The organism is Microtetraspora malaysiensis, from assembly GCF_001528665.1.
Taxonomy (GTDB): domain Bacteria; phylum Actinomycetota; class Actinomycetes; order Streptosporangiales; family Streptosporangiaceae; genus Microtetraspora_A; species Microtetraspora_A malaysiensis.
Window position 1 is genome coordinate 114,588 of sequence record NZ_BBYJ01000008.1, and the last position, 56,054, is coordinate 170,641.

General features: G+C 71.6%; 53 protein-coding genes and 1 tRNA gene (1 of these 54 only partly in view). 29 read left to right on the forward strand and 25 right to left on the reverse strand.

The window, feature by feature from the left end; genetic code table 11:
* Positions 1 to 224 precede the first annotated feature (224 nt).
* The 7 genes from AWQ71_RS10765 to AWQ71_RS10795 all read left to right on the forward strand — a co-directional run bounded on the left by AWQ71_RS10765 (position 225) and on the right by AWQ71_RS10795 (position 8,170).
* On the forward strand, positions 225 to 2,318 hold the full coding sequence (locus tag AWQ71_RS10765) for a DNA gyrase/topoisomerase IV subunit B (protein WP_067130758.1): 2,094 nt from the start codon (positions 225 to 227) through the stop codon (positions 2,316 to 2,318).
* 140 nt (positions 2,319 to 2,458) lie between these two features.
* A complete protein-coding gene (locus AWQ71_RS10770) occupies positions 2,459 to 2,782 on the forward strand; it encodes a PadR family transcriptional regulator (protein WP_067130761.1) in 324 nt (107 codons plus the stop codon).
* Complete coding sequence (locus AWQ71_RS10775; RefSeq protein ID WP_067130764.1) at positions 2,779 to 3,663, forward strand: hypothetical protein; 885 nt, start codon at positions 2,779 to 2,781, stop codon at positions 3,661 to 3,663. The genes AWQ71_RS10770 and AWQ71_RS10775 overlap by 4 nt, the downstream gene beginning before the upstream one ends.
* 33 nt (positions 3,664 to 3,696) lie before the next feature.
* Positions 3,697 to 4,599, forward strand: coding sequence for a hypothetical protein (locus AWQ71_RS10780; protein WP_157570281.1), 903 nt, complete (start codon positions 3,697 to 3,699; stop codon positions 4,597 to 4,599).
* Positions 4,600 to 4,605: 6 nt separating this feature from the next.
* Positions 4,606 to 6,321: a peptidoglycan-binding protein gene (locus AWQ71_RS10785; protein ID WP_067130768.1), complete on the forward strand. Its 1,716-nt coding sequence runs from the start codon at positions 4,606 to 4,608 to the stop codon at positions 6,319 to 6,321.
* Positions 6,314 to 6,991: an ABC transporter ATP-binding protein gene (locus tag AWQ71_RS10790; RefSeq protein WP_067130771.1), complete on the forward strand. Its 678-nt coding sequence runs from the start codon at positions 6,314 to 6,316 to the stop codon at positions 6,989 to 6,991. Before AWQ71_RS10785 ends, AWQ71_RS10790 begins: the two co-directional genes overlap by 8 nt.
* Positions 6,992 to 8,170: an ABC transporter permease gene (locus AWQ71_RS10795; protein WP_067130774.1), complete on the forward strand. Its 1,179-nt coding sequence runs from the start codon at positions 6,992 to 6,994 to the stop codon at positions 8,168 to 8,170. It begins immediately after the preceding gene.
* A 25-nt stretch (positions 8,171 to 8,195) separates the two neighbouring features.
* Here the strand turns inward: AWQ71_RS10795 and AWQ71_RS10800 are convergent, their stop codons facing one another.
* The 5 genes from AWQ71_RS10800 to AWQ71_RS10820 all read right to left on the reverse strand — a co-directional run bounded on the left by AWQ71_RS10800 (position 8,196) and on the right by AWQ71_RS10820 (position 15,494).
* A complete protein-coding gene (locus tag AWQ71_RS10800; protein ID WP_067130777.1) occupies positions 8,196 to 8,522 on the reverse strand; it encodes a hypothetical protein in 327 nt (108 codons plus the stop codon).
* 57 nt (positions 8,523 to 8,579) lie between these two features.
* Positions 8,580 to 9,539 (reverse strand): SPFH domain-containing protein, encoded by a 960-nt coding sequence (locus AWQ71_RS10805; RefSeq protein WP_067130780.1) that lies wholly within the window; start codon positions 9,537 to 9,539, stop codon positions 8,580 to 8,582.
* Between the two features lie 150 nt (positions 9,540 to 9,689).
* Positions 9,690 to 11,555: an asparagine synthase-related protein gene (locus AWQ71_RS10810; RefSeq protein ID WP_067130784.1), complete on the reverse strand. Its 1,866-nt coding sequence runs from the start codon at positions 11,553 to 11,555 to the stop codon at positions 9,690 to 9,692.
* A 473-nt stretch (positions 11,556 to 12,028) separates the two neighbouring features.
* Complete coding sequence (locus AWQ71_RS10815; protein ID WP_067130787.1) at positions 12,029 to 14,557, reverse strand: DNA gyrase/topoisomerase IV subunit A; 2,529 nt, start codon at positions 14,555 to 14,557, stop codon at positions 12,029 to 12,031.
* 349 nt (positions 14,558 to 14,906) lie between these two features.
* Positions 14,907 to 15,494, reverse strand: coding sequence for a GNAT family N-acetyltransferase (locus AWQ71_RS10820; RefSeq protein ID WP_084258771.1), 588 nt, complete (start codon positions 15,492 to 15,494; stop codon positions 14,907 to 14,909).
* A gap of 130 nt (positions 15,495 to 15,624) precedes the next feature.
* Here AWQ71_RS10820 and AWQ71_RS10825 point away from each other — a divergent pair, with 130 nt between their 5' ends.
* On the forward strand, positions 15,625 to 17,739 hold the full coding sequence (locus tag AWQ71_RS10825; RefSeq protein ID WP_218001737.1) for a RecQ family ATP-dependent DNA helicase: 2,115 nt from the start codon (positions 15,625 to 15,627) through the stop codon (positions 17,737 to 17,739).
* 73 nt (positions 17,740 to 17,812) lie between these two features.
* On the opposite strand, the gene AWQ71_RS10830 is transcribed toward AWQ71_RS10825, so the two are convergent.
* A complete protein-coding gene (locus AWQ71_RS10830) occupies positions 17,813 to 18,706 on the reverse strand; it encodes a carbohydrate kinase family protein (protein WP_067130797.1) in 894 nt (297 codons plus the stop codon).
* A gap of 142 nt (positions 18,707 to 18,848) precedes the next feature.
* On the opposite strand from AWQ71_RS10830, the gene AWQ71_RS10835 reads away from it, so the two are divergent.
* The 4 genes from AWQ71_RS10835 to AWQ71_RS10850 are packed head-to-tail and all read left to right on the forward strand — an operon-like array spanning position 18,849 to position 24,166.
* Positions 18,849 to 21,542, forward strand: coding sequence for a bifunctional acetate--CoA ligase family protein/GNAT family N-acetyltransferase (locus AWQ71_RS10835; protein ID WP_084258772.1), 2,694 nt, complete (start codon positions 18,849 to 18,851; stop codon positions 21,540 to 21,542).
* 57 nt (positions 21,543 to 21,599) lie between these two features.
* Positions 21,600 to 22,190: a DUF5998 family protein gene (locus tag AWQ71_RS10840; protein ID WP_084258773.1), complete on the forward strand. Its 591-nt coding sequence runs from the start codon at positions 21,600 to 21,602 to the stop codon at positions 22,188 to 22,190.
* Between the two features lie 18 nt (positions 22,191 to 22,208).
* Positions 22,209 to 23,348 (forward strand): alkaline phosphatase family protein, encoded by a 1,140-nt coding sequence (locus AWQ71_RS10845; protein ID WP_174550699.1) that lies wholly within the window; start codon positions 22,209 to 22,211, stop codon positions 23,346 to 23,348.
* A complete protein-coding gene (locus tag AWQ71_RS10850) occupies positions 23,345 to 24,166 on the forward strand; it encodes a sulfurtransferase (RefSeq protein WP_067130806.1) in 822 nt (273 codons plus the stop codon). The genes AWQ71_RS10845 and AWQ71_RS10850 overlap by 4 nt, the downstream gene beginning before the upstream one ends.
* Before the next feature lie 45 nt (positions 24,167 to 24,211).
* Here the strand turns inward: AWQ71_RS10850 and AWQ71_RS10855 are convergent, their stop codons facing one another.
* The 4 genes from AWQ71_RS10855 to AWQ71_RS10870 form a co-directional block, all read right to left on the reverse strand.
* On the reverse strand, positions 24,212 to 26,662 hold the full coding sequence (locus AWQ71_RS10855; RefSeq protein WP_067130809.1) for a CHAT domain-containing protein: 2,451 nt from the start codon (positions 26,660 to 26,662) through the stop codon (positions 24,212 to 24,214).
* Positions 26,663 to 26,667: 5 nt separating this feature from the next.
* Positions 26,668 to 27,126, reverse strand: a complete 459-nt coding sequence (locus AWQ71_RS10860) for a hypothetical protein (protein ID WP_067130813.1) — start codon at positions 27,124 to 27,126, stop codon at positions 26,668 to 26,670.
* On the reverse strand, positions 27,123 to 27,644 hold the full coding sequence (locus tag AWQ71_RS10865) for an RNA polymerase sigma factor (RefSeq protein ID WP_067131534.1): 522 nt from the start codon (positions 27,642 to 27,644) through the stop codon (positions 27,123 to 27,125). Before AWQ71_RS10865 ends, AWQ71_RS10860 begins: the two co-directional genes overlap by 4 nt.
* 76 nt (positions 27,645 to 27,720) lie before the next feature.
* On the reverse strand, positions 27,721 to 28,788 hold the full coding sequence (locus AWQ71_RS10870) for a S8 family peptidase (protein ID WP_067130815.1): 1,068 nt from the start codon (positions 28,786 to 28,788) through the stop codon (positions 27,721 to 27,723).
* A gap of 192 nt (positions 28,789 to 28,980) precedes the next feature.
* Between AWQ71_RS10870 and AWQ71_RS10875 the strand changes: the two genes are divergently transcribed.
* Positions 28,981 to 29,478 (forward strand): DUF3145 domain-containing protein, encoded by a 498-nt coding sequence (locus AWQ71_RS10875; RefSeq protein ID WP_067130818.1) that lies wholly within the window; start codon positions 28,981 to 28,983, stop codon positions 29,476 to 29,478.
* A 189-nt stretch (positions 29,479 to 29,667) separates the two neighbouring features.
* On the opposite strand, the gene AWQ71_RS10880 is transcribed toward AWQ71_RS10875, so the two are convergent.
* The 6 genes from AWQ71_RS10880 to AWQ71_RS10905 all read right to left on the reverse strand — a co-directional run bounded on the left by AWQ71_RS10880 (position 29,668) and on the right by AWQ71_RS10905 (position 35,938).
* Positions 29,668 to 31,086, reverse strand: a complete 1,419-nt coding sequence (locus AWQ71_RS10880; RefSeq protein ID WP_067130821.1) for an acyl-CoA carboxylase subunit beta — start codon at positions 31,084 to 31,086, stop codon at positions 29,668 to 29,670.
* A 13-nt stretch (positions 31,087 to 31,099) separates the two neighbouring features.
* Entirely contained in the window at positions 31,100 to 32,332 is a 1,233-nt protein-coding gene (fabF, locus tag AWQ71_RS10885) for a beta-ketoacyl-ACP synthase II (protein WP_067130824.1), read from the reverse strand.
* Between the two features lie 111 nt (positions 32,333 to 32,443).
* On the reverse strand, positions 32,444 to 32,683 hold the full coding sequence (locus AWQ71_RS10890) for an acyl carrier protein (RefSeq protein WP_067130827.1): 240 nt from the start codon (positions 32,681 to 32,683) through the stop codon (positions 32,444 to 32,446).
* Positions 32,684 to 32,744: 61 nt separating this feature from the next.
* A complete protein-coding gene (locus AWQ71_RS10895; RefSeq protein ID WP_067130830.1) occupies positions 32,745 to 33,701 on the reverse strand; it encodes a beta-ketoacyl-ACP synthase III in 957 nt (318 codons plus the stop codon).
* Complete coding sequence (locus AWQ71_RS10900) at positions 33,698 to 34,600, reverse strand: ACP S-malonyltransferase (protein WP_067130833.1); 903 nt, start codon at positions 34,598 to 34,600, stop codon at positions 33,698 to 33,700. Before AWQ71_RS10900 ends, AWQ71_RS10895 begins: the two co-directional genes overlap by 4 nt.
* Before the next feature lie 117 nt (positions 34,601 to 34,717).
* Positions 34,718 to 35,938, reverse strand: coding sequence for a PucR family transcriptional regulator (locus tag AWQ71_RS10905; RefSeq protein WP_439650365.1), 1,221 nt, complete (start codon positions 35,936 to 35,938; stop codon positions 34,718 to 34,720).
* 89 nt (positions 35,939 to 36,027) lie between these two features.
* Here AWQ71_RS10905 and AWQ71_RS10910 point away from each other — a divergent pair, with 89 nt between their 5' ends.
* Positions 36,028 to 36,717 (forward strand): helix-turn-helix domain-containing protein, encoded by a 690-nt coding sequence (locus AWQ71_RS10910; RefSeq protein WP_067131540.1) that lies wholly within the window; start codon positions 36,028 to 36,030, stop codon positions 36,715 to 36,717.
* A gap of 12 nt (positions 36,718 to 36,729) precedes the next feature.
* Here AWQ71_RS10910 and AWQ71_RS10915 read toward each other — a convergent pair whose 3' ends face one another.
* The 4 genes from AWQ71_RS10915 to AWQ71_RS10930 form a co-directional block, all read right to left on the reverse strand.
* Positions 36,730 to 37,125 carry a VOC family protein gene (locus tag AWQ71_RS10915; protein ID WP_067130837.1) on the reverse strand — a complete coding sequence of 132 codons (396 nt, stop codon included), beginning with the start codon at positions 37,123 to 37,125 and terminating at the stop codon, positions 36,730 to 36,732.
* Between the two features lie 104 nt (positions 37,126 to 37,229).
* Positions 37,230 to 37,679 (reverse strand): DUF350 domain-containing protein, encoded by a 450-nt coding sequence (locus AWQ71_RS10920; protein ID WP_067130841.1) that lies wholly within the window; start codon positions 37,677 to 37,679, stop codon positions 37,230 to 37,232.
* Between the two features lie 112 nt (positions 37,680 to 37,791).
* Entirely contained in the window at positions 37,792 to 38,955 is a 1,164-nt protein-coding gene (locus tag AWQ71_RS10925) for a glutathionylspermidine synthase family protein (protein WP_067130844.1), read from the reverse strand.
* Between the two features lie 10 nt (positions 38,956 to 38,965).
* Positions 38,966 to 39,406, reverse strand: a complete 441-nt coding sequence (locus tag AWQ71_RS10930) for a hypothetical protein (RefSeq protein ID WP_245658211.1) — start codon at positions 39,404 to 39,406, stop codon at positions 38,966 to 38,968.
* A 290-nt stretch (positions 39,407 to 39,696) separates the two neighbouring features.
* Here AWQ71_RS10930 and AWQ71_RS41500 point away from each other — a divergent pair, with 290 nt between their 5' ends.
* Positions 39,697 to 40,581, forward strand: coding sequence for a helix-turn-helix transcriptional regulator (locus tag AWQ71_RS41500; RefSeq protein WP_157570283.1), 885 nt, complete (start codon positions 39,697 to 39,699; stop codon positions 40,579 to 40,581).
* Between the two features lie 129 nt (positions 40,582 to 40,710).
* Complete coding sequence (locus AWQ71_RS10940; protein WP_067130851.1) at positions 40,711 to 41,097, forward strand: VOC family protein; 387 nt, start codon at positions 40,711 to 40,713, stop codon at positions 41,095 to 41,097.
* Positions 41,098 to 41,260: 163 nt separating this feature from the next.
* On the opposite strand, the gene AWQ71_RS10945 is transcribed toward AWQ71_RS10940, so the two are convergent.
* On the reverse strand, positions 41,261 to 43,120 hold the full coding sequence (locus AWQ71_RS10945; protein ID WP_157570284.1) for a S1 family peptidase: 1,860 nt from the start codon (positions 43,118 to 43,120) through the stop codon (positions 41,261 to 41,263).
* Between the two features lie 236 nt (positions 43,121 to 43,356).
* On the opposite strand from AWQ71_RS10945, the gene AWQ71_RS10950 reads away from it, so the two are divergent.
* Both AWQ71_RS10950 and AWQ71_RS10955 read left to right on the forward strand, forming a co-directional pair.
* Positions 43,357 to 43,908 (forward strand): RNA polymerase sigma factor, encoded by a 552-nt coding sequence (locus AWQ71_RS10950; protein WP_067130857.1) that lies wholly within the window; start codon positions 43,357 to 43,359, stop codon positions 43,906 to 43,908.
* Positions 43,905 to 44,747, forward strand: coding sequence for a hypothetical protein (locus AWQ71_RS10955; RefSeq protein WP_067130860.1), 843 nt, complete (start codon positions 43,905 to 43,907; stop codon positions 44,745 to 44,747). The genes AWQ71_RS10950 and AWQ71_RS10955 overlap by 4 nt, the downstream gene beginning before the upstream one ends.
* A 76-nt stretch (positions 44,748 to 44,823) precedes the next feature.
* Here the strand turns inward: AWQ71_RS10955 and aceE are convergent, their stop codons facing one another.
* Positions 44,824 to 47,574, reverse strand: coding sequence for a pyruvate dehydrogenase (acetyl-transferring), homodimeric type (aceE, locus tag AWQ71_RS10960; RefSeq protein ID WP_067130863.1), 2,751 nt, complete (start codon positions 47,572 to 47,574; stop codon positions 44,824 to 44,826).
* Between the two features lie 481 nt (positions 47,575 to 48,055).
* On the opposite strand from aceE, the gene AWQ71_RS10965 reads away from it, so the two are divergent.
* From AWQ71_RS10965 to AWQ71_RS10995, 7 genes are all read left to right on the forward strand, one after another.
* Complete coding sequence (locus AWQ71_RS10965) at positions 48,056 to 48,250, forward strand: DUF1918 domain-containing protein (RefSeq protein WP_067130867.1); 195 nt, start codon at positions 48,056 to 48,058, stop codon at positions 48,248 to 48,250.
* A 9-nt stretch (positions 48,251 to 48,259) separates the two neighbouring features.
* Complete coding sequence (locus tag AWQ71_RS10970) at positions 48,260 to 48,673, forward strand: secondary thiamine-phosphate synthase enzyme YjbQ (RefSeq protein ID WP_067130870.1); 414 nt, start codon at positions 48,260 to 48,262, stop codon at positions 48,671 to 48,673.
* A 132-nt stretch (positions 48,674 to 48,805) separates the two neighbouring features.
* On the forward strand, positions 48,806 to 49,234 hold the full coding sequence (locus tag AWQ71_RS10975) for a DUF3052 domain-containing protein (protein ID WP_067130873.1): 429 nt from the start codon (positions 48,806 to 48,808) through the stop codon (positions 49,232 to 49,234).
* A gap of 79 nt (positions 49,235 to 49,313) precedes the next feature.
* Positions 49,314 to 49,769 (forward strand): peroxiredoxin, encoded by a 456-nt coding sequence (locus AWQ71_RS10980; RefSeq protein ID WP_067130877.1) that lies wholly within the window; start codon positions 49,314 to 49,316, stop codon positions 49,767 to 49,769.
* Positions 49,770 to 49,791: 22 nt separating this feature from the next.
* A complete protein-coding gene (locus AWQ71_RS10985; RefSeq protein WP_067130879.1) occupies positions 49,792 to 50,103 on the forward strand; it encodes a hypothetical protein in 312 nt (103 codons plus the stop codon).
* 54 nt (positions 50,104 to 50,157) lie between these two features.
* The gene (locus AWQ71_RS10990; protein ID WP_084258774.1) at positions 50,158 to 51,108 is read left to right on the forward strand and encodes an ROK family protein; all 951 of its coding nucleotides are present in this window, start codon (positions 50,158 to 50,160) and stop codon (positions 51,106 to 51,108) included.
* Between the two features lie 131 nt (positions 51,109 to 51,239).
* Positions 51,240 to 51,314, forward strand: a tRNA-Val gene (locus AWQ71_RS10995).
* Positions 51,315 to 51,358: 44 nt separating this feature from the next.
* On the opposite strand, the gene AWQ71_RS41505 is transcribed toward AWQ71_RS10995, so the two are convergent.
* On the reverse strand, positions 51,359 to 51,517 hold the full coding sequence (locus AWQ71_RS41505; RefSeq protein WP_218001756.1) for a hypothetical protein: 159 nt from the start codon (positions 51,515 to 51,517) through the stop codon (positions 51,359 to 51,361).
* A 128-nt stretch (positions 51,518 to 51,645) separates the two neighbouring features.
* Here AWQ71_RS41505 and AWQ71_RS11000 point away from each other — a divergent pair, with 128 nt between their 5' ends.
* Both AWQ71_RS11000 and AWQ71_RS11005 read left to right on the forward strand, forming a co-directional pair.
* Positions 51,646 to 51,858, forward strand: a complete 213-nt coding sequence (locus tag AWQ71_RS11000; protein WP_067130882.1) for a hypothetical protein — start codon at positions 51,646 to 51,648, stop codon at positions 51,856 to 51,858.
* 396 nt (positions 51,859 to 52,254) lie between these two features.
* Complete coding sequence (locus AWQ71_RS11005) at positions 52,255 to 53,154, forward strand: alpha/beta fold hydrolase (RefSeq protein WP_245658236.1); 900 nt, start codon at positions 52,255 to 52,257, stop codon at positions 53,152 to 53,154.
* Here the strand turns inward: AWQ71_RS11005 and AWQ71_RS11010 are convergent.
* A complete protein-coding gene (locus AWQ71_RS11010; protein WP_157570286.1) occupies positions 53,149 to 53,427 on the reverse strand; it encodes a hypothetical protein in 279 nt (92 codons plus the stop codon). The two genes, AWQ71_RS11005 and AWQ71_RS11010, sit on opposite strands and share 6 nt — an antisense overlap.
* A 391-nt stretch (positions 53,428 to 53,818) precedes the next feature.
* Between AWQ71_RS11010 and AWQ71_RS11015 the strand changes: the two genes are divergently transcribed.
* Together AWQ71_RS11015 and AWQ71_RS11020 are read left to right on the forward strand one after the other, a co-directional pair.
* Positions 53,819 to 54,892, forward strand: a complete 1,074-nt coding sequence (locus AWQ71_RS11015; RefSeq protein WP_439650366.1) for a sensor histidine kinase — start codon at positions 53,819 to 53,821, stop codon at positions 54,890 to 54,892.
* Entirely contained in the window at positions 54,889 to 55,545 is a 657-nt protein-coding gene (locus tag AWQ71_RS11020; protein ID WP_067130895.1) for a response regulator, read from the forward strand. Before AWQ71_RS11015 ends, AWQ71_RS11020 begins: the two co-directional genes overlap by 4 nt.
* Here AWQ71_RS11020 and AWQ71_RS11025 read toward each other — a convergent pair.
* On the reverse strand, positions 55,542 to 56,054 hold the 3' portion of the coding sequence (locus tag AWQ71_RS11025; protein WP_084258775.1) for a DUF2306 domain-containing protein. It continues 159 nt past the right edge of the window; only the last 513 of its 672 coding nucleotides appear in the window; its start codon lies off the right edge, out of view — the gene reads right to left on this strand; the stop codon is at positions 55,542 to 55,544. The genes AWQ71_RS11020 and AWQ71_RS11025 overlap by 4 nt on opposite strands.

Consider the following 56,054-nt stretch of genomic DNA (forward strand, 5'->3'; position numbering starts at 1 on the left):
CGGGTCACCCCACCTGCTGTGGGGACGTTGGCGTCAGTCACTTGGGACAACATCTAACCGGATGCGGACGTTCCCAATCGCCCCGCCACTACGCCGAGAGCGGAATGATCTGGAAAGTGGTCCGGATCACATCGGAAGTTCAGGGGATCGTCCCGAGCCTGGCAAGCTTAGTACCCGTAAAAACCAGATGGACGGTAGGCTGCGTACGCCTGTTCGATTGCTAAATGGGAGTTGGTGTGACGGCGGTTAGCGCGGAGACGGGTTATACGGCTCGTCATCTCTCGGTGCTGGAAGGTCTCGAGGCCGTCCGTAAGCGTCCGGGGATGTATATCGGGTCCACCGACACCCGCGGCCTGATGCACTGTCTCTGGGAGATCGTGGACAACGGCGTCGACGAGGCGCTGGCCGGGTTCTGCAGCCGCATCGAGGTGGAGCTGCACGCCGACGGTTCGATCGAGGTCCGCGACAACGGTCGCGGCATCCCCGTCGACATCGAGCCCAAGAGCGGTCTCGCCGGGGTCGAGCTCGTCTACACCAAGCTCCACGCGGGCGGTAAGTTCGGCGGCGGCAGCTACGGCGCGTCCGGCGGTCTGCACGGCGTGGGCGCGTCGGTCGTCAACGCGCTCTCCTCGCGGCTCGACGTGGAGGTCGACCGCGGCGGCCGCACCCACATGATCAGCTTCAAGCGCGGCAACCCCGGCGTGTTCTCCGGAGCCGGTCCCGACGCCGCCTTCGAACCCCGTTCGGGGCTGCGCAAGACCCGCCGGCGCTCGCAGGAGGGCGAGAGCGTCACCGGCACCCGCGTCCGCTGGTGGTCCGACAAGCAGATCTTCCTGCCCGACGCCGAGCTGTCCATCGACGAGATCCACGTACGGCTCCGCCAGACGGCCTTCCTGGTCCCCGGGCTCACCCTGGTGCTCCGGGACGGCCGGGGCGAGGAGCCGGTCGAGGAGACGTACCACTTCGACGGCGGCATCGGCGAGTTCGTCGACTTCCTGTCCCGGGACGAGGCCGTGTGCGACGTGCTGCGGCTGCAGGGCGTGGGGCACTTCCGGGAAACCGTCCCCGTGCTCGACGAGCTCGGCCACATGACCCCCACCGACGTCGAGCGCGAGCTGTCCGTGGACGTCGCGCTCCGCTGGGGCAAGGGCTACGAGACGACGGTCCGCTCCTTCGTCAACGTGATCGCCACGCCCAAGGGCGGCACCCACGTCGCCGGGTTCGAGCGGGCCCTGGTCCGCACGATCAACGAGCAGCTCCGCGAGACGCGGCTGCTCAAGAACGGCGACGACCCGGTCAGCAAGGAGGACATCCTCGAGGGCCTGACGGCCGTGGTCACCGTACGGGTGCCCGAGCCGCAGTTCGAGGGGCAGACGAAGGAGATCCTCGGCACCTCCGCCGCCACCCGGATCGTGTCCCACGTCGTCTCGCGCGACCTGAAGGAGCTGCTCGCCACGCCCAAGCGGGCGCAGAAGCAGCAGCTCCGCGCCGTGCTGGAGAAGATCGTCGCGGCCGCCAAGGCGCGCATCGCCGCCCGCGAGCACCGGGACAACCAGCGCCGCAAGTCCGCGCTGGAGAACTCGGCGCTCCCGGCGAAGCTGGTCGACTGCCGCAGCGACGACGTCGACCGCAGTGAGCTGTTCATCGTCGAGGGAGACTCCGCGCTCGGCACGGCCAAGCTGGCCCGCGACTCGGAGTTCCAGGCGCTGCTGCCGATTCGAGGAAAGATCCTCAACGTGCAGAAGGCGTCCGTCTCCGACATGTTGAAGAACGCCGAGTGTGCGGCGATCATCCAGGTGGTCGGCGCGGGGTCGGGCCGCTCGTTCGACATCGACGCCGCGCGGTACGGCAAGGTCATCCTGATGGCGGACGCCGACGTCGACGGCGCGCACATCCGCTGCCTGCTCCTGACGCTGTTCCACCGGTACATGAAGCCCATGGTCGAGGCCGGGCGGGTGTTCGCCGCCGTGCCGCCGCTGCACCGGATCGAGGTCACCAACCCGGGCCGGGGGCGGGACAAGTACATCTACACCTACTCCGACGCCGAGCTGCACAAGACCCTGCGCGACCTGGAGCGGCGGGGCAAGCGGTGGAAGGATCCGGTCCAGCGTTACAAGGGCCTCGGTGAGATGGACGCCGACCAGCTCGCCGAGACCACCATGGATCCGCGCCACCGGGTGCTGCGCCGGGTGCGGATCGAGGACGTCGAGGCGGGTGAGCGGATCTTCGACCTGCTCATGGGCAGCGACGTCGCCCCGCGCCGCGAGTTCATCGTCGGCAGCGCGGCCGAGGTCGACCGCAACCACATCGACGCCTAGCAAGGCGTCTCAGAATGGCCCCCGGATCGCGACCGGGGGCGGGCACCACCCAACCGCGACCGGGCCGTCCGGAAGAGACACGCTGGAACCCTGTCGTGTGCGGGCATTGCCAAGGCTACGTTGAACGGAATAATAGCCCTATGCCCAGGGGAACGTCGGAAGTCAGCGAGCCGATGTACTTCGTGCTCGCCGCGTTGCGCGGCGGTCCGCTGCACGGTCACGCGATCAGCAAGTCGATCCAGGAGCTGTCCGGGGGCCGGGTCCGGCCTTCGGTCGGCACCCTCTACGGGATCCTGGAGCGGCTCAACGAGCGAGGCGTGATCGCCGTGGACCGCGAGGAGACGGTCAACGGCCGCAACCGGCGCTATTTCCGGATCACCGACACGGGGCAGGCGCTGGTCGAGGCCGAGGCCAGGCGTATGTACGAGGTCGCCTCCCTCATTCTGAGGCCGACCAGCACATGACGGCCCTGGAGCGGCACTATCGCATGCTGCTCATCGCCTACCCGAGGACGTACCGTGCCGCGCACGGCGACGAGATCATCGACGTGCTGCTGGCGTCGGCGGGGCCCACGCGGTCGGTTCCGGCGGTCAGGGAGGCGCTGGGGCTGATCATCGGCGGCATCCGTTCGCGCATCGCCCATCTGGCGACGGGCAGCGCCTGGGCGGACGGGGTGCACCTCGCCGTCACGGCCGTGTCCGCGGCGAACCTGGCCGCTCTGCTGCCATACGCGGGTGTGCTGCCGTGGTGGACGCTGCTGTCGGCGCTCGCGATGCTGGCCGTCCTGCGCGGCCGGCCGAGGGCGGCGTTCGCGCTGACCGCCCTCACCGGGGTCAAGGCGGTGGCAGTCGCCGGCGGTTGGGCGCTGTTCGACCTGACCCTGGTTCCGGTCGCGCCGACGTTCCTGACCGGGGACTTCCTGTTCGAGCGCGGCGGCCCGTTCACGGTGGCCCTCGGGTACGCGGTCGTGCTGCTCGGCCTGCTGGCGCTCGTCTGGCGGGGCGGGCCGCCGCGGGCCAGGTCCTGGTGGTGGTGGCCGGTCGTGCCGGCGCTCGCGTGGGCGGGGCCGGCGTGGATGCCAACCGGCACGCCGTACGCGCTCAGCCTGAGCAGAGTGGCCGTCGAGGTGGCCGTGTTCGCGTTGGCCGTGATGGCGGCCTACCTGGCCCGAGATCTGCGATGGGCGCTCGCCTCGGGCATCTACCTGCTGGTCGCGTCGGGCGAGCTGGGCTCGCATGCCGAATTTCTGACCAGGCAGCACGTGGCCTACTGGGGCGTTCTGGTGCTGCTGACGCTGGGGGCGGTCATCGTGCCGTACCGGCCGCGTCGTCATTGTCTGGATTGACCACACTTCGTTTAACAGAGTATGGTCGCCGCCATGCCTGAAAGATCAACCATGGCCTCGGCCCTGCTGTGTCTTGGTGCGCTGGTCGTTCTCGGCGGCTGCGGGGGCGCGGCCGAGAGCTCCCAGCCGACGCCGAACGCGGCGGCCAAGAACAAGAAGCACCGGCTCGAAGCGGTGAAGGCGGACTGCATGAAGCAGAAGGGCTTCAAGTACGTCGCCTACGTGCCGCCCGAGAGGCCGGAGAGCGACGAGGAGCTCAAGCGCACTTCCGGCGACTACCAGGCGATGCGGAAATATAGCGCCAAATATGGGTTCGGGGTGTTCGCGGAGTTCGCCTACCCCGAGGAGACGAAACGTCGGGCGGACGACGGCAAGGAGGCGGAGAAGGACCCCAACTTCGCGATCCAGGGCAAGCTCTCCGAAGCACAGGCCGGTGCCTATCGGAAGGCGTCCGACGCGTGCGTGAAGGTGGCGGCCAAGCAGGTCCTCGGCAAGGACGTGAAGTCGGACATGGACTTCTACGACGCGATCAACAAGGCGCTGGAGCGCGCCAGGACCGCCACGCTCGACAGCGACCCCAAGCTGGTCGAACTGGCCGCGGGCATGGCCGCCTGCCTGAAGGACAAGGGCTACCCGATCAGCACGACCACACCGTCCGCCATGTCCGGGCGTGGCTTCAAGGTGTTCCTCGACCAGTCGGACAGCCTGGGCAGGAAGCAGCGGGACGACGTGCCGGACGTGGCGCCCCCGGTCAAGGACGGCGAGGCCAGGATGATCTACCCGCCGCAGCTGAGCGTCGCGGAGGCCAGGCCGTACCTGGACAAGGAGATCAAGGCCGCCCTGGACGACCTCGAGTGCGGCAAGGACTTCTACCCGGCGTACTCGCCGAAGGAGAAGGCCGTCGCCCAGCAGGTCAACGACGAATTCGGCATGTGACCCCCCATGAAGTCGCCGCGAAAGCCGCTCATCGGCGCCGTCGCGGCCGTTGTGATCATCGCTGCGATCGGCTGGGTGCTCAGCACCCGTCTACGCTCCCCGGCTGACGAGGCGGCCCGCCGTGCCGCGCCCAAAGCCTCACTGATCACGGCGGCCGTCGAGCGCCGCAAACTCGTCAGCACCGTCGTCGTCAGCGGCACCCTCCAGTACGGCTCGCCGCTTCCCATCTCCCTCGCCGGAGTCGTCGGCGGCGCCTCCGACCTGCAACGCGTCACCCGTGCCCCACGCCGGGGCAAGGTCGTCGAAGGCGCGGCGCTGATGGAAGTCAACGGCCGCCCCGTCTTCGCGGTGCGCGGCACCATGCCGATGCACCGCACGATCGCCCCGGGCACCAGGGGCGACGACGTCAAGCAGCTGCAGAAAGCGCTGCGCAGGCTCGGGTTCGGCGGGCCCGTCTCGGGAGCGTTCGACCAGGCGACCATCGCCGCGGTCACCCGGATGTACCGGAAACGCGGGTACGAGGCCCAGCAGCCCACGCTGACCGATCGGCAGTCGTACGACACGTTGCGCAGGGGCGTACAGGCCGCCGAGGAAACCCTGGCGACCGAGAAGCAGGCGCTCGACCAGGGACGGGATGTGCTGCCGCTGAAGGTCAGGCTCACCAACGCCAAGGCCGATCTGAAGTCGGCCGAAAACGCGCTGGAGGAGGCGAAGGAGCAGGAGACGACCTCCGAGGACGAGACGCGACTGGCGGCGGCGGACGCCGCGGTACGCGCGGCCGAGGAGCGGCTGCTGGCGGCCGAGCAGGAGCTGGCCGCCGCCCTGAACCAGGCGACCGCCGAGCCCGGGGCCAGCCCCACGCCGCGGCCGGCGACCGACACCCGGCTGCTGGAGATGAAGGTCACGAACGCCAGGGCGGATCTGGAGGATGCGCGCCTGGAGCGTGGCCGGGTCCTGGAGGAGTCGGGACGGGGCCGCGACAAGAGGCTGGACGAACTGCGCAAGGGCGTACGGACCGCGCGGGAGGCGGTGCTCACGGCGGAGCAGGCGTTGCGCCAGGCCCGCCGGCTCTCCCCGGCCAAACTCAAGATCGCCAATGCAGGGAAGGATCTGGCCGCGGCCAGATCGATGCTCGCCGAGTTCACGCGGACCTACGGCCCGTCCATCCCGCCGGGCGAGATCGTTTTCCTGCCGAAGCTGCCCGCCCGCGTGCAGAAGGTCGCGGTCAGGGCCGGACAGATGGTCGAGAACGATGTCGCCACGGTGACCAGCTCGACGTTCATGGTCAGCGGCTCGGTCGACACCGCGGAGTCCGACCTGCTGCGTGAGGGGATGCGCGCCACGATCGAGCTCGACACGGGCAAGAAGTATCCCGCGACGGTCACCGCGGTCGGCGAGAAGGCCAAGGTCCCCGGCGAGGAGGAGGGAGCGCAGGGCACGCGACCGGTCCTGCTCACTCCGACCTCGATGAAGGGGCTCAAGGGACTGTCCGGCGCCCCCGTCACGGTCAGGGTGACGGTCGGCGCGACCGAGGAGCCGGTGCTGGTGGTTCCGGTGGCCGCGGTCGTCACCGCGGCCGACGGGAAGGTCCGCGTCCAGGTGGAGTACGCCACCGACAAGACCAGGGAGGTCGAGGTCCGTACGGGGCTGACCGCCGACGGCGCCGTGGAGGTCACCGGCGCGCTCAACGAAGGAGACCGGGTGGTGGTCGGCGGTGCCTGAGCCGGTCATCGAGCTGGACCGGGTCCGTAAGGACTTCCCCTCGCGACCGCCGGTCCGCGCGCTCGCCGACGTGTCGCTGCGCGTGGACCCGGGCGACTACGTGGCCGTCATCGGCCCGTCGGGCTCGGGAAAGTCCACTCTGCTCAACGTGCTCGGCCTGCTGGACCGGCCCACCTCGGGCAGCTACCGGCTCGACGGGACCGAGACCACCGAGCTCGCGGACGGGGCCAGGACCCGGCTGCGCGGCCGCCGGATCGGCTTCGTCTTCCAGTCCTTCCACCTGCTCGCCCACCGCACTGTGGTGGAGAACGTCATGCTCGCCGAGATCTACGGCGATCACGCGCGCAAGGGCAGGCGGGAGCGGGCCCTGGCGGCGCTGGAGCGGGTCGGCCTCGGCCACCGGGTGGGCTTCCTGCCCGACCGGCTGTCCGGGGGAGAACGCCAGCGCGCGGCCATCGCCAGGGCCCTCATGGGGGAGCCGTCGCTGCTGCTGTGCGACGAGCCGACCGGCAACCTCGACAGCCGCAACACCGAGGCGGTGCTCGACCTGTTCGACGAGCTACGCGAGCACGGCCTCACGATCCTGGTCATCACGCACGAGCAGGAGGTCAGCGGTCGGGCCGCGCGCCGGGTGCGGATCACCGACGGCGTGCTGGTGGAGGAGGCGTAGATGGACGTACGCGATCTGGTCGGCGAGGCGTTCGCCGGGATGCTCGCCAGGCCGGTCCGCTCCGCGCTCACCACACTGGGCACCGTGCTGGGCATCACCACGCTGGTGATCACACTGGGTGTGGCCGCCACCGCAGGCAACCAGATCGTCGGCCGGTTCGACGAGCTGGTGGCCACCGCCATCACCGTGGAGGTGCCGGAGTCCAAGCACACGCCGCTGGTGGCGTGGGACGCGATCGACCGGCTGACCCGGCTGCGCGGCGTGGTCTCCGCCGCCGCCGTGGCCGAGAACAAGGACAGCGTGAACCTGTCCGTCCGCTCCAACGACCTCGTGGACCCCACCAGGGTCACCGCGCAGACGCTGACCGTGCTGGCCGCCACGCCCGGCCTGCCCGAGGCGGCCCGCGGCCGGATGACGCGGGGCCGGTTCTTCGACACGGGCCACATCGAGCGCGCGGACCGGGTGGCGGTGCTCGGCGAGCAGGCGGCCAAGATGCTCGGCGTCACCCGGTTGGACCGGGCGCCCGCGATCTTCATCGGGAGGAACGCGTACACGGTGATCGGCATAATGGGCGACCTGCGCCGTGAACGCGACCTGAGCGCCGCGGTGATCGTGCCGCCCAGCGTGGGCAGGCAGTTCGGGCTGCGTGACGTGACCAGGGTGCTCGTCAACACCAGCCTGGGCGCGGCCGACCTCGTCGCCGGGCAGGCGCCCACCGCGCTCAGCCCCGGCAACGGCGACGCGCTGCAGGTGATCGCCCCGCCCAGCCCGACCAGGGCCCGCGACCAGGCGCAGGACGACGTCGACGCGCTCTTCCTGATCCTCGGCCTGGTCTCGCTCGTGGTCGGCGCGGTCGGCATCGCGAACGTCACCCTGGTCACCGTGATGGAGCGGGTGGCCGAGATCGGCCTGCGCCGCTCGCTCGGCGCGGCCCGTCGGCACATCGCCGCCCAGTTTCTGCTGGAGTCCACGCTGACCGGGCTGGCCGGCGGCGTGATCGGCGCCAGCGTGGGCGTGGTCGGCATCGTGGCCATCTCGGCCGCGAAGGAGTGGACCCCGCTCCTCGACGTGTGGCTGGCCGTCGCGGCGCCGGTCGCCGGAGCCGTGGTGGGCCTGCTCGCGGGCCTCTACCCGGCGTTGCGCGCGGCCAGGATGGAACCGGTCGACGCCCTGCGATGAGCGGACGTCGCCCGCCCGACCGCGGTTACTTGGACTCGAGTTCGAGCGTGGCGATCCGGGAGCGCGCCTCCAGCATGGCCTCCCGGTAGCGCTCGTCCCAGTGCGGGTCGTCGTCGGGGATGGCCCGTACGGTCTGCCTGGCCAGTTCCACCGGCCCGTCCCGGCCCTGGGTCATCTGCCTGATGACTACGAGGGTCCAGCCGTTCTCCATCGCCGTGTGGGCCTCCCAACGCGGCGCCTGGCCCGCCGCGCCGCCGGGCTTGGCCCGCACGGCGCCGCGGATCAGGATCACGAGCAGGAAGACCAGGACGGCGACGAGGATCAGGACCGCCGGCAACGCCAGGACCCGCATCGGGACGTGCCTCCCCTCCGCCCGCTCATCGTCGGCGAGCGCTCGGCATGGAGATGATCAGCGGGTGGGCAGGGCCACGCCTCCGGAGTTTCCGGGGGCGTACACGGTGATGCCCTGCGGCAGGGCCTTCAGCTTCTCGATCTCGGCGCAGGTCGGGCACTTGTTGTAGCCGTCCTGGCGCGCCTTGTTGGCGTCGGCCTCGGCCCGGGCCTGGGCGACCTTGGCCTGCGCCTCGGTCACCTTGGCGAAGGCGGCCTGCGCCTGGTCGACCGCGTCCTGGACCTGCTTCGGGAGCGTGACCCGGGAGAGGTTGAAGTGGATGTTGGTGAGGTACTCGGCGCCCAGCGTGCTCTTGAGGTCCTCGGAGAGGCTGGTGTTCACCGCGTTCTGGATCTTGGCGATGTTGGCGTTGTTGCCGAGCTGCTGCAGGCCGGCCTGCTGGCCGCTCGTGTTCTGCACGAGCGAGCACGACGAGACCAGCTCCGCGCAGCGGAAGCTGTTGACCTGGGAGCGCAGGTCGTTGTCGATCACGGGCCGGATGATCTGGTCGAGGAAGGCGGACCAGCCCTCGTCGCTGTCCCAGGGGAAGTACATCCCGCCGCCCGTGGCGCGGAACTTGCGGGTGCCGAACTTGTCGTCGAACGACTTGAGCGTCTCGTGGTCGAGGTTCAGGTTGAAGTAGAGCGTGCCCTCGATGCCCATGTTGACGCCGTCGCTGCTGGGCACGGTCACGACGTCGACGCCGGAGCGCTCGCCGCCGCCGCTGGAGGTGATCGTGTAGTAGCGCTGCTGGGCGGGATAGCGGTGGACCTGGGACCACCATCCGATCCAGGTCACGCTCGACCCCGGCTCGATGATCTGGCGTACCCGGTTGTCGTCGAGGAGGCCGCCGTTGCGGATGACCGCCACCTCGCCGCCTCCCGTGCGCTCGAAGCCGCCGAACGCGCCGATCACGGTTGGTACGGCGGCGACGATGGCCACGATGACTGCCAGGATCGCCCACTTACGGACGCGCATGGGGGGACTCCTCACGAAACGACTGATCGCTCCGCGACGAACGTAGCAGAGCGAGGACGGTTCCGGCCCCTTCCGTACGCACATGGACGGATCGCCGCACATCCGGACCGGACGGCCGGACCCCGCGACCGGCGGCGTCGCGGGGGCGGCTCAGACCGGCAGGGGGATGTGCAGCGGCGGGAGATCGGGAGCGACCGGGTCGGCGAAGGCGTCGGTCAGCATCACCGAGACCGTGTACAGGTGCCAGAAGGCGTCCATCCGCGAGTCCGGCAGCCGGGCCACGCCGCCCTCGTCGACGACGCGCGCCAGCCCGCCGGCCGTCAACGCGCCACCCGGGCCGACGATGCCCGCGTACATCCGGTCGGTCAGTTCCGGTGAAGGCGTCGTCCGCCAGTTCCAGGGCTTGCTCGCCGGGTCGAACGTCCTCGGCGCGGCGGCTTTCGGCGCGGCGGTCTCGGCAGGGCGGGCGCGCCTCGGCAGCCGCAGCCGGAGCCGGTCCATCAGCGTGCGGTCGGAGGACTCGGCGGTGAACCGCCATGGCGTGCCCTCCACCGGGATGTCACGCAACTGGGGCGCGAAAGCGCCGATCACGTCGTGGATGACCGCCTCGGAACGCCGCCACAGCGGATCGATGCTCAGGGCGGTCCGGACGACCAGGTTGTCGAGGAACGGCGGGATGGGGTTCTGGGCGCGCAGCAACGACGCGCGGGACGCCGCGTGCCAGCGGCCCACGCGATACGTCAGGTACAGATGGTCGAGCGCTCCCGCCCCGTCCTCGCGGCAGCGCTCCTGCCACGGGGCCGCCAGGGCGCGGGCATGCTCCCCGGCCTCCTCGGTCAGCAGGTCGGCGTTCTTGCCGAACAGGCTGTTCACCCGGCGCCTGATCGCCTTCGGGTCCGGGTCGGCCTGGTTCTGCAGGAAGCCTCCCCGCAGGATCTCCCCGCCGTGGCCCGACATCCGGGGCGTGGGGTCGTACGGCCCGCCGCCCGGGACGTTCTCGTACGCCGAGAGCATGCCCTCGCAGGCGAACAGCACGTTGTGGCCGCGGACGCGAGGATGGGGGACGACCAGCTCCGTCCCGCTCTTGGACCGTTTCGGCCGGACGACGCGGTGCTCGACGCGGAGCGCCTCCGCGACGCGCGCGGCGAGCACCACGTCGGGGTTGTCGTCGTGCCCCGAGGTCGCCGTCACGAACGGGATGCCCGCCTTGTACAGCAGCGCGGCGAGGAGGCGGCTGTCGCGGCCCCCGGTCAGCGACAGCCGTACCGGCTCCGGGGTGTTCCGCAGCGGTCGTACGGCGGCGAGCAGCGCGTCGGCGAGCTCGTCGATCTGGGCGCGCATCCCGCGCCTGGACGTCGGCACCTCGCGTGGGCCGGGAAGCGGGGACACGGTGATGGTGCGGCGGCCGCCGGTGACGCTGATCTCGGAGGCGGGTCGCAACGCGGCGACCCCGAGAAACGGTGTTTCGTCGGAGAGGAAGTACCCGGCCCGCAGCATGGACTCCATCGCGGGCAGGTCCCAGACGATCTCGGGTCGGCTCGATCCCGTCTCGGCCGCTCTGGCGGCGAGGTGGACGAGCAGCGCGCGGCTGCCGGCGACGTGGACGTCCGGGGTCTCGGCGTAGAAGACGGGGCAGGCCCGGGTGAGCCCGGTGGCCGCGCTCACCTCCCCTTCACCGGCCCGGAAGACCGAGAACACGCCGCCGGTGCGGGCGGCGGCCTCGCCGAGCCGGGGAGCGACCAGCAGCCGGTCCACCTCGCCCGGATCGGCCAGGTGTCCGGTGAGGCCCGCCACCCGGCCACCGCTGGAGCACACGATCGGCAGCCCGTGCCCCTCCGGCTCGTTGGACCAGGACAGCAGCGTGGTGTCACCGGCGGCCGACCGCCATTCGCGTGCGGTCACCGCCTCGGCCGGGACCGGGAAGGCGCGGGTGATGGCCTCGCGCGCCGCGTCGAGTACCGCGGGAGGCAGCGGGGCGCCCGCGCACTTGGCCGCGACCACTAGATGAACGCGCAACACGACCTCCCCGCCAGGTCGATCCGCCCCGTGACCCGCTTGGCGCGGCCGCCGACCGTCGTTCCTGGCGTCGTTCCGCGTGCCGTTCCCCGCGTCGTTCCGGCGGGAGGACGGGCTGCGTTCGGTGGCGCGGTCATGCGGTGGGTGTCCCTTCGATCGGTTACCCACTACTTCGCCGATGCCCCGATTCGTATTCACGGGTGGGACGCGGACGGCGGGAAGAGCGATCGGTTCCACGCCGGAGTACAGGGTGTGATCGAACTGAAGGGACTCGGCCGGCGGCATGAGAAGTCCGGGCCGCCGGTTACGGGATGCCCGCCTCGTCGTACGGGGTGACGACGACGCGCCACGGCGCTCCCGGAGGGGGAGGGCCGTGGCGCGGCGGGTCCGTCCTGAACGCAGGCGTGGCAGCGAGCCTGTCGAGGACGCGGGCGCGGGCGGTGCCGTTCAGGACACGGGTGTGACGGGCCTGGTCAGGAGGCGGGCGTGTGGCCGTCCTCCCCGTGCTGATCGGCCGGGGCCGAGCCGTCGCCCGGGGACGGCGTCAGGTCCGTGCTGCCCAGCGCGCCGCCGATCGCGGCGACCGTGTGCGTGAGCCGGACGCCGGATCCGTCACGGCGGCCCAGTTCCTCGGGCAGCGGGACCGGCTTGCCCACCGAGGACACCGCCTTCACCGGAGCCGGACCGGCCCAGGCGAGCAGCAGCACGTCCTCGCCCTTGAGGAAGCGCTGCGCCCGTACGCCGCCGGTCGCCCGGCCCTTGGGCGGGAACTCGGCGTAGTCGGAGACCTTGCCGCCCCCGACCTGGGTGCCGGGCAGGGCGGTCGAGGAGCCCGCGATCGTGACGACGCGGGCCTCCTGGGTGGGATCGACCACGCCGAACCAGATCACGCGGGCGCCCTCGTCCAGTCGGACGCCCGCCATGCCGCCCGCCGGACGGCCCTGCGGGCGCACCGAGGAGGCGGGGTAACGCAGCATCTGGGCGGTGGAGGTGATGAAGACCAGATCATGATCGGGGGAGGTCAGCTCGACCGCGCCGACGACCGTGTCGCCGTCGCGGAGGCCGATGACCTCGAACTCGTCGCGGTTGGCGGGGTATTCGGGGACGACCCGCTTGACCACGCCCTGGGCGGTGCCGAGCGCGAGACCGGGGCCGTCGGGGTCGAGCGAGCCCAGCCCGACGACGGTCTCGCCCGGGCTCAGCGTCACGAACTCGGAGACCGGATGCCCGCCCGCCAGCGACGGCGGGTTGGCCGAGGGCGGCAGCGTCGGCAGGTCCACCACGGGGACCCGGATCAGCCGTCCCAGCGAGGTGACCACACCCACCTCGGTCCTGACCGTGCAGCGCACCACGGAGACCAGCACGTCGTGCGCGGCGCGCTCGCCCTCCGGGGCGAGCGGCACGGCGTCGGTCGTACGGGCCAGCAGCCCGGTCGAGGACATCAGGACCAGGCACGGGTCGTCGGCCACCTCCAACGGCACCGCCGCGGTGAGCGCGGCTCCCGATGACTCCAGCAGCACGGTGCGGCGCGGCGTGCCGTACGTCTTGGCGATCTCGGCGAGCTCCTTGGAGACGACCTGGCGGAGCCGGTCCTCCGAGGAGAGGATCTCGGTGAGCGCGGCGATCTCCGCGGACAGCGTCTCCTTCTCGCGGTCGAGCTCCAGCTTGTCGAACCGGGTGAGGCGGCGCAGCGGGGTGTCCAGGATGTAGTTCGCCTGGACCTCGCTCAGCTCAAAGGTCTCCATCAGCCCGGCGCGCGCCTGGGCGGTGTCGTCGGAGGAGCGGACGATGCGGATGACCTCGTCGATGTTGAGCAGCGCGATGAGGAGGCCGTCCACCAGGTGGAGCCGCTCCTCGCGCTTGCGGCGGCGGTGAGCCGAGCGGCGGCGCACGACGTCGAGGCGGTGGTCGACGTAGACCTGGAGCAGCTCGCGCAGGCCGAGGGTGCGAGGCTGACCGTCCACCAGTGCCACGTTGTTGATGCCGAAGGTCTCCTCCATCGGCGTCAGCCGGTAGAGCTCCTCCAGCACGGCCTCCGGGTGGAAGCCGTTCTTGACCTCGATGACCATCCGCAGGCCCTTGTGGCGGTCGGTGAGGTCCTTCAGGTCGGCGATGCCATTGAGCTTCTTGGCGGTCACCAGCTCCTTGATCTTGGTGATGACGCGTTCGGGGCCGACGTTGAACGGCAGCTCCGTGATCACGATGCCCTTGCGGCGCGGCGTGACCTGCTCGATCGTGGCCTTGGCCCGCATCTTGAAGGTGCCGCGGCCCTTCTCGTACGCGTCCCTGACGCCGGAGAGGCCGGTGATCGTGCCGCCGGTCGGCAGGTCGGGCCCGGGGACGAAGCGCATCAGCTCTTCGAGTGTGGCGTCCGGCCGCTTGATCAGGTGCCGGGCCGCCGCGATGACCTCGCCCAGGTTGTGCGGCGCCATGTTGGTCGCCATGCCGACCGCGATGCCGGAGGCGCCGTTGACCAGCAGGTTGGGGAACGCCGCGGGCAGGACGGTCGGCTCGGTCTCCTGGCCGTCGTAGTTGGGCTTGAAGTCGACGGTGTCCTCGTCGATCGACTGCACCATGAGCAGTGCCGAGGCGGCGAGCCGGGCCTCGGTGTACCGCATGGCGGCGGGCAGGTCGTCGAGGGAGCCGAAGTTGCCGTGCCCGTCCACCAGGGGCAGCCGCATCGAGAACGGCTGCGCCAAGCGCACCAGCGCGTCGTAGATGGCGGTGTCGCCGTGCGGGTGGAGCTTGCCCATCACGTCGCCGACGACGCGCGAGGACTTGACGTGGCCGCGATCGGGACGCAACCCCATCTCGCTCATCGAGTAGAGGATGCGGCGCTGCACCGGCTTCAACCCGTCGCGGGCGTCCGGGAGCGCGCGCTGGTAGATCACCGAATACGCGTATTCCAGGTAGCTGGCGCGCATCTCCTCGGACACGTCGATGTCGACGATCCGCTCTTCGAAGTCCTCGTCCGGCGGGGGTGTGGTCGTGCGTCGGGCCATATCGAACATTGTGCCGATGACAGGGAGTGGTCGCGACTCAGCGGCGATTCCCGCCCCGCCTAATCCGGTTTAAGTGACTTTTGACGCATTTGGCAGAGATACGTGTTGTTCCTGCCGGTACGACGGGGCAAGGAGGTGAACCTGGTGTTTTGCTCCACTCGCGCGGTGGGGGCCGGTCGGGTGCCCCTGTCACCGTCAGTGGTCACCGCCGTGGCGGACGGTCCCCCGCCGACGTTTCGCGGCGGCGGACCGTCTCAGTGAGCGCCGGGCTCAGCCGGGCTCAGTGAACGCCGGGCCGCCGCCGGGAAAAACGCCGCGTCGCTTCTCGGGCGACCGGGCCTGAGTCGTCTCAGCGGGTGCCGGGCAGCGGGCGCATCGCGCCCGGCCAGGGGCCGGGTGTGCTGCCCTCGTCCTCGTCGCCCGGCACGTTCAGCCGGCTGTCGTAGATCCGGAAGCCGCGGGCCTGGTAGTTCGCCAGCGCCGCCGGGCCGTCGAGGGAGCAGGTGTGGAGCCAGACGCGCCGGGTGGGAGGGAGTCCGGGCCAGCGGTCGGCCATGTCCCAGGCCCGTGCCGTACCGGTCGTGAGGAGGTGACCGCCCAGTCCCTGCCCGATCGCGTACGGCAGCAGCCCGAAGCTGGAGATCTCCACCACGCCGTCGTCCTGGGAGACCAGCTCCACGTAGCCGGCCGGCGTTCCGTCGCGCCAGGCGACCCAGGTCTCGCTGCCCGGCCGGTCCAGCAGGGACATCCACTGCTGCCAGGTCCACGGCAGGCGCTCGGTCCACTGCCAGTCGCCGCCGACGGCGGTGTACAGGAAGCGGTTGAATTCGGGGGAGGGGATCGCCGCGCGCACGATGTCCACGGGCGGTCGCGGCTCCCGCGCCGGCCGCAGATCTCCGGGGTCGGTCTGCTCCAGGTACCAGGTGGTCACGTCCATAGCGGGATTCATCCAACCATGTCCGCCGAACCGAGTCGGCGGGGGCATACCCGGCCGCTCTATCGTCGCGTTGTCCACAAGTGCCGAAGACGGGGCGCGAACAGTCGGAGGGAACTGGTAGCAAAGACCCGTGACAGCAGAAGTGGCAGGGGAAGAGCGGGCGTTGCGCGACGAGGCCGAGGCGCGCCTGCGGGCGCTGGCCGGAGAGGGCGCGCGGCTGCGCGACGACCAGTGGGCGGCGATCAAGGCGCTGGTGATGGACCGGAGGCGCGCCCTGGTCGTGCAGCGCACCGGCTGGGGCAAGTCAGCGGTCTACTTCGTGGCGACCGCACTGCTCCGCGAGCTGGGCGAGGGGCCGACGGTGATCGTCTCCCCGTTGCTGGCCCTCATGCGCAACCAGATCGCGGCCGCCGAGCGCGCCGGCATCCACGCCGCCACGATCAACTCGGCCAACCCCGAGGAGTGGGAGAAGATCTACGCCCAGGTCGCCGAGGGCGTGATCGACGTGCTTCTCGTCAGCCCCGAGCGGCTGAACAACCCCGACTTCCGCGACCAGGTGCTGCCCGAGCTGGCCGAGAGCGCCGGGCTGGTGGTGATCGACGAGGCCCACTGCATCTCCGACTGGGGGCACGATTTCCGGCCCGACTACCGTCGCCTGCGCACGATGCTGACCGAGCTGCCGCCCGGCATCCCCGTCCTCGCCACCACCGCGACCGCCAACGCGCGGGTGACCAGGGACGTCGCCGAGCAGCTCGCGGCGAGTCCCGAGTGGGACGATCCCGCCGCCCCGCTCGTCCTGCGCGGCTCCCTTGAGCGTGAGAGCCTGCACCTGTCCGTCGTGCGGCTGCGCGGGGCGGGGGAGCGTCTGGCGTGGCTGGCCAGGACGCTGAACGAGCTTCCGGGGTCGGGCATCGTCTACACGCTGACCGTGGCCGCCGCCCAGGAGATCGCCGCCTATCTGCGCGAGCAGGGGCACCCGGTGGCCGCGTACTCGGGGCAGACCGAGCCGGCCGAGCGCCTGGCCGCCGAGGAGGACCTGCTCGCCAACCGCATCAAGGCGCTGGTCGCCACCTCCGCCCTGGGCATGGGCTTCGACAAGCCGGACCTCGGTTTCGTCGTCCACGTCGGTGCCCCGTCCTCGCCCGTGGCGTACTACCAGCAGGTCGGCCGCGCGGGCCGCGGCGTGGAGCGGGCGGAGGTGATCCTGCTCCCGGGCGCGGAAGACCGGGAGATCTGGTCCTATTTCGCCTCGCTCGCGTTCCCGCCCGAGCAGGTGGTCCGCGCGACGCTCGCGGCGCTTTCGGAAGAGGGCATGCTCTCGACGGCCGCCCTCGAGACGCGGGTCGATCTCAGCCGGAGCCGGCTGGAGATGATGCTCAAGGTCCTCGACGTGGACGGCGCGGTCCGCCGGGTGAAGGGCGGCTGGGAGGCGACCGGGGAGCCCTGGACGTACGACGCCGAGCGTTATCGCCGGGTCGCCGCCGAGCGTGCGGCCGAGCAGGAGGCCATGCTCGGGTACATCGCGACCACCGAGTGCCGGGAGCAGTTCCTGCGCGGGCACCTCGACGACGAGGCGAGCCCGTGCGGCCGGTGCGACAACTGCACCGGCGCCCACCGCTCGGCGGAGGTCGCGGTCGAGGATGTCCAGGTCGCGCACGACCGCCTGGCCCGCCCCGGGGTGGACCTGGAGGCGCGCCGCCAGTGGCCGACCGGCCTCGCCGACCTGAAGGGCAGGATCAAGCCCGAGCTGGCGGCCGAGACGGGCCGCACGCTCGGCCGGCTCACCGACATCGGCTGGGGCACTCGGCTGCGTGAGCTGTTCGCCGGGCCGGACGGACCGATTCCCGACGACGTGTTCGGCGCGGTGGTGGGCGTGCTCAAGTCCTGGCACTGGCCGACGCGGCCGGTGGCGGTGGTCAGCGTCCCGTCCGTGTCCCACCCGCAGCTCGTGCGGAGCCTGGCCGAGCGGATCGCCGCCATCGGCCGCCTGGACTACCTGGGAGAGCTGGGCTATCGCGGCGGGCCGCCGGGACGGCAGTTCAACAGCGCCCAGCGCGTCGCCGCGGTCCGCGGCACCCTCGCGATGCCGCGCGATCTCGCGGAGCGGATCGCCGCCGCGGGCGGCCCCGTCCTGCTCGTGGACGACCGGGTGGACACCGGGTGGACCATGACGCTCGCCACGGCCCAGATCCGGCACGCGGGCGCCCCCGCCGTCCTTCCGCTCGCCCTCGCCGTGACGTCCTGACGCCGCGCGGGGGCCGGGCGGCACCGGGCCGTGAACGTGGAGCCGCGCGCGGGGAGGCTGGAGGGCGGTGAGGCTAGAGGCGGGGGCGGGCGCCGAGGTAGGAGATGCACTTGGCGGCCAGGGCGTTGCCCGCCGCCAGGGCCTCGGCGGGCGGCTTGCCGGCCAGCCACGGGGGCATGAAGCCGGCGGCGAACGCGTCGCCGGCGCCGGTGCCGTCCACGATCCGGTCGACCGACTCGGCGGGCGCCCGCACCGGCTCGGACCGGTTGTTGGTGTACCAGAGGGCGCCGTCCTTGTTGAGCTTTATCACGACCTGGGGGAACCAGGCGGTGAGCACCTTCGCCGCGGCCGCGGGCTCGTCCCGGCCGGTCAGCACCTTGGCCTGGTCGATGTTGGCGAGCAGCAGCTTGGCGCCGTGGGTCCACTCCAGGAACGGCTCGGCGCCGGTGCGCTCCACCGGCGCGGACGAGGCGCAGTCCACGGAGATGGACATCCCGGCCCGGCGGGCCAGGTCGAGCGCGGCCAGCCCGGCGTCGCGCGAGCCCTCGTTGATGAGCGTGTAGCCGGACACGTGCAGGTGGGCGCCGCCGCTGAACAGGTCGCGTGGCAGGTCCTCGGGGGCGAGGGCGGCGTTGGCCCCGGGGTCGGACAGCATGGTCCGCTCGCCCTTGTGCGTGACGAGCACCACGCAGGTGCCGGTCGGGCGCTCGGGGTCCATCACGAGCCGGGCGTCCACGCCGTAGCCCATCAGCTCCATGTCCCGGTTGCGGCCGGTGATGTCGGCGCCGCGGCGGCCGATGAAGGCCACCTCGTGGCCCTCGACCGCGAGCCAGGACGCGATGTTCGCGCCGGATCCGCCGCCGTGCATCGTCACGACCGCCGGAGTATCGCTCGCCCTCGCGAGGGGGAAGCGGGCGCGCGCGAGTGCGTCGGTCATGAGATCGCCCACCACAACGACCCGCGTCATGATGTCACCACCTTGCCAGCTGCTCGTTGAGGTGAGTCCGCCGGAGGGGGTCGGCGTCCTCGCCGGGCTTTAGGGCTATGCCGAGAAACTTAACAGCTTCTGGCCACGTCGTGGGGGGCGGGTCGCCACTCGCAGGGAGTCGATGCACAAGCGTTGCCCTGCAGAGAGGTGGAGCGCCGGGGCTACTCTCGAATCTGTGGAATCCCGCTACCCCGCCCATTGGGAGGCGGACGTCGTGCTCTCGGACGGCGGAACGGCGCATCTGCGCCCGATCCGGCCGGACGACGCGGATTTGATGCGCGCGTTCTATTCGCGTCTCTCCGCGGAGTCGATCTACTTCCGCTACTTCGGTCCCCGGCCGACACTGAGCGACCGCGAGATCGCCTGGTTCACCAACGTCGACTACGACAACCGGGTCGCGCTCATCGCCACGATCGGCACCGAAATGGTCGCGGTCGTGCGCTACGACCGGGTGCAGCCGGCCGACCACGCCGAGGTGGCGTTCCTCGTGGAGGACGCGCACCAGGGCAGGGGCATGGCGTCCGTGCTGCTCGAACACCTGCGTGCCGCCGCCAGGGAGCGGGGCATCCGCACGTTCATCGCCGACGTGCTGCCCGCCAACCACCGCATGATGGCGATGTTCCGCCAGGCCGGATACACCGCGCAGAGCCACTTCGAGGACGGCGTCGTACGCATGACGCTGGACCTGGCCACCACCGACAGCGCCGTGCAGGTGACGGCGGCGCGCGAGCACCGGGCCGAGGCGCGCTCCATCGAGCGGCTGCTGAAGCCGGAGTCCGTCGCGGTGATCGGCGCCAGCCGCGAGCCGGGCGGCATCGGCCAGACCGTGCTGCGCAACCTGCTCGCCGCCGACTTCACCGGCCCCGTCTACCCCGTGCACCGCGAGGTGAGGGCGGTCGCCGGGGTACGCGCGTACCGGAGCGTGTCGGCGATCGACGGCGAGGTGGACCTCGCGGTTCTCGCGATCCCCGCCGAGGGCGTGCTCGACGTGGTGAAGGAGTGCGCGGAGAAAGGGGTGAAGGGCCTGGTCGTGGTCTCCTCCGGGTTCGGGGAGACCGGGCCGGAGGGGCGTGCCCGCCAGGACGAGCTGGTCCGCATCGCCCGCGCGTACGGCTTGCGCGTGGTGGGCCCCAACTGTCTCGGCATCGCGAACACCGACCCCGCGATCCGCCTCAACGCCACCCTCGCCGCGACGCTGCCGGGACAGGGAAGGGTCGGGTTCTTCAGCCAGTCGGGTGCGCTCGGCACGGCCCTGCTGCAGCGGGTGGCCCAGCGCGGCATGGGCATCTCGACGTTCGTCTCGGCGGGCAACCGCGCCGACGTGTCGGGCAACGACCTCCTGCAGTACTGGGAGGAGGACCCGGCGACCGACGTGATCCTGCTCTACCTGGAATCCCTGGGCAACCCGCGCAAGTTCTTCCGGCTGGCCCGGCGGATCTCCCGCACCAGGCCGGTCGTCGTCGTCAAGAGCCAGGGGGTGCCGACCGGGCACGCGGCCAGGGTGCTCCGCCTGCCCGACACCGCGCTGAGCGCGCTGTTCCAGCAGGCCGGGGTGATCCGGGTGGACGACCTGGCCCAGCTCTTCGACGTCGCGCAGCTGCTGGCCCACCAGCCGCTGCCCGCCGGCCCCCGGGTGGGTGTGGTGAGCAACTCCGACGCGCTCGCGCTGCTCGCCGTCGAGGCCTGCCGCGCCCGGGGTCTGGAACCGGTCCCGCCGGTCAACCTCGGGGCGCGCGCCGGGGGCGCCGAGTTCGCCGCCGCCCTCTCCGGCGTGCTCCCCGACGTGGACGCGGCGGTCGTGATCTACATGCCGCCGATCCCGGGCGGCCACGCCGAGGTCGCCGCCGAGCTGGTCCGGGTCGCCGGGGAGTCCGGCAAGCCGGTGCTGGCCACCTTCCAGGGCGAGCTGGGCATGCCCGTCGAGCTGCGCGTCCCCGGGGAGGGCCCGTCCAGGGGCTCCATCCCGTCCTATCCCGCGCCGGAGGAGGCCGTACGCGCGCTCGCGCACGCCGTCGGCTACGCCCGCTGGCGCGAGCAGCCGGTCGGCACGCCGCCGATGGTCGAGGGCGTGGACACCGCGCGGGCCAGGCGGCTGATCGCCGACGCGCTGGTCCCCGGCACCGAGCAGGTCGAGATCGACGCGACAGAGTTGCTCGCCTGCTACGGCGTCGAGGTGTGGCCCGCCGAGCCGGTCGCCTCGGCCGACGAGGCGGTGGCCGCGGCCACCCGGCTCGGCTGGCCCGTGGCGTTGCGGCCGGTGGCACGGCCCGTGACGGCGGCCGCCGACCCCCATGCGCCCCGCCGGTCCGGCACCGTACGGCTCGGCCTGGGCGAGCCGGGCAGCCTCCGCCAGGCGTACGCCGACCTCGCCGCGACGCTCAGCCCGGGTGCGACGATCGCGGTGCAGCACATGGCGCCGCAGCCGTCGGCCGCCACGGTCGTCGGCGTGCTGCAGGACCGGGACGCCGGGGCGGTGGTGTCCTTCGGGCTGGGTGACGTGGCGGCCCGGCTGCTCGGCGACCGCGCCTACCGGCTGGCCCCGCTCACCACGGAGGACGCCGCCGCGCTCGTGCGCTCGGTGCGGGCCGCGCCGCTGCTCCTCGGCGAGTACGGCTACCCGCCGGTAGCAGTGGACGCGCTGGAGCATCTACTGGTCAGGGTGGGACTCCTCGCCGACGCGCTGCCCGAGGTCCGCCGGATGGACCTGGACGAGGTGCTGGTGGGGGAGACGGCGGTCGTCGTGCTGGGGGCCAGGGCCGTGCTGCGGCCCGAGGTCGGCCCCCGGCTCGACGTCGGACCGCGCCGTCTGCGGTAAGGAGCCGGTTTCGCGTGAGTGTGAAACCGGTGTCCCTTACAGGGCAGGATGGACCCCATGAGGGAAACCCGAGTCTCCGCCGCCGGAATGCGTGAGGCGATCGAGCGCAGCGGCTACTACCCCGACCTGGTCGCCGACGCGGTCGACTCCGCCCTTGGCAAGGAACAGGTCACGGCATACGTCGTGCATCACGAGGCCACCTTCGACCCGGCGATGGAGGTGCGCAGGCACGTCACCGTCCTGGTGCTCACGGCGAGCCGGCTGCTCGTCTGCCACACCGACGAACACCCGCCCGCCGAGGGGATGCCCGCCTCGCACGCCTCCACCACCACTGAGGCCGTACGGCTCAACCGCATCCAGTCGGTCGCCGTCACACGCGTGGTGCCCGACCCGGCCTCGTACGTTCCCGGCGTTCCTCCCACCGAGGCCACGCTGACGATCGGCTGGGGGGCGATCTCGCACGTGGATCTGGAGCCGGCGACCTGTGGCGACGAGAACTGCGAGGCCGACCACGGCTACACGGGGGCCATCACCGCCGACGACCTGTCACTGCGGGTGAGCGACGCGGCCGACGGCCCGGAGGCGGTCGCGCACGTGCTCGAGTTCGCCAAGGCCCTCTCCGAGGCCACCGCCCACGCCGCCGCCTGACCCGTCCCTGGAGGTGACGTGACCGAGTCCCGCTCCGGGCGCTCCGCCGTGCCGTACGTCCCGGAGTACGGCGGGGCCTCGTTGTCCGACCTGCCGGGGTCCGTACTGGCCTCCCTGGGGGCCGGCGCGCAGAACACGCTGCGGCTCGACCCCGCCGAGCGGGTGTGCCTGTTCCTCGTGGACGGCCTGGGCGCCGACCTGTTGCGCGCCCATCCGGACGCCGCGCCGTTCCTGTCCGGGCAGCGGGGGCGGACGCTCACCGCCGGGTTCCCGTCCTCGACGCCGACGAGCCTCGCCACGCTCGGCACGGGCTCGACGCCCGGCGAGCACGGGATGGTCGGCATCCTCATGGCGGTCCCGGGGGAGGGGCGGCTGTTCAACTGCCTGCGCTGGACCGCGCCCGGCCACGCCGTCGACCCCGAGTGGTGGCAGCCGGCCGAGACGGTCTACCAGCGGCTCGCCGCGGCGGGTGTGGACCCCGTCTACGTCGCGCCCGGGGCGTTCCGGGGAACCGGACTCTCCCGCGCGGTCTACCGGGGCGTACGGCACGTCGCGGCGGAGAGCGTGGACGACCGCGTCGAGGGCGCGAGGGAGGCGCTGCGCGGCCGGTCGTTCGTCACCGTCTACTACGGCGGCGTGGACGCGGCCGGCCACGAGACCGGCTGGGGCAGCACCCAGTGGCTGGAGGAGCTGGCCGTCGTCGACCGGATGGCGCAGCGGATCGCCGAGTCGCTGCCGCGCGGCTCGGCCATGTACGTCACCGCCGACCACGGCATGGTCAACGCGGTCGAGAAGGTGGACGTGGACCTGCGGCCCGAACTGCGCGAAGGGGTCGCGCTCCTCGGCGGCGAGGCGCGGGTCCGCCACCTCTACACGGTGGAAGGGGCGGCCCCGGCGGTCCTGGAGACGTGGGCCGAGGCGCTGCGCGGCCGGGCCTGGGTGGTCTCCAGGGAGGAGGCCGTGGACTCCGGGTGGTTCGGCCCGGCCGTACGCCGCGAGTGGCTGGGCCGGATCGGCGACGTCGTGGCGGTGCCGTACGACGACTCCGCGATCGTCGCCTCCCAGGCCGAGCCGCTCGAAGCCGCCATGATCGGTTATCACGGCTCCCTTACGGCGGCCGAACAGAACGTTCCGTTGTTGGAGGTAAGTGCCAGATGAGCATCCTTGTCACGCCCGAAGAGCTCGCCGGCCTCGGCGAAGTCACGATCCTGGACGTCCGCTGGCGGCTCGGCGGTGGACCGTCCGACCACAAGTCCTATGTGGAGGGCCACATCCCGGGCGCGGTCTTCTGCGCTCTCGACGTCGACCTCGCCGCCGCGCCCGGCGCGGGGGGACGCCACCCGCTGCCCGAGGCGGCGGACTTCCAGGCCGCGATGCGCCACCTCGGCGTGGACGGCTCCCGCCCGGTCGTCGTCTACGACGAGGCCGACTCGTCGGCGGCGGCGCGGGCGTGGTGGACGTTGCGCTACTTCGGCCATCCCGACGTGCGCGTTCTGGACGGCGGCATCCGGGCCTGGCGGCACGCCGGGCTCCCGGTCGAGGAGGGCGAGGGGGACGCCACCGGGCGCGGCGGCGATTTCACCGCCGTCCCCGGAGGGATGCCGACGCTGGACGCGGACCAGGCGGCCGACCTCGCCGCCAACGGCGTCCTGCTCGACGCCCGCGCCGCCGAGCGCTACCGCGGTGAGGTCGAGCCGATCGACCCGGTGGCCGGGCACGTCCCCGGCGCGGTCAGCGCGCCCACGGCGGAGAACGTCGAGCCCGGCGGCCGGTTCCACAACCGCGAGTTCCTGCGCGAACGGTTCAACACGCTCGGCGCGGTGGACGGGGTGCCCGTCGGGGCCTACTGCGGATCGGGCGTGACCGCCGCGCACGAGGTGCTCGCGCTGGAACTGGCCGGCATCCACGCCGCGCTCTACGTCGGCTCCTGGTCCCACTGGGTGACCGACTCCTCCCGCCCGGTGGCCACCGGCTGATCGGAGGAGGGCGGCCCGCCTTCCGCAGCGAAGCGGCGGCCGGCGTCAGCGGGCCGCCAGCCGGAGATCTCCCGCGCCGAAGCACACGAAACCCGGCACATCGGTCGCATCAGCCGCCCGGGCGAGCGCCTCGGCCGGCGTGCGCCCCTCCCTGAGGAGCGGGTGGAACACCCCCATCAGCGCCGGCGCCTCCTCGTCGCGTACCGGCACCACGCCGGCGATCACGCACCGGACGCCCCGGTCGAGGAACGCGCCGGCCAGCCCGAGGACGGCTCCGTCCGCCGGGGCGTGCGCCATGCCCGCCTCGCACGCCGAGAGGATCACCAGCCTCGGCATCCGGTCCAGCCGGGCCAGGTCGTAGGCCATCAGCGGCCCGTCGTCGAGCGTGATCCGGGACAGCAGTGGGCCGCGCGGCGAGAAGGTCCCGTGCGCGGCGACGTGCAGCACGTCGGCGCGGCCGAGGGCGGCGAGCACCGCCGCCCTCGTCGGGTCCACCCGGACCGCGCCCGGATGCGCCCGGACGACGGCGTCCGCCTCGACCGCCGCGTGCTCCAGCCCCGGCCCGGCCACCGCCACGACCGCGGGTTCCCGTACCGGAGGCGCCTCCGGCCCGGCGAGCCAGGAGGACGCGCTCGCGGCCACGGACACGGCGCGGCCCCGCAGGGACGGGAGCAGCGGCCAGGGCAGGGTGTGCAGGGCGCCGGTCGGCACGATCGTCACCGGCCCGGCGGGCACGCCGAGCGGTCCGAGCAGGGCGTCGTCGAGCGCCGCGAGATCGCGGTCGAGGCCGCTCTCGGCCGCCACGTCGCGCAGGTTGCGCCGGCGCAGCGCGTAGCGGACCCGGACCGTGGCCTCGGCCGCCGCCGGGTAGGAGCCGAGCCGCCGCAGGACGCTCCGGCCGGACGTCACCAGCACGCCCGTGAGGTCGGCGTCACTGCGCACCAACTCGATCAGCGCCCCCTCGGAGGCGGGTCCCGCCTCGGCCGGGAGACACGGCTCCGGAGTCACCCGTACGAGCGCCCGCCGGCGTTCGGAGCAGGCGAGCACGGTCCACGGGTCGCCGCCTTCCAGCGCGAGCCCTACGCAGAAGCGGCCGAGATCCTCGGCGGACCGGGCGGCGTACGCGCGCGCCTCGACGGGAGCGGCGGCCTCGCCGTTCGCGGAGGCGGCCGGGTGCGGCGCGAGCGCCGCCGCCACGCCCGCGCGGGCCGCGTTCAGCGCCCCGGCAAGGTCCCCGTCGAGGCGCCGCAGCACGGCCAGCGCGTGCTGCCGGACCACGGCCGGGGCGGCGGAGCGGGCCAGGAGCGTCAGCCGGTCGCGCGCCGTGGGCAGGTCACCCATCGCCATGGCCGCCTCCGCGGCGGTCAGGCGGAGCGCGGCCGCGTCGGACGCCGCGCCGCCGCCGTCGAGGTCGCGCGCGCAGGCCAGCATCTCGGCGAGCAGCCCGGGGGTCGGCCCGTCCAGCGCGAGCCGGGCGCGCAGCGCCACCTCGGTCGCGAGCGGCGCCCGGGCGGTCCGCCCCTGCCGTACCAGTTCCGACCGCGCAGCCTCGGCCGAGGCGCGGGCGTCCGCGGCCGCCCCGGTGAGCAGCTCGACCTGGGACAGCAGCAGCCGGGCGTCCGCGAGCCCGGCCTGCGCCCCGGACCCGGCGAGATCCGGGACGGCCCGCTCCAGCAGCGTGCGGGCCTCCCCGAGCAGCCGCGCCTCGACCAGCGCGTGCGCGAAGTCGGCGCGCATCGCGGCCAGCCGCTCGGGATAGCCGAACAGCGTGGCCTCCGCGGCCCGATAACTCTCGAACGCTCCCGAGATGTCGCCACGCCGCGCGGCCACGAACGGCAGGTTGCCCTCGGCGAGCATGGCGAGGTGGCCGAGCCCCGCCTCCCTGGCGATCCGCGCGCACGCCGACAGGTCCGCCTCGGCCCGCGCGTACTCCTCCAGATAGGTACGGGCGACGCCCCGGTTCAGCAGCCCGCCCGCGTGGAACCGGGGGTCGCCGCCCAGCCCGCCGAGCGCCTTGTCGCAGTGCCGTACGGCGTCGCGGAAGCGGCCGAGCAGGATGAGCGCGCCGGAGCGCTGGACACCGAGCCGGGCCAGATCGACGCCGGTGAGGTCACGCTCGGCGAGGTCGGCCAGCCGCAGCCCGCGCTCGGGGTCGCCGAGCTCGGCCACGATGGTCACCAGCGACAGTCGCGCCTGCGCCACCCGGTTCGGGAAGTCCGCGCCGACGGTCACGGCCCGTTCGAGCCGTTCGACGGCGAGGTCGATGTCGCCCAGCTCGCGGGCCGCGAGGGCCGCCGCCCGCAGGGCCACCGGGACCGCCTCGGCGCACCGCCGGGCGCCAGGCGGTTCCGCCTCCGCTTCGGCCAGGACGGCGCGGGCCGCCACCTCGGCGAGCTCGGGATCGGTGGCCGACAGCCAGACCGCGCGCTCGGCCCGGGCCAGCGGGGCCGCCTCATCGCCACCCGGACCGACGTCGGCCGGAGCGCCGGGGTTCACGGCGGTCAATCGCGGACGTGGAGCCAGCGCGTGGCCACCGGAGCACGACCGGGCCGGTGGCAGACCACGCTGACCCAGCCGGGAGGCAGGCCGGTCACCGCGAAGTGCCCCGTCTCGGACGGGACGCGGCTGCTGCCGGCGCCCGGGGTGCGGACCTCGATCCTCGTTCCCGGGCCGGGAGCGGGGGACACCTGGCCGGCCACGTCGAGGCGGCCGTCGGCGACGGTCACCTCGACGTCGAGGGTGAGGCCGTCCGCGTCGAACCGGTGCATCGCGGGCCGTCCCTCTGAGCGGGCGCCCACGCCCGGCCCGACCTCGGCAGGGCTCGCCACCACGGCGCCGGGCAGCCGCAGCGCGAAGGCGGCGCGCGCGGAGGCGGACACACGGCCCGGCACCGGATCGGCCCCGGCGGCGATCCGCAGCGCCGCCAGCAGATACGTGGGCAGGTGGTCGTCGTCGGTCACCGTTCCTCCTCGATCAGCGCCCTCAGCCGGGACATGCACCGGGAGCGGGTCGGCCCGATGCTCCCCATCGGGAGGCCGAGCCGCATGGAGATCTGGGCGTACTTCGCGTCGGGGTTCAGCGCGTACAGGCGGAGCAGTGAACGGCACGGCTCGGCCAGCCCGTCCAGCCGCAGCCAGAGCCGCCGGCCGAACTCGGCGTCCACCACGGACGCGGCGGGATCGGGGACGAGCACTTCCGGGAGCGCGTCCGCCGCCGGGCGCTCTCCCCGGGACCGCCGGGCCAGCCGGACCGCCTCGTGCCGGGTCGTCGTGATCAGCCAGGCGCCGATCCGCTCGGGATCGCGGATGCCGTCCAGGCTCTCGACCATCCGCAGCCACGCGCCCTGGACGGCGTCGGCCGCGTCGGCCGGGCCGAGCCCGCACGCGCGGGCCACCGCCCACATCCGGCCGTCGAAGCGGGTGACGAGCTCCTCCCAGGCCGCCTGGTCCAGGCCCGGGAGCGTCTTCTCAGAGGGCATGTCCGTCACCCCACGCGTCGGAAAGGATGCGAAGCGCGATCACCCTATCGGCCCCGGCCGCGCCCGGCGGGGCCTTTCACCCGACCGGTCCGACCGCCCGCTCCTCGTCGTGGTCCCGCCGCCGCGGCACCGCCACGCCGAGGCCGGGCATGCGCCGGCCGTCCAGGAGCGCGTGCCGTACGGCGCGGGCGGGTGGCATCTCCCGGCAGAGCCGCGCCACCGCTCCCGTGACGACCGCGGCCGCGAACGACGTGCCGCTCCACGTCGCGTAGCCGTGGAAGGCCCCGTGCTCCAGGAAGCTGCTCGTCATCCCCACACCCTCGGCGCAGGCGCCGACCCACGGCCCGTGCGCCGAGAAGGAGGCCCGTGCCGCGCCGTCGAGCGCGCCGGCCGCGACCACGTCCGGCAGCGCCGCGGGCCAGAACGGGCGGGAGGAAGCGGTGTTCCCCGCGCACGCGACCACCGCCGGGAAGGGGCGCAACGCCTCGGCAACCCCGAGCGGCGGCTCGTCGTCCACGGTGTAACCGCCCAGGGAGAGGTTGAGGACGTCGATCCGCTCACCGCCCAGTCGCGCCAGCGCGCGCAGCAGCGTCGCCTGGTCGCTCACCCCGTGGCTGTCGAGGACCCGTACGGCACGCAACCGGACGCCCGGGGCCTCCCGCAGGATCAGCCCGGCCACGAACGTGCCGTGCCCGGCCTGCTCGTCGAGCACCCCGTCGTGGTCGGCGTCGGCGATCTCCGCGACATCGTCGGAGTACCACTCGGCGAGCCACGGGTGCGGGGCCAGCCCGGTGTCCAGTACACCGACCGTGACGTCCCACGGCTCCTCCCGCGCGTACGACACGGGCCGCGCCGGGACCGGCCGGCCGCCGGGGCCGCCGAACAGCAGCGGCTGACCGAGGAGGACGTGGTTGGGCGAGGCGTGGTGTCCCCGGTCGCGCAGTCCGGCCGCGAGGTCGAGGACGTCGGGGTCGGGCGAGAGCCGCAAGTGGTGGACCGGCCCGGCCGGGACGGCGGCGACCGTCCATCGGGAGATCGCGCTCAGTGACGAGGTGATCAGCTCTCCGGGGCGGATGAGGGCGGGGCGTCCGGGCTTGGGCTCGACGACCCGGACCGCGGGGAGATCGCCTGCGGGTGGGCACATGGGGGTGGCCCTTCGCGTCGGGAATCTTACTGAGCGAAGTCTTTCATATACAGATCGCTGTCAAGTCTTAATCCGTATGACCCCCCTCTGGTGCCTGGCTGCGACGGACGGTAGTCTCTCCTTCAGTCACTTGTGATCATCCCAGTGTGAGGCCGTTGGGGAAGGCGCACCTCATGCGATTTGGGAGGTCCGGTGGCAGCTGCTCGTGGCGTGCTGTACGTCCACTCGGCTCAGCCTGCGTTGTGCCCGCATATCGAGTGGGCTGTCGCAGGCGTTCTTGGCGTACCCGTCGATCTGACGTGGACCGCTCAGCCAGCCGCGCCCGGGGCGGTACGTGCCCAGGCCGAGTGGGAGGGGCGTCCGGGGACGGCGGCGGCGATCTCGTCATCGCTCATGGCCTGGCAGCGCATCCGATTCGAGATCACCGAGGATGCCTCGCCCGGCGTGGACGGCTCCCGATACGCGTACACACCGACGCTCGGCGCCTTCACGGCCGTCGTCGGCGCGAACGGCGACATCCTGATCACCGAGGACCGGTTGCGCACCGCCATGCTCATGGCCGCGCTGGGCCGGGTCGTCCTGGAGGACGAGCTGGACCGCCTGCTCGGCAAGCAGTGGGACGAGGAACTGGAGTCTTTTCGGTACGCCGGTGAGGGCGCACCCGTCCGCTGGCTGCACGCGGCCGTCTGACGGCGCCGCGCCTGCCCCGCTCGGTGTGCCGCACACCCGGCGGGCGCGGCGGAGCGCGGGCCGAGCGCCACCGGCCCGTGCCGCACGAGGGGTCCCCCGACATGAGAACAGGCGCCGGTCCAGTTGCTGGACCGGCGCCTGTGTCGTCGCCGTCGACCCGGCCGCCGTGCCGCGGCGGCCAGGGCGGGGTCAGAGCGGGATGTTGCCGTGCGCGCCGCGCGCCGGGGTGGCCTGGGCCAGGACCTTGGCGATCGAGCCCCGGGTCTTCGCCGGCTCGATCACTTCGTCGACGACGCCGAGCTCGATGGCGCGGGCGACACCGCCCGACATCTTCTCGTGCTCCTCGGCCAGCTTCGCCTCCAGCGCCGGGCGCTCCTCCTCCGGCACGGCGGCGAGCTCGCGCCGCTTGAGGATCCGGACCGCGGCCACCGCGCCGGTCACGCCCACGTCCATGGTCGGCCACGCGAAGACGCGGGTCGCGCCGAGCGCGCGCGAGTTCATCGCGATGTACGCGCCGCCGTACGACTTGCGGGTGACCAGTGTCACCCGGGGCACCGACGCCTCAGCGAAGGCGTGCAGCAGCTTGGCGCCGCGGCGTACGACGCCGTCGTGCTCCTGACCCACACCCGGGAGGTAGCCGGGCGTGTCGACCAGGACCACCAGCGGGACCCCGAAGGCATCACACATCCGGACGAACCGGGCGGCCTTCTCGGCCGAGGTGGAGTCGAGGCAGCCACCGAGCCGCATCGGGTTGTTGGCGACGACGCCGACCGTGCGCCCGCCGAGACGGCCCAGCATGGTCACCATGTTGGGCGCCCACTTGGGGTGCAGCTCGACACCGGGCTCGTCGAGGAGGCCGTTCACGAGCGGGTGCACGTCGTAGGCGCGGCGCGGGTTGTCCGGCAGCAGGTCGCCGAAGTCGGCCTCGTCGACGTCGCGCACCCGGCCCTGGTGGCCGAGCAGCGACGCGATCTGGCGGGCCCTGAGCAGCGCCTCGGCCTCGGTCTTGGTCACCACGTGGGCGACGCCGCTGCGCTTGCTGTGCGGGTCGGGGCCGCCCAGCGAGGCCATGTCGATCTCTTCGCCGGTGACGCTGCGTACGACGTCCGGCCCGGTCACGAAGATCCGGCCGTTGTCGGAGAGGATCACGATGTCGGTGAGGGCCGGGCCGTAGGCCGCGCCGCCCGCCGCCGCCCCGACGACGACCGAGATCTGCGGGACGATGCCCGACGCCTTGGTCATGGCGGCGAACACCCGGCCCACCGCGTGCAGCGACTCGACGCCCTCGGCCAGGCGGGCGCCGCCGGAGTGCCAGACGCCGATCACCGGGACGCGCTCGCGGACCGCCACGTCGTACGCGTGGACGATGTGCTCGCAGCCGTCGCCGCCCATCGCGCCGCCCTGGACCCGGGCGTCGCTGCAGAACGCGACGACGGGGACGCCCTCGACACGGCCGGTGACGGCCAGGACGCCGCTCTTGTCCTCGGGGCTGATCAGCCGGATCGAGCCCTCGTCCAGGAGGTGGCTGAGCCGTACCCGGGGATCGCGGGGATCGGCGGCCTCCTCGCCCGAAGCCGCGGTCACCACCCTGTTGTCAAGCACAGTCATCTAGGGCTCCTAGTCACACCGTGGTGAAGGCCACGGCGACGTTGTGTCCGCCGAACCCGAACGAGTTGTTGATGGCGGCGATCTGGCCACCGTCGAGCTTCCGGGGCTCGCCGCGCACGAGGTCCACCTCGATGCCGTCGGCGGGGTTGTCGAGGTTGGCGATGGCCGGCACGATCCGCTCGTGCAGAGCCAGGATGGTGAAGATCGACTCGACGCCGCCCGCGCCGCCGAGGAGGTGGCCGGTCATCGACTTGGTGGCGGTGACAGCCGCGTGGCCGCCGATGGCGTCCTTGATCGCACGGGCCTCGATCTCGTCACCGAGCGGCGTGGACGTGGCGTGCGCGTTCACGTGGTGGACGTCGGACGCGGCGATGCCCGCGTCCTTGAGCGCGCTCAGCATGGCCTGGCGGCCGCCCTTGCCCTCGGGGTCGATGCCGGTGATGTGGTAGGCGTCGCTGGTGTAGCCGACGCCGGCCGCCTCAGCGTAGATCCGCGCGCCGCGCGCCCGGGCGTGCTCCTCGGACTCCAGCACCACGATGCCGGCGCCCTCACCGAGCACGAAGCCGTCGCGGCCCTTGTCGAACGGGCGGGAGGCCCGCTCGGGCTCGTCGTTGCGGGTGGACATGGCGCGCGCCGCGGCGAACGACGCCACGTTCAGGCCGTGGATCGCGGCCTCGGTGCCGCCCGCGACCACGATGTCGGCGCGGCCGGAGCGGATCATGTCGATGCCGTAGCCGATGGACTCGGCGCCGGTGGCGCAGGCGCTGACCGTGGAGTGCGCCCCCGCCTTGGCGCCCAGCTCGATGCTGATCCAACCGGCGGAGCCGTTCGGCATCAGCATGGGGACTGTGAACGGCGAGAGCCGGTTCCAGCCCTTCTCCCGGTACAGGTCGTACGCGGAGAGGATCGTGCCGATGCCGCCGATGCCGCTACCGACCACCACGCCGAGACGCTCGCCGTCGACCTCGGGCGCGCCCGCGTCCTGCCAGGCCTGCCTGGCGGCGATCAGGGCGAACTGCTCCGCGCGGTCCAGCCGCCGGGCCTCCGGCCTGGGCAGCACCTCGCTCGGGTCGACCGCGGCCACGCCGGCGAACTTCACCGGAACCGTGTCGACCCAGTCCTCGGTGATGGGGCGGATTCCCGACTTTCCGTCGAGGAGCGCCGACCAGGTCGAGGCGACGTCCCCACCGAGGGGCGTCGTCGCGCCGAGCCCGGTGACAACGACACGCACCCGGTTCGTACTCACTTGTGTGCACTCCTCTTGTTGGTCGTGGACGTGAATGTGCCGCGGCACGGCACATTCACGAGGCCATCTGGCGGGGGTGGGACCGCCGGGCTCGCGCTCGGCGGTCTCCGCTCAGGCCTGGATGAAGTTGATGACGTCCTTGACGGTCTTCAGGTGCTTGAGCTGGTCGTCCGGGATCTCGACGCCGAACTCGTCCTGCGCGGCGACGGCGATCTCGACCATGGAGAGCGAGTCGATGTCGAGGTCGTCCACGAAGCTCTTCTCCGGGGTGACCTCGGTCGCCGGGATGCCGGTGATCTCGTTGACGATCTTGCCAAGGCCGGCGAGGATCTCCTGCTCGGTGACTGCCATGTCGCGATTTCTCCTTGAATTTCGGATTTTTCAGGGTTTGTACGGCAGGCCGCACAAAGCGTTAGGGGATTTCGATGACCTGTCCGGCGTAGGTGAGGCCGGCGCCGAAGCCGAGCAACAGGGCCAGGCCGCCCGGCTGCACCTCGCCGCGCTCGACCATGCGGGAGAGCGCGAGCGGGATCGAGGCCGCCGAGGTGTTGCCGGCGAGCACGATGTCCCTCGCGATCACGGCGTTGTCGGCGCCCAGCTTGCGGGCGATCGCCTCGATGATCCGCAGGTTGGCCTGATGCGGGACGAAGGCGCTGAGCTCGGCGGGGTCCACGCCCGCACGCTCGCACGCCAGCTTCGCCACCGGGTGAAGCGTGGTCGTGGCCCAGCGGAACACGGTCTGTCCTTCCTGGTGCAGGAAGGACTGGCGGTTCGCGACGGAGATCACTTCCGACTTGTCACCGGAGCTGCCCCAGACGACCGGGCCGATCCTCGGGGTGTCGGACGGGCCCACCACGGCGGCGCCCGCGCCGTCCGCGAAGATCACCGCGGTGGCGCGGTCGTCCCAGTCGACCCACTGGCTGAGCTTCTCGGTGCCGACGACCAGCACGTGCTTCGCCGAACCGGCGCGTACGGCGTCCGCGGCGGCGGAGAGGGCGTAGCAGAACCCGGCGCACGCGGCGTTCACGTCGAACGCGCCCGGCGCGTCGATGCCGAGCCGGTGGGCGACCCGGGCCGAGGCGTTCGGGATCTGCGCCTCCAGCGTGCAGGTGGCCACGATCACCAGGTCGATGTCGGCGTGGGACAGGCCGCTCGCGGCGAGGGCCTTGCCGCCCGCCTGGACCGCGAGGTCGATCTCCGACTCGCCCGGTCCGGCGACGCGCCGCTCCTTGATGCCGACCCTGGTCTGGATCCACTCGTCGTTGGTGTCGATCCGCTTGGCCAGGTCGTCGTTGGTCACGATGTCGGCGGGCTGGTAACCGCCGAACGCCAGAATCTTGGCCCCCGGAGCCCCCTGGGACAGTCTCACTGCTCGTTCAACCCCTCTCGGACGGCTTCGAGGTCCTCCGGCGTCTTGAGGGCGAAGGTGCGTACGCCCTTCAGCCCGCGCTTGGCCAGGCCGGTCAGCGTACCGCCCGGCAGGAGCTCGATCATTGTGGTGACCCCGAGCTCCGCCATGGTGCCCATGCAGGCGTCCCAGCGGACCGGGTTGCTGACCTGGTCGATCAGGCGGCGCAGGTATTCCGCGCCGGTGGCGACCGTCGCGCCGTCCGCGTTGGACAGCAGTGTGACGCGGGGATCGGCCGGGGCGAGGTCCGCGGCGGCCGCGCGCAGGTCGGCGGCGGCAGGGGCCATGTGCTCCGTGTGGAACGCGCCCGCCACGGAGAGCGGGATCAGCCGCGCCCGCTGGGGCGGCTCCTCCTTGAACGCGGCCAGCTGCTCCAGCGTGCCGCCCGCGACGATCTGTCCCGCGCCGTTGATGTTGGCCGGGGTGAGGCCGTGCTTCTCGATGGCGGCGAGCACGTCCTCCTCGACGCCGCCGAGCACCGCGGTCATGCCGGTCTCGGTGACGGCGGCGGCCTTGGCCATCGCCTCACCGCGCACCCGGACGAGGCCGAGCGCCTGCTCAGGGGTCAGCACCCCGGCGATGGCGGCGGCGGCGAGCTCACCCACGCTGTGCCCGGCGACCAGGTCCGGTGCGACCCCGAGCGCCTCGTACGACGCGAGCGCGGCCGCCACGAGCAGCGGCTGCGCGACGGCGGTGTCGCGGATCTCGTCCGCGTCCGCCGTGGTGCCGTAGGCGATCAGGTCGAGGCCCACGATCTCGGACCAGGCGGAGAGCCGGTCGCGGAAACCGGGGATCTCAAGCCACGGGCTCAGGAATCCTGGGGTCTGGGCGCCTTGGCCCGGAGAGACGATGACGAGCACATCACAACCCTGCCCTGTAGGGGTTGACCACAGAGATGGAGATCCGGACGAAGTTTGCGGTGATCGGGTTGTAGGGAACCTACAGTCCTTGTTTCCGCGTGATTAAGGTACGGCTGGTTAGGTGAGGCTGAGCCGGCCGAGAATCAGCCCGACTTGCAGCGTGAAGGCCGAGCGGCCCTCGGTGGGCTGGTATCCGGTGAGCTCAGTGATCTTCCGCAGGCGGTACCGCACCGTGTTCGGGTGGACGAACAGCAGCCGCGCGGTCGCCTCGAGGGAGGTTCCCTGCTCCAGGTACGTCGCGAGGGTGTCCAGGAGCGGCGTCCCCACCAGCGGCGTGTAGACGTTCTCCACGAGCTGGACCCGGGCCGCCGGGTCGCCGTCGATGGCACGTTCCGCGAGCAGATCTTCGGCCATCACGGGGCGCGGCGCGTCCGGCCAGCCCGCGGCGGCGCGGAGCCCGGCGATGGCCGCGCGGGCCGAGCCGGCCGCCGCGTGCAGGTCGGCCACCTCCGGCCCGATCACGATCGGTCCCGGACCGAAACGGGGCGCCACGCTGCGCGCGGCGTCCTTGACGCTGTCCGCGCCGCCGACGATGACGATCAGCCGGTCGCCCTGCACGCCCGCGAGCAGGTCGTAGCCGACCCGGCGCCCCCGGTCGCGCAGGCCGTCGATGATGCTCTGCGGGTCGTCGCCCGGGGCGTAGCCGGCGAAGACGACCACGGGGGAGGACGTCCAGCCGAGCGCCGCGGCCCACGAGTGCAGCCCGTCGTCCACCTTGCCGCGGACCAGCGCGTCCACGATGAGCGCCTCCAGCCGGGCGTCCCAGGAGCCGCGCGCCTCCGCCTCCCGGGCGTACACCTGGGCGGCGGCGAAGGCGACGTCCCGGGTGTAGCGCAGCATGGCCTGGCGCAGCAGGTCTTCGCCGCCGGGGGCGGCCAGCTGCTCGACCTGCGCCTCCACGACCTCGACGACGATGCGCACCAAGTCGACCGTCTGCTGGAGCGAGACGCTGCGCTTGAGCTCACGGGGCGCGGTGCCGAAGAACTCTATGTTGGGCGTCGGACGCCCCTCGCCCGCGTGGCCGAACCACTCGACGAACGCGGCGATCCCGGCCTGGGCCACCAGGCCGACCCACGACCGGTCCTCGGCCGACAGCGCGCGGTACCAGAGGAGCTGCTCCTCCATCCGCGCCATCGCCGCCGTGCCCAGGCTGCCCATCGCCCGGTCGAGCCGTCGCGCGGTGTCTCTGCGTACCTTCTCATCCGGCCGGCCGCTCTCGGCGGCGCCCCTGCCGGCAGGGACGCCGTTCTTGCTCGCTGGCTCGCTCCGCTCCGTCACGGTTCTAGCGTGCCAGGTCACGGGCGATGCTGGAGCCAGGGAGCCGCCGCCCGGCCGAGCGGCCGGCACGGGATGGAATGCTGGGGAGCATGTACCGGGAGAGGGCCTCACGGGTGCCCGGGGCGGTGGTGTGGCGACGGCCGGGGGCGAGCCCCGGGGCGACCCTGCGGATCCTCCCCGACGGCTGCATGGACCTGCTGTGGGTGGGAGGCGAGCTGCTGGTGGCCGGGCCGGACCCGGTCGCCCACCTCGGCACCGGCACGGGGGACGCGGCCGGTTACACGGGCATCCGGTTCGCGCCCGGCACCGCCCCCGCCGTCCTCGGCGTGCCCGCGGACGAGCTGCGCGGGCTGCGGGTGTCGCTGGCCTCCCTGTGGCCGGAGGCCGAGGTCGGACGGCTCGCCGAGCGCGTCCACGCGGCGCCCCGTCCGGGCGTCGCGCTGGAGGAGCTGGCCGTCCGGCGGCTCGCGTCCGCCCCGCCCCCGGACCCGGCCGTTCCCGGCGTCGTCGCCATGCTCCGCCGGGGCGCGGCGGTCGCCGAGGTGGCGGACGCGGCGGGCCTGAGCGAGCGGCAGCTCCACCGGCGCAGCCTCCCCGCCTTCGGGTACGGCCCGAAGACCCTCATGCGGATCCTGCGGATGGACCGCGCCCTCACCCTGGCCAGGACCGGCGTGCCGTATGCCGCAGTCGCGGCCCGCACCGGGTACGCCGACCAGGCGCACCTCTCGCGCGAGGTGAAAGCGCTGGCCGGCGTCCCGCTCGGCGTCCTGATCGCCTGACGGCGGCCCCGCTCAGGAGGGGAGCGGGGCGAAGAGGTCCACGCCGTTGCCGTCGGGGTCGCGGACCAGGGCGTAGCGCTGGCCCCAGAAGGCGTCCCAGGGCTTCCTGTGGCCCTCGTACCCGGCCGCGACGAGGTCGTCGTAGACGCGGTCCACCTCCTCGGGGCCGGCGCAGGCGAACGCGAGCGAGACGCGGGAGCCGCCCGACGGCGCCGTCCAGCCGGGGTCGAAGGAGCGGATCGTGTCGACGGTGTCCCAGGCGAGCCGCAGCCCGCCGGGGAGCGTCGTCTCGACGTGCGGGGCCGAGTCCGCCTCGGCCGGGATGTCGAGGCCGAGCCGCCGGTAGAAGGCCAGCGACGCGCCCATGTCCGCGACGACGAGACCGATGAGGTTGAAGGTCGGTGCCATGTCTCCGACCCTAGGGGCGGAAACGGGCGGCGGTCTTGAAGGAATCGGACACGCGGGCGGGTCGGGCGGTTGCTCGGACGCGCGTGTCGGCGGCGGGACGGCGGTCAGACGACGGCGACGGCGGTGATCAGGCCGATCACGACGTGGGTGGCCGACAGCATGATCGTGGCCGGCTGGAGCGTCGTCTCGCCGAGCAGCGTCCGCACCGGAATGCCGACGACGCGGTCGAAGGCGATCATGGCGATCGTCTGGACGGCGATGCCGACCAGGCCGAAGACCAGGGTGGCGATCAGCCCCTCGCGCAGCGCGCCGCCCGACGACCAGATCGACGCGGCGACGATCAGCCCGACCGCCACCAGGCCGGCGGCGGCCAGGGCGGCGGCGTTGGGGTTGCGCTCCTCGCGGATGAGCCGGCTGAGCCGTCCGGGCGTGGCGAGGTCGATCGCGTAGAAGCCGGCGACGAGCAGCAGCACGCCGAGCACGGCGTACGCGCCGATCGCCAGCGCTCCGTTGCCGAGCACCTCGGTGAAGGGGGTGGACTGGGTGGTCACCATGGCTCCTTGATGGGCGGCCCTGGGCGGGCGGTTCGGGGGATCGGGTCGCTACGCGACCGCTCGGCGGCGCCGCGTCGGCGCGTCCGGGAGGCCACGCGGCGCTGTGGGGCGGTCAGGACGGCGCGATGCGGTGCGGCACGAACGAGGAGGTGTCGTCGGTGATCAGGCCGGAGGTCTCCCGGATGCCGAGGCCGACGGACTCGTCCTCGACCATCCAGGCGCCCAGCACCGGGCGGCGGCCGTCGAAGTCCGGCAGCGGCAGGAACTCCTGGTGGACGAACCCCTCAGTGCCGTAGTCGCCGGGCGTGTCGAGGGTGAGGCCGGGCGACACGACCCGCATCGAGGCGCCCTCGCGTCCGAGCAGCGGCTTCCGGATGTAGGACGACATGCCGCGCGGTCCGTCCAGGTAGGCAGGGAGCAGGTTGGGATGGCCCGGATACAGCTCCCAGAGGATCGCCAGCAGCGCCTTGTTGGACAGCAGCATCTTCCACAGGGGCTCGATCCAGGTCATGGTCGGCTGCAGGGCGAGGGCGTGCGCCCCGAAGGGCTCGGCCACCATCCACTCCCAGGGATAGAGCTTGAACATCGACCGGATCACGCGGTACTCGGTGTCGACGAAACGCCGGTTCGGCGGGTCCCAGCCGATGTCCTCCATCGCGATGGCGACAGTCTTCAGCCCGGCCTGGTCGGCGGTCTCCTGCAGGTAGCCGAGCGTCATCGCCTCCTCGCCGGTCTCGTCCGCGCCGGTCCACGCGAAGTGCGTCGGGCCGGTCGGGAAGCCCGGGGCGAGCGCGCGCCACCGGTCGACGAGCCGCTCGTGGATCGAGTTCCACTGGTCGTCGTCCGGATGGACGTCCTTCAGCCAGAACCACTGGATCACCGAGCTCTCGACCAGGCTCGTCGGGGTGTCGGCGTTGTACTCCAGCAGCTTGGCCGGTCCCGAGCCGTCGTAGCGCAGGTCGAACCGGCCGTACAGGTGCGGGTCCCGGCGCCGCCACGACTCCGCGACCGCGGCCCGGCAGTGGGCGGGTACGGCGAAGTCGGCCATGCGGTCGTGCGTGACGACGTGCTCCACCGCGGCCAGGCACATCCGGTGCAGCTCCTCGACCTGCTCCTCCAGGGCGAGGACCTCGTCCATGGTGAGGACGTAGTGAACGCTCTCGTCCCAGTACGGCCGGTCGAGGTTCTCCGGGTGGGACGAGCGGTGGAAGGCGAGGCCCTGGGACTCGATCAGCTCGGCCCAGCCGTCGCGCGGGGTCGATGGTTGACGTCTCATCGGCGCGCGGTCAGCTCCCGCCGCCGCCGGAGTGGAACCCGAAGCCGCCGCGCTGGATCACCCGGCCGGACCTCGTGCTGATCTGCGCGTCCGCGGGCTTCAGCGTCGTGCCCTGCCACACGCGGCCGCCCATCCGGTTGCCGCCGTAGTACCAGCCGTACGCGCCGCGCGAGCCGTAGTAGCGGTAGGTGCCGCCCTCGTCGCAGTGTCTGTCGTCCACGACAGTGTAGGAGCCGTCGGGGTTGCGGCTGTTGAGGTCCACGCAGTCGGCGCCGACCTCCTCGTAGCGCTTCTGTGCCGCGCAGAACCCGACGACGAGCGTGGACAGCACGCCGAGGGCGCCGAGCTTGACGGCGGTCGACGACATGCCGCGCCACTTCGGCGGGGTGTCGCCGGCTCCCATCGCCATCGGATGACGCGGCGGGCCGGGGCTCTCCCCTGGGGCGGTCATCGGGCTCCTGTCGGTCGGGGTCGGCACAGCGTACCGTTCGGGGAGATCAACGGGGGTACACCCCTCTGGGGTTCCTTTTCCTCGTTTTCCGTAACGATCCGATATTTCCGGGTATCAGACCCTACTGCGGCCCCGGTCGAGGCGCTGAAGCGGACCGCCTTCCTGCTGGAACGCGTGGGCGAGCCGAGCTGTCGCGTCCGACCGGCCGGACCGGCAGTGGTACGGGTGCGCGCGGGCCGTGCCACTGAAGATCCGCCGGGATTGTCGGTCGGCTCGTCTACCCTCGCGCTGTGAATCGCACCGACCGGCTCTACGCGCTCGTGGAGGACCTGCGGGCGATCGCGCCCCGATGCAGGTCCGCCCGTGAACTGGCGCGCCGATTCGAGGTGAGCCCGCGCACGATCGAGCGGGACCTCAGCGCGCTGCAGCAGGCCGGGGTGCCGATCTACGCCGAGCCCGGCCGCCGGGGCGGCTACGCGCTGGAGAAGAGCATGTCCCTGCCGCCGCTCAACTTCACCCCGGCCGAGGCGGTGGCCGTGGCGATCGCGCTGAGCCGCGCCGAAGGTCAGCCCTTCGCCGCGCAGGCGCGCAGCGCGTTGGGCAAGCTGATGGCCGCGATGCCGGGCGCCGAGGGAGAGCGTGCGCGGGAGCTGGCGAGGCAGGTCCAGATCCTCCGGCCGGAGCGGTGTGAGCCGCACGCGGACGGGGCCGTCGCGGCGCCGCTCGCCGCGCCCGAGGGCGACCCGGCCCCGGCCTCTGAGGGCCACCCCACGGAGGCCGCTCGGGACGGCGTCCCGCCGGTTCACCGGGCAGACAGCGCGCCGGTCACCCGGGACATCACCGAGCAGGATGCCGCGTCCTCGGCCGGGGCGGCCGGCCCGCTCGTCGAGGTGATCGAGACGGCCCTGCTCAGCCGGGTGGTCGTGCGGATCCGATACGCGGACCGGTCGGGGACGGTCACGTCCCGAGAGGTCGAGCCCGGCGCTTTCGTCGGCGTACGGAACGGGGTGTGGTACCTCGCGGGATGGTGCCGGCTGCGGAACGAGGCGCGGGTCTTCCGCCTCGACCGGATCGCGTCCGCGGTCCTGACGGACGAGCCGGCCCCGCGGCGGCCGATTGATGACTTCACGTCGCATGCGCCCGAGTCGGTCATCCTGCGCCCGGCGCTCGACTGACCGTCCGCGAACCCGGCCGGAATTCCGGAAAACACCGACAGGGGGTTGTCGCTCAGGCGGGTGAGAGTGGGTCCGTCCGGTCCGATCCGACCGGACCCCGATTCCCACTGATCTCTCAAGGAGACCCTGATGAGCGCTCCCGCTTTTGACACGATCGCCTGGTTCGAGGTGGCCGGTGACGACGCCGACGCCCTGCAGCGGTTCTACGGCGAGCTGTTCGGCTGGCGGTTCGCGGTCGACCAGGAGCAGGCGGCGGACGGCACGGACTACCGGATCGTCAGCTACGCCGGCGACGACCGGCCCCGCGGCGGCGTGCGGGGCGTCGACGACGGCGCCTCCGGTTACGCCGTCTTCACCGTCGCCGTCCGGGATGTGGAGCAGGCGTGCGCCACGATCGAGGACCTCGGCGGCAAGGTGGAGTACAAGGTGGTCGGAAGCGACGCCTCGCCCGACTGCGCCTACGCGCGCGACAGCGCGGGCAACCTCTTCGGCCTCTTCACCCCCAAGGCCAAATGACCGTGGTCCTCGGCTCAGCCGGGAGGACCGGTACGCCGCGGTCGGCCCCGGGAGGGGTGACCGCGGCGGCCCGCTGAAGTCGCGGCGGGCCCGCGCGGCTCCCGGGGAGTGAGAGGGCACGCCGGCGGAAAGGCACGCCGGCGGATCCCCCGGCCGTCCCCGCTCAGGCATCGGGCGGCTGCCGCTGACCGAGGCGGCGGCGCAGCTCGGCGACCTCGCGCTCCAGCTCCGCGACGTCGCGCTCCGCGCCCCGCTCGTACGCCGGGGGAGCGGGGCGGACGTACCGCGTGGCCCCGTCCGGCGCCTGGGTCGGCTGCTCGCGCTGGTCGTAGCGCGGGTGGCCGTTGTGCCGGTCGTCGTGGCCGGAGTAGCCCGGTCCGTCGTACTGCGGCTGTGGCGGGTACTGGCCCTGGGCCGGCCCTCCCCGCGCGTACGCGTCGGGCGACGGGGCGCTGGAGGACTCGCCCTGGGGCAGCGCGTACCGCGGCGGCGCCGCCTGCCGCCAGTCCTGGCGCTCGTCCGGTCCGCCGATCGCCGTCGCGTGGACGCCGCCGTACGCCTGGCCGTACGAGGGAGGGGCGGCGGCGGCGCGCCTGCGGCGGCGCAGCAGCACCATGAGCAGCGCGAGACCGCCGCCGACGGCGATCAGGACGCCGAGGCCGATGACGATCCAGAGCCAGACGGGCTGGGGTGTCTCGTCCCGGCCGGCCGAGATCGCCTGCTGCGAGTCGGTGATGTATTTGGCGACGTACGGGTGGTTCGGGTGGAGGGCCTGGACCTCACGGAACAGGGGCAGCGCGTCCTTGTAGTGCTTGGCGAAGAAGGCGTCGAGGGCCTCGTTGTACTTCGTCGTGGTCAGCGAGGCCGACGGCTTGACGTTCTTCTCGTTGAGCTTCTCCTTGATGATGGAGACCGGCAGCACGAAGCTCTCGTTCTCCGACGCCTCGCCGCCCTCGCTGACGGTTCCGGCGATCAGCATGCCGACGACCTTGCCGTCGCGGCTGAAGACGGGGCCGCCGGAGTTCCCGTGGTAGGACGGCGCCTGGGTCTGGATGTACGGGACGCCCTCGGTCGTGGTGCGCCGGGCGTTGTACGGCCCCTCGGTCATCGCGGGGTCGAGCTTGGACTCGATGCTGAAGAACGGGGTGTTGGTGACCAGGCCGGGGAAGCCGCTGATGTACAGCGTGTCGCCGGTCTGCACGTCGGAGTCGTCGCCCAGCGGGACCGTCGGCAGGTTCTGCTGGTTGTTGACCTTCAGCAGGGCGAAGTCCTTGCCGGGGTAGCTCTCGCCCACGGAGACGAGCTCGGCCGGAACCTCCTTGGCGGTCTTGTCCACGCCGCCGCCGGGGAGCGACTGCAGCACGGACAGGCTCTTCTGCAACTTCTGCAGCTTCATGTGCGCCGAGTTGAAGTTGATGTAGACCATCTGCGCGGCCTCGATCAACGCCTCGTCGGCGACGACGTTCTCCAGACCCTTGATCACCTCCTGCGCGTCCTCCTCGTTGAACTTCTGCAGCGCCTGCTGGGCGAAGGTCTGCGACAGTTCGTCGTCGCTCATGTCGACGCAGTGCGCGCCGGTGACCATGTAGCCGTCCGGGGTGACCCACCAGCCGGTGCACATGCCGCCGACCCGCGCCTTGACCGTACGGTTCGGCTTGGCCGGGATCAGGTACTTGTCCACGTCGGCGGCCATCCGCTTGAACATGTACTTGTACATGCTGGGCTCGTCCGAGGGGATCTTGCCCGCCGCCACCAGGACCTGGATCTGCGAGGCGAGTTCCTGCAGCGCGCCCTGCCGGACCTCCGCCGTGGGCACGACCACCTCGGCGCTGAAGGTGAGGCTGGTGAGCTGGACGGCCGGGTGGGTGCGGGCGGCCAGCAGCGTGCCCACGGAGAGGTTCTCACCGCCGTCGGCCCAGGCCGGGGGCGCCGCCGCGACCCCCACAGCGGCTGTCACGGTGAGCAGGGCGATCGACGCCGTCGCGGCCAATCTCCTGATCAAAGTCGTCAAATATCCATTCACGCGGGCAATCGTCGGTTAACCGGCTTGTCCGGCGCTTGTGACTGACTTGGCGCGACGACAAGTGAGCCGGGGCCACGCGGGTGAGCGGCCGAAACGAGCGCTCGACCCCGAAACGCCCAGCTCCGGAACGTTCGGCTGCGGAACGCGGGCTCTGAAATGCTCCCCGGCGAGCGGGACACGTGGAGGGTGTCAGACCGAGATCCGACGCTACGGCGTCCCCGGAAAGGAGAGGGCCGTTGGGACCTCCCGACACGAGAAGGCACCGCTTCGAGGAGATCTACGGGAAATATCACGACGCGGTGCTCGCCTATGTCGTCCGCCGTACGGACAACGGCCATGACGCGGCCGACGTGCTCGCCGAGACGTTCCTCGTCGCCTGGAGGCGGCTCGACGAGGTGCCCGCCGGCGAACGGGCCCGGCCCTGGCTGTTCGGCGTCGCCCGGCGCACGCTCGCGAACCTGCATCGCGGCGCGCGGCGGCGCACCGCGCTGAGCGAGAGGCTGCGCGCCGAGCTCGCCCACGCGCACCCCCACGCGGCCCCTGCGACCGAGCCGTCCGCCGTCGCCGCGGCCTTCCGGCGCCTGCCCGAGCAGGACAGGGAACTGCTCGCGCTCGCCGGATGGGAGGGCCTGGACTTCGGGGAGATCGCCGTCGTCCTCGGCTGCTCCCGCAACGCCGTACGGATCCGGATGTTTCGGGCGCGGCGCCGCTTCGCCCGAGAGCTGAACACCCACGAAGACCTGATCGAGGAGCGAGTGGCACCCGCGTCAGAAGGAGGCGTCGCATGAACGTCGAACGACTCAACCCGATCAGCGAGGAGGAGGCCGCCACGATGGTGAGCCGCCAGACCAGGGACGACCTCGCCGAGCGCATCATGACGACCTCGCCCGACGAGGCCCCGGCGCCCGTACGGCACGGCCGGTGGGGGCGGCGGCTGCTCGTCGGCGTCCCCCTGGCCGCCGCGGTCGCCGCCGCGGGGGTGGTCGTGCTGTCGGCCGCCGGCCCCGACCAGAAGGTCGGCTCGGTGTCCGTCGGCCCGCACCGGGCCGACGCCGCCGTGCTGTCCTTCCGCAAGGAGGACGGCTACCTCGTCGTCACGGTCAAGGACCCGGTCGCCGACCCGGCGCGCTACCGGAAGGAGTTCGCGGCCCACGGGCTGGACATCAAGCTCGACCTCAGGCCCGTCTCGCCGAGGAACGCCGGCACCGTCATCTTCCTGGAGGATCAGGAGGGCAGCAGGATCGAGGTGATCCAGGCCAAGGGGGAGTGCGGGGTCGAGATCTGCAGCGTCGGCGTCAAGGTCCCCGTGGACTACAAGGGATACGCCCACATCGTGTTCGGCCGCGCCGCCCGCCCCGGCGAGATGTACGACACCTCCGAGGGCGACCGACCCGGCGAGGGCGTCGGTCTGCCGGAGGTTCCCGGCCGCACGGTGGCCGAGGCGTGGGACGTCCTGACACAACGGAAGATCACCGGTGTTGAGTACCGCTACGAGTTCCGCGGCTCCGACCGGCCCTATCCGAACGGGCTCAGCCGCGACCAGGTGAAGCCGGAGTGGTACGTCCACGACGCGGTGGCCGGATCGGAGGGGCAGGTCATCCTGTTCGTCGGCCCCGAGAAGGAATGAAAGCGTCGGGCCCCGGACACGGAGTCCGGGGCCCGAAGGCCCGGGCCCGCCGAGGCGGGCCCGGAAAGGTCGGAAGCTACACGCCCATCGACTGGGTGTCGTTGGTCTCCGCCGGAGCGCCGACCTCGGTCACGCCGTCCTTCAGGTGGTAGCGGGCGACCGCCTCGCGCAGCACCTCGGGCTTGACCTCGCCGCGCCGCGCGAGCTGGGTCAGCACCGCCAGCGTGATCGAGGCGGCGTCCACGTGGAAGTGGCGGCGCAGCGCCGAACGGGTGTCCGACAGGCCGAAGCCGTCGGTGCCGAGCGAGCTCCAGTCACCGGGCACCCACTGGGCGATCTGGTCCTGGACGGCCCGCATGAAGTCGCTGACGCCCACGAACGGCCCCGGCGCCCCGGACAGCTTCCGCGTGACGTACGGCACGCGCTGCTCGGCGTCGGGGTTGAGCAGGTTGTGCTCTTCGACGGCGAGGGCCTCGCGGCGCAGCTCCGACCACGAGGTGGCCGACCAGACGGCGGCGTCCACGCCCCAGTCCTCGGCGAGGAGACGCTGCGCCTCCAGCGCCCACGGGCCGGCGACGCCGGAGGCCAGGATGTTGGCCTTCGGCCCCCCGGTCGAGGAGGCGGGGGCGAACAGATACAGGCCCTTGAGAATGCCCTCGGTGTCCACGTCCGCCGGCTGTGCGGGCTGCGGGTACGGCTCGTTGTAGACGGTCAGGTAGTAGAAGACGTTCTCCGGCGACTCGCCGTACATCCTGCGCAGGCCGTCCTTGACGATGTGCGCGATCTCGAACGCCCAGGCCGGGTCGTAGGCGACGACGGCCGGGTTCGTCGAGGCGATGAGCGGCGTGTGGCCGTCCTCGTGCTGGAGGCCCTCGCCGTTCAGCGTGGTGCGGCCGGCGGTGGCGCCGAGCAGGAAGCCGCGGCCCATCTGGTCGGCGAGCTGCCACATCTGGTCGGCGGTGCGCTGGAACCCGAACATCGAGTAGAAGATGTAGATCGGGATCATGTGCTCGCCGTGCGTGGCGTAGGAGGTGCCGGCGGCGAGCACCGAGCCCATCGAGCCGGCCTCGCTGATGCCCTCGTGCAGGATCTGGCCCTCGGTGGCCTCCTTGTAGGAGAGCAGCAGCTCCCGGTCGACCGCCTCGTACGTCTGCCCGTGCGGCGAGTAGATCTTGGCGGTCGGGAACATCGCGTCGACGCCGAAGGTGCGCGCCTCGTCGGGGATGACCGGCACGAATCGGTGACCGATCTCCTTGTCCCGCATGAGGTCCTTCAGCAGCCGGACGAACGCCATGGTGGTGGCGACGTTCTGCTTGCCTGAGCCCTTGGCGAGCTGCTTGTAGACGTCGTCGCCGGGCAGTTTGAGGGCCTTGGCCCGGGTGAGTCGTTTGGGCAGGAAACCGCCGAGCGCGGCCCGGCGCTCCTTCATGTAGGCGATCTCCTCGTTGTCCTCACCGGGGTGGAAGTACGGCGGGAGGTCGCCTTCGAGGTCCTTGTCCGGGATCGGCAGGTAGAGCCGGTCGCGGAACTCCTTGAGCTCGGCCTTCGACATCTTCTTCATCTGGTGCGTCGCGTTGCGCGCCTCGAAGTCCTTGCCGAGGGTCCAGCCCTTGATGGTCTGGGCGAGGATGACGGTCGGCTGGCCGACGTGCTCGCTGGCCGCCTTGAACGCCGCGTAGACCTTGCGGTAGTCGTGGCCGCCTCGCGACAGCTTGCGGATGTCGTCGTCGGTCAGGTGCTCGACCATCTTGCGCAGCCGAGGGTCGCTGCCGAAGAAGTGATCACGGATGTACCCGCCGGACTCGACCGAGTAGGTCTGGAACTGGCCGTCGGGCGTGGTGTTCATCTGGTTGACCAGGACGCCGTCCACGTCGGCCGCGAGCAGCGGGTCCCAGTCGCGGCCCCAGACGACCTTGATGACGTTCCAGCCGGCGCCCCGGAAGTAGGACTCCAGCTCCTGGATGATCTTGCCGTTGCCGCGTACCGGACCGTCGAGCCGCTGCAGGTTGCAGTTGATGACGAAGGTGAGGTTGTCCAGTTCCTCGCGCGCGGCCAGGCCGATCGCGCCCAGCGACTCGGGCTCGTCCATCTCGCCGTCGCCCAGGAAGCACCACACGTGGCTGCGGCTGGTGTCCTTGATCTGGCGGTTCAGCAGGTAGCGGTTGAACCGCGCCTGGTAGATCGCCGCGATCGGCCCCAGACCCATGGAGACTGTGGGGAACTCCCAGAAGTCGGGCATGAGCCGCGGGTGCGGGTAGGACGGCAGACCCTTGATCCCGTGGGACAGCTCCTGCCGGAACGCGTCGAGCTCCGGAGCGGAGAGGCGGCCCTCAAGGAAGGCGCGGGCATAGATGCCGGGCGCCGCGTGACCTTGGATGAACACCTGGTCGCCGGACTCGCCGTGGTCCTTGCCGCGGAAGAAGTGGTTGAAGCCCACCTCGTACAGCGAGGCCGCGGACGCGTACGTCGCGATGTGGCCGCCGACGTTGGTGCGGGCGTTGGCCCGGGTGACCATCACGGCCGCGTTCCAGCGGATGTAGGCCCGGATGCGGCGTTCGACGTATTCGTCGCCGGGGAACCAGGGCTCTCGCTCCGGTGGAATGGTGTTGATGTAGTCGGTGCTGCGCAGGCCGGGCACGCCGACCTGGTGCTCTCGGGCCCGCTCCAGGAGTCGGAGCATCAGATAGCGGGCACGGGTGCGGCCCTCCGTCTTGATGACGTTGTCGAGCGATTCGAGCCATTCCCTGGTCTCGCTCGGGTCGACATCAGGCAACTGGCTGGGTAGGCCGTCACTGATGATCGAGAAGCGCTGGCGTCCGGAAGCCACTGGGTCTCGCCTTCCGAGGATGGACTATGTCTTGTCTAGGCACTTCCATCCTGGCCGCTTGCCCCGGAAAGTGCATCTCTACTGCCGGGTAACCAGGATGTCCCTGCTGGCAGGCAGGGGTACATGGCCTAGACCACCGATGGTGGGACGATTCTTACAGACCGCCCAGTGTGTCCCGGTCCTCGGGGCGGATCAAGGGCTGCCGCCCTCCCGATTTCCCCGTGTGGATCGGCGGATCCGCGCCGTTCGATCAGGTGGCTCCCGCGCGCGGGTCGCCGCCCGATTTTTCCTGGTCTTGCGTGGTTCGCCGCGGTCGTTCGGTGTCCGTGGCGTAACCCGCCCGCCATCCGCGCCGTCCGTCGTGATGGGACAGAGTAACGTTTCGGTATGCGTTGTTCCTCCCTCTTGCGGAGGATGGGTTACTCCCCTTCCCTGCGGGCGAAAGCCGTATCAGGCTCTGGAGTGAGAGGGAGGAAACGAGATGCATGCAACCGTGGGTGACCGGCTCCTGGTGCATGGGACCGTCGTGGGAGAGCACGACAAGCGCGGCGAGATCATCGAGGTGCGCGGGCCCGGTGGTGAGCCGCCATACGTCGTCAGATTCGACGACGGACACACCGGCCTGGTGTTCCCCGGCCCGGACGCTGTCGTCGTCCCAGCTCAGCGGGGATCGTAATATCGCGCTGTGAGATCCAGAGAGATCGCGGTGCGGACCGGCGCGCGCGACCGGGTGTACGACATCACCCGTGAATGTGAGGAGTTCGCGCGCGAGTGCGGGGGAGACGGGTTGTTGCATGTCTTCGTGCCGCACGCGACGGCGGGGATCGCCCTCATCGAGCTCGGGTCGGGCAGCGATGAGGACCTTCTCGCCGCGCTCGGCGACCTGCTTCCCGCGGATGACCGGTGGAGGCATGCGCACGGCTCCCGGGGGCATGGAAGATCCCATGTCATGCCCGCGATCATTCCGCCGTATGCGACCATCCCGGTGCTGGACGGGAGGCTCGCGTTGGGCACCTGGCAGTCGGTGTCCCTTGTTGATCTCAACGTGGACAACCCCGACCGGCGTGTTCGTTTATCGTTTTTGTCGGATTTTAGATAACGGTGCGGGTCATCGGTCGTGGCGACCGTTGACGACGGTGGGTCACAGCGTGTGGACTGTGCCGAAGCATGGCTCCCAGAGGAGCCGGACAACCGCATTCAAGGCGGGGTCACCCAAGCAGGAGGGATAAACGTGAGCGCGACCGCGGGTCAGGCGCAGGGCGAGCGCGGCCTGGCCGAACGACTCGGCCTCAAATCCGGTCAGGTGGTGCAGGAGATCGGCTGGGACGAGGACTGCGACGAAGCACTTCGCGAGTCCATCGAAGAGCTGACCGGCAACGAGTTGGTGGACGAGGAGTACGAGGACGTCGTCGATGTGGTGCTGCTGTGGTGGCGCGACGACGACGGTGACCTGTTCGACGCTCTCAGCGACGCCATGACGGCACTCGCCGACGGAGGCCAGATCTGGTTGCTGACGCCGAAGGCGGGCCGGGAGGGCCACGTCGAGCCCAGCGACATCGGTGAGGACGCGACGACCGCCGGCCTCTCCCAGACGAGCAGCATCAGCGCCGCCCGGGACTGGTCCGGAACGCGGCTGGTCACGCCCAAGGCCCGCCGCTGAACTGACGCCGACGCCCTGCCGTACGGCCCGGCGATGCCGTGCGGCAGGATGATGCGCGACCAAGCCAGGGGAGGCACGCATGTCGGTGGAAGTCGGGGAACAGGCTCCGGATTTCGAACTCCAGGACCAGCACGGTGCCCCCGTCCGCCTCGCGAACCTGCGAGGGCGCAACGTGGTGCTCGTCTTCTATCCTCTGGCGTTCACCGGTGTGTGCCACGGTGAGCTGAACGCGATCCGTGACGACCTTCTCCCCGCGGTCGCCGACGACGCCGAGGTGCTGACCGTCTCGGTCGACTCCGTCTTCGCCCACCGCGCCTGGGCCGACCGGGAGGGCTACGCCTTCCCCATGCTCTCGGACTTCTGGCCGCACGGTGAGGTGGCCCGGGCGTACGGTGTGTTCGACGAGGAGAAGGGGGTCGCGAACCGCGGCACCTTCATCATCGACCGTGAGGGCGTCATCCGCTGGAAGGTCGTGAACCCGATCGGGTCGGCGCGTGACGTCACCGAGTACCAGAAGGTGCTCACACATCTGTGACCCTGCCTTACGGGAGGCGAAGATGCCCTGCTTCCGTTGCGGGGCCCGGCAGACCGACCCGGTCCGCGGCGTGAGTCCCTGGAAACGCGGGGTGCGCCACGAGGCGCAGGTCCTGATCTGCCCGGACTGCCAGCGTGCGCACGATCTCGATCTCGACGCGTGCGTCTCGTGTGGTTCCACCGTGTTGATCTGCCGGCTCGGCGAGGTCGAGTGCCGCTCCTGCGGCGCCGTGCGGGTCGCGCGCTCCTGCGAGTCCCTGGTCGTCACGCCCGAATCGCCCGATTTGTCGGCCGAGGTCGAGGCGGCGCTCAACCGGGTTCTCGGCCGATCCTGATCGTCCTCGGGCGTGGATTTGGCGAAAACGTCCTTTGATGACGACGATGTCCGGGTGAGTTACGTGGTTGCCCTCGATGTGGGCGGTACGTCGATGAAGGGCGGGCTCGTCACGCGCTCCGGCGAGGTGACCCCTTTCGCCGGGCACCCGACGGAACGCGAACGTGGGCCGGCCGCCGTGGTCGCCGCCATCCGCGCCTACGTGGGCGAGCTGGCCGGGCACGGGCGCGCCCGCTACGGCGCGGAGCCGTCCGGCGTCGGCCTCGCCGTACCGGGGATCGTGACCTCGTCCACCGCCGTCTACTCCGCCAACATCGGATGGCGGGACGTGCCCGCCGGGGAGTTCGTGCCGGGCGACCTCCCCGCGTGTCTCGGGCACGACGTACGCACCGGAGGGCTGGCCGAGAGCGTCTTCGGTGCCGGCCGCGACACCGCCGACTTCCTCTTCCTCCCCATCGGCACGGGCATCGCGGGCGCCGTCGTCGTACGCGGCGAGCCGTACGGCGGGGTGCACGGATGGGGCGGCGAGATCGGCCACACCACCGTCTGGCCGTCAGGCGAGCTGTGCGCGTGCGGCCAGATCGGCTGCCTGGAGACGTACGCGTCCGCGTCGGCCGTGTCCCGGCGCTACGAGCGGCGCTCCGGCCGCGCGGCCACCGCGAAGCAGGTCGTGACGCTGGCGGCGTCGGGCGACCCCGTCGCGCGCGAGGTGTTCGGCGAGGCGATCGAGGCGCTGGCGATCTCGCTCGCCTCGTACACGCTGCTGCTGGACCCGTCGCTGATCGTCATCGGCGGTGGCCTCGGGGAGGCGGGGGCCGTCCTGTTCGATCCGCTGCGTGAACGGCTCGCCGCGCGGCTCGCCTTCTGCGATCCCCCCGAACTCCGCCCGGCGGCCCTCGGCGTACACGCGGGGATGCTGGGCGCCGCGCTGCTCGGCTGGCAGGCCGCCGGCGAGCCCGGCGTGGGCGCCGACTGGACGCCGGAGACGTTGCTCGGAGCACATTAGCCCTACCGTGGCGCGACGGCCCGGCGACGGCGCAGGCGCTCCGGCGTCGCCGGGCCGTACGCGAAGGGGAACGGACCGATCTCCCGATGTGCTGAAAGGCGCCCTGGTGTCGTAAGGTGTAGTCCAGTCTGGGGCGGTTAGCTCAGCGGTAGAGCACTCGCCTTACAAGCGAGGGGTCACTGGTTCGAACCCAGTACCGCCCACCAGTGAAAACGCCCCGTCTCCGATCAAGGAAACGGGGCGTGAGTGACTAAGCCATGAAGATGTCATCCATGGCCTCAGCGCCCTGCATGAGCACAGGGCGGATCTGCTTGCGGTAGACGGTCTCCGTGACGACCGTGTTGCGGTGGCCGACGAGAGGATCGGCCGATCTCGGCCAGATGAATCGACGGCTCAGGATGCCGTGCACGGGCCAGCAGGTAGTGACCGCTGATCCGCTTGGCCGCCATCTGCGGCGCGCATCCGCATCACCCTCTCAGAGATCGGGTTCGTGATGTACCCGGGATCGAGGCACAGTTCGGGGACGAACACATCGCCATGAGGGTCTTCCGGCTCGACTCCGAGATGCTCGTGACGCCGCACCTGGCCAAGCTGGTCGGGCATGACTCGCCGATGCCGCACCTGCGCCACTACCAGGACGACGGGCTCTTCGACCGGTTCGATTACCACGCCTCCGAGTTGTGGAGCAACGGCCGCGACGGATGGGCCGAGGAGCCGAAGGGCCGCGCGGAGAGTGCGAGTTCTGGGTGACCGACGGAGCGGCGACAACCACGGACGAGGCCGGACACCCGTGGACGCTCCGGCCGACTGTATGGGCGCTGGAAAACCAGCCACCGGTCACGTTTCCGCGTCCGTCGAATGTCCCGTTCGTTGTAGGGGCTCAGAGGGGTCCGGAAGGATTCGCTGGCACACGTATGGCGGAGTTGAAGGTGGCAAGGACGTGGCCGTGCACTCGTACCCCAACGTGAACGGTTGAAGACCCGGCAGAAGTGGAGTGTGATGAACCGCGTGATGCTCAGCAGGGGGACCATCGTCAAGACGTTGGCCGGGTTGGTCATGGGCGTGAGCGCCGGGCTGGCCGCGAGTGCCCTCTACCAGGCTCGCGGGGCACGGCGTGATCGCCACCGCTTTCCTCCGCCTGGACGAATGGTTGACATCGGCGGACGTCGGATTCACCTGTGGACCGCGGGCACCGGCTCGCCCACCGTGGTGATAGTGCCCGGGTTGGGTGAGCCAGGGTTGAACTGGTCCGCGCTCCTGCCAGAGCTGGCGGCGGAGTCGTCCGTTGTGCTGTATGACCGCGCTGGGCTCGGGTGGAGCGACCCGTCCCCGTGGGCTGGTTCCGCGTTGAGTGCGGCTCGCGATCTGCGGCGAGCCCTGGACGGCGCTGGGATCGCCCCGCCGTACGTTTTGGTCGGTCATTCGGCCGGGGGATACATCGTCAGGCTGTTCGCAGCCGAGCAGCCTGACGCCGTGGCGGCGGTCGTCCTCGTCGATTCCAGCCACCCCGAGCAGGTCCAGCGGCTACCTCGGTCAAGAGTCAGCATGGCCCTGAGCATCCTGCGCTCGCGCCTGACGCCGCTCGCGCTTCGGCGCCTGGCCTTCGACACCGGGTGGAGCGAGCAGGCTCGCCGCGAAGCCGACGCCCGGCGCCTACCGTCAGAGTTCGTCTCCACCAGGATCGCGTTCGACCTCAGTGATCGGCAACGCCGCACGGCACTTCGCGAGATGGCGGCTGCGGTCACCATCAGCCCCGTACAGGTCCGCCGCCGAGCAGCCAGCCTGTGGGCGATACCCCTCACGGTGGTGTCCTCCAGCCGCGACGATCCCCTGTGCACGGACGCGACGGCCATAGCCGAACGGCGGCGTTTCTACTCCGTCTGGCATCCGCTGCAGGTCGATCTGTTGCGGCTGTCCTCGAACGCCGTGCACGTCGTCGCCGAGCGTGCGGGGCACCAGGTCCACAGACACCGGCCGGACCTCGTCGTTGGACTCATCGTCGATCACATCCGTCGCGTCCAGGCCAAGGCCCGGATGACCTCATGACTGGTGCGTCGCTCTGGGCGTGCGGCCAGAGCGAAAGCGATGACCGTGGCGCCGCCACCAGGCGCGCAGCCAGAGCAGTTGAACCGTGGCCAGAAGAGCCAGGACCGCCGTCGCGTCGAGGCTGTGCGAGGAGGTCAAAGCCCGAGCCGAACGGAGTACCAAGGTTGCTGCCACCGGAAGGGTGATCGTCACGAAAACGGTCAGGCAGGCGATCGTGCCGCCGCCGAGCACCACCCCGTAGACGATCAGCCAGCGGCGCTCACGACGGCTCACCTCCGCGATGGGGTCAGGGGCGCACCGTCCTATCAGCCACGCGAGCGGGCGCCGAGCGTAGGCGGTGGTGTCGAGACCGCGAGGCATAAGAACCGATCCTGCCTGAGCCGCCGCCTCAGGTCGATCCGCAGGTAAAGCCCCCTGCGGCGACTTGTGAAGCAGTACAGGCTGAACGGCTACCGCAGCATCCTGGGCTTCGTCACCCTCCTCCTCCAGCAAACGGGTTAATCCACTTTTGGGACGCCGTCCGCGACGACTACCGATCCGGTGAGCGAAATGTCTCGTACTTTGGGCTGATTGCGGGTGGTGGGGACTCTCGTACCATGACTTCGTGCACGGCCTTATTCGCTCCGTGTGGTGTGAGCCCCGTTCCCCCAACGCACCGCGTCGGGTGTGGCGAGACTGGGTGCTCGTGGGGGTGTTGCTGCCGGTCGCGCTGCTCGAAGGAGTGGTGCGGCCGGACATGCCCGCACGGGTCATTTCGGTGAGCCTCGCGGTCGGGCTGGTGCCCACCTTGTTGTGGCGCCGCACCCAGCCGCTGTTGATGGTCGTGACCGCGTTCGGCGTGTCGGGTGTGGCCCAGGTGCTGACGGGTGGTGACTCGCCCGAGTCCAACACCATGATTTATCTGCTTCTCCTGCCCTATGCGCTGTTCCGGTGGGGGTCCGGGCGAGAGGCGATCATCGGGTTGACGATCATTCTCGCCAAAGCCACGTTCTCCATGGTTGTGGACTATCCCGGTCCCGCCGACACCGCCGCCGCCTTCGCCGTCGTATTCTCGGTGGTCGCCGTGGGAGCGGCGTTCCGGTACCGGACGAGGGCGCGGACGCGGGAGCTTGACCAGGTCAAACTACTCGAACGTGAGCAACTGGCCCGAGATCTGCATGACACCGTCGCCCATCACGTCTCGGCGATGGCGATCCGGGCGCAGGCGGGGTTGGCGACGGCCGCGTTGCGGCCGGACGCCGCCACCGAGGCGTTGCAGGTGATCGAGGCCGAGGCGGCCCAGGCGCTTGCCGAGATGCGTGCCATGGTTCACGTCCTCCGCCGGAACGTGCCCGCGGACCTGGCGCCTGGGCGGAGCATCGCCGATCTCTCCCAGCTCGAAAGCCCGGGACAATCCGGCCCGTCCGTCCAGGTGGAGATCGAGGGCGACACCGCCGGCCTCTCCCCTTCCGTCGAGGCCGCGATCTACCGCCTCGCCCAGGAGTCGGTCACCAACGCGCGGCGCCACGCGCGGCACGCCACGCGCGTCCTGGTTCGGGTCAGCGCCGACGCCAGGTCGGTCCGTCTGTACGTGAGCGATGACGGCGATCCCGTTCGCCCCGCGGGGACACCCGGTTACGGGATCACCGGCATGATCGAACGGGCTGATCTCCTCGGGGGCACCTGTGCGGCGGGCCCCAATCCCGACCGGGGATGGAGCGTCACCGCCGTGCTGCCGCGTACCGGGGTGGCCAGGTGAGCATCCGGGTGCTGGTCGCCGATGACCAGGAGATCGTCCGTACCGGACTGGTGATGATCCTCAACGCTCAACCGGGGATCGAGGTGGTCGGCGACGCCGCCGACGGGCGGCGAGCGGTCGAACTCGCCCGACGGCTTCGACCGGATGTGTGCCTTTTCGACATCCGGATGCCCGTGCTCAACGGCATCGAGGCCACCCGGATGCTCGCCGGGCCCACCGTCGACGACCCACTCGCCGTCGTGGTCATCACCACCTTCGACCTCGACGAGTACGTCTACGCGGCGTTGCGCGCGGGAGCCCGGGGGTTCCTGCTGAAGAACGCCGGCGCCGAGCTGCTCTCCCAGGCCGTTCACGCCGCGGCGGCCGGTGACGCCCTCATCGCTCCGAGCGTCACCGGCCGCCTGCTCACCGCCTTCGCCCACGCCGGGCCTGCCGCGCCGCCGGTCCGTCCCATCGAGGCGCTCACCGAGCGTGAGGAGCAGATTCTCGTCACGGTGGCCCGGGGGCGTACCAACAGTGAGATCGCTGACGAACTTCACATCTCACTCAGCACCGTCAAGACCCATATCGCCAGCCTGATGGCCAAGCTTGGCGCCCGGAACCGGGTGGAAATCGCCATGTGGGCGTATGAGACCCGTCGGGTCAGGAACTAGGGTCTGCGGATGATCCACTCGGCCACGGCGAGGTTGATGATCCATCCGGCGGCCACGAGCAGGGCCCTGGGGATCTCGCCGAGGGGGCCGACGAGGAGCATCCAGGGGAGCTGGGTGAACGCCTGGGTGCCTGCGGCCATGCCGATCGCGTAGGCGCGGATCATCCAGGCGTGGTGGCGGCGGAAATCTCTCCGCCGGATCGCGGCGAAGCCGAGCACGAGGGAGGCCGCCATCGCCGTGCCGAACACGAGCCGGAACACCGTGAGGAGATCGCCGTCGCCTTCCGGGCGGGGATAGAACACGGTCATCCACAGGCCGGAGAGTGCGGCGACAAGTCCGCATACAACGAGAGTCCGTCCTGCCATGCGGTGCCAGCCCGGCCTCCGACGACGGAACCTCTTCGCGAACTGGAAGGCGCCCACAATGCCGTAGAGCGACGCTCCGATGATGTGTAACACCACGGGTAGCGGTGTCGCGAAGAATCGCGCGTTGGCGGGGGTGATCGCCGC

What these genes read in the sequence shown, in the direction of transcription:
- AWQ71_RS10850 (WP_067130806.1), top strand. Translation starts at nt 23,345, where the DNA reads ATGAGCATCCTTGTCACGCCCGAAGAGCTCGCCGGCCTCGGCGAAGTC.
- AWQ71_RS10835 (WP_084258772.1), top strand. Translation starts at nt 18,849, where the DNA reads ATGCACAAGCGTTGCCCTGCAGAGAGGTGGAGCGCCGGGGCTACTCTC.
- AWQ71_RS10840 (WP_084258773.1), top strand. Translation starts at nt 21,600, where the DNA reads ATGAGGGAAACCCGAGTCTCCGCCGCCGGAATGCGTGAGGCGATCGAG.
- AWQ71_RS10815 (WP_067130787.1), bottom strand. Translation starts at nt 14,557, where the DNA reads ATGGCCCGACGCACGACCACACCCCCGCCGGACGAGGACTTCGAAGAG.
- AWQ71_RS10870 (WP_067130815.1), bottom strand. Translation starts at nt 28,788, where the DNA reads ATGTGCCCACCCGCAGGCGATCTCCCCGCGGTCCGGGTCGTCGAGCCC.
- AWQ71_RS10880 (WP_067130821.1), bottom strand. Translation starts at nt 31,086, where the DNA reads ATGACTGTGCTTGACAACAGGGTGGTGACCGCGGCTTCGGGCGAGGAG.
- AWQ71_RS10965 (WP_067130867.1), top strand. Translation starts at nt 48,056, where the DNA reads ATGCATGCAACCGTGGGTGACCGGCTCCTGGTGCATGGGACCGTCGTG.
- AWQ71_RS10920 (WP_067130841.1), bottom strand. Translation starts at nt 37,679, where the DNA reads ATGGTGACCACCCAGTCCACCCCCTTCACCGAGGTGCTCGGCAACGGA.
- AWQ71_RS10800 (WP_067130777.1), bottom strand. Translation starts at nt 8,522, where the DNA reads ATGCGGGTCCTGGCGTTGCCGGCGGTCCTGATCCTCGTCGCCGTCCTG.
- AWQ71_RS10930 (WP_245658211.1), bottom strand. Translation starts at nt 39,406, where the DNA reads ATGACCGCCCCAGGGGAGAGCCCCGGCCCGCCGCGTCATCCGATGGCG.
- AWQ71_RS10955 (WP_067130860.1), top strand. Translation starts at nt 43,905, where the DNA reads ATGAACGTCGAACGACTCAACCCGATCAGCGAGGAGGAGGCCGCCACG.
- AWQ71_RS10805 (WP_067130780.1), bottom strand. Translation starts at nt 9,539, where the DNA reads ATGCGCGTCCGTAAGTGGGCGATCCTGGCAGTCATCGTGGCCATCGTC.
- AWQ71_RS10980 (WP_067130877.1), top strand. Translation starts at nt 49,314, where the DNA reads ATGTCGGTGGAAGTCGGGGAACAGGCTCCGGATTTCGAACTCCAGGAC.
- AWQ71_RS10890 (WP_067130827.1), bottom strand. Translation starts at nt 32,683, where the DNA reads ATGGCAGTCACCGAGCAGGAGATCCTCGCCGGCCTTGGCAAGATCGTC.
- AWQ71_RS10985 (WP_067130879.1), top strand. Translation starts at nt 49,792, where the DNA reads ATGCCCTGCTTCCGTTGCGGGGCCCGGCAGACCGACCCGGTCCGCGGC.
- AWQ71_RS10770 (WP_067130761.1), top strand. Translation starts at nt 2,459, where the DNA reads ATGCCCAGGGGAACGTCGGAAGTCAGCGAGCCGATGTACTTCGTGCTC.
- AWQ71_RS10780 (WP_157570281.1), top strand. Translation starts at nt 3,697, where the DNA reads ATGCCTGAAAGATCAACCATGGCCTCGGCCCTGCTGTGTCTTGGTGCG.
- AWQ71_RS10795 (WP_067130774.1), top strand. Translation starts at nt 6,992, where the DNA reads ATGGACGTACGCGATCTGGTCGGCGAGGCGTTCGCCGGGATGCTCGCC.
- AWQ71_RS10830 (WP_067130797.1), bottom strand. Translation starts at nt 18,706, where the DNA reads ATGACGCGGGTCGTTGTGGTGGGCGATCTCATGACCGACGCACTCGCG.
- AWQ71_RS10940 (WP_067130851.1), top strand. Translation starts at nt 40,711, where the DNA reads ATGAGCGCTCCCGCTTTTGACACGATCGCCTGGTTCGAGGTGGCCGGT.
- AWQ71_RS10765 (WP_067130758.1), top strand. Translation starts at nt 225, where the DNA reads ATGGGAGTTGGTGTGACGGCGGTTAGCGCGGAGACGGGTTATACGGCT.
- AWQ71_RS10785 (WP_067130768.1), top strand. Translation starts at nt 4,606, where the DNA reads ATGAAGTCGCCGCGAAAGCCGCTCATCGGCGCCGTCGCGGCCGTTGTG.
- AWQ71_RS10820 (WP_084258771.1), bottom strand. Translation starts at nt 15,494, where the DNA reads ATGGACGTGACCACCTGGTACCTGGAGCAGACCGACCCCGGAGATCTG.
- AWQ71_RS11005 (WP_245658236.1), top strand. Translation starts at nt 52,255, where the DNA reads ATGGTTGACATCGGCGGACGTCGGATTCACCTGTGGACCGCGGGCACC.
- AWQ71_RS10865 (WP_067131534.1), bottom strand. Translation starts at nt 27,644, where the DNA reads ATGCCCTCTGAGAAGACGCTCCCGGGCCTGGACCAGGCGGCCTGGGAG.
- AWQ71_RS10925 (WP_067130844.1), bottom strand. Translation starts at nt 38,955, where the DNA reads ATGAGACGTCAACCATCGACCCCGCGCGACGGCTGGGCCGAGCTGATC.
- AWQ71_RS10910 (WP_067131540.1), top strand. Translation starts at nt 36,028, where the DNA reads ATGTACCGGGAGAGGGCCTCACGGGTGCCCGGGGCGGTGGTGTGGCGA.
- AWQ71_RS10915 (WP_067130837.1), bottom strand. Translation starts at nt 37,125, where the DNA reads ATGGCACCGACCTTCAACCTCATCGGTCTCGTCGTCGCGGACATGGGC.
- AWQ71_RS10775 (WP_067130764.1), top strand. Translation starts at nt 2,779, where the DNA reads ATGACGGCCCTGGAGCGGCACTATCGCATGCTGCTCATCGCCTACCCG.
- AWQ71_RS11000 (WP_067130882.1), top strand. Translation starts at nt 51,646, where the DNA reads ATGAGGGTCTTCCGGCTCGACTCCGAGATGCTCGTGACGCCGCACCTG.